Source organism: Vibrio scophthalmi (assembly GCF_040869025.1).
In the GTDB taxonomy this organism is placed as follows: domain Bacteria; phylum Pseudomonadota; class Gammaproteobacteria; order Enterobacterales; family Vibrionaceae; genus Vibrio; species Vibrio scophthalmi.
This window is the reverse complement of record NZ_CP134272.1, coordinates 1149727-1207397: the sequence shown is the minus strand read 5'-3', so window position 1 is coordinate 1207397 and position 57671 is coordinate 1149727. Positions and strand designations below refer to the sequence as shown.

The window sequence follows — 57671 nt, the reverse complement described above, 5'->3', positions numbered from 1 at the left end:
ATCAAGCCAACAATTTTGAGCAGAGTACCGACATTATTCACATCGCTATCGATACTTTTTCTGATCCCCGGATACTGAACTTTGACGGCCAGTTTATCACCGGCATCGCTGTAGGCTTGGTGAACTTGACCGATGGATGCACTGGCGATGGGTTTGAAGTTGAAGGAGATAAACTCTGCTTTCCAGTTTGTTCCGAGTGAATTTTCTAACACTTGGTTGAGCTGCTTGGCTGGCAGTGGGTCGGCGTCTGAACGCAGGCGAGCGAGAATGTTGGCTAACTCGGGTTCAAGAATATCACCTGCATCCATCGACAGCATTTGACCGAGTTTCATCGCTGCGCCGCGTAAATGCGCCAGTTGATCGGTGAGTCGGGCAATATTTTGGGGTGTTAATAGCAAGTCTTTTGCTTTGGGTTTGTTTCCTTGCGCGAGCTGTTTCGTGCCTTCTGTGATGACACTTCCGGCTACTCGAGTCGCGAGCGATGCGAACTTACTGAATCTTGAAAAGCGATGGGTAGGTAGACTTCTTTCTTTTGTCGACATAAAGGCTCTCTTTGGGTATCAAGGTTCATTACAAAGTTCCATGCTTGCTAGTGTATACCTAAACCCAGCAGTAGTTTTCCTAAAACATACAAAATGGTATTGGCTGCGTCCGTATCAATCTGAGGGTAGTCTAAAAAGGCTTTACTATAGATTGTTTGTAATGTTTTCTCGGTATCATGTTTGGCAAGCGCTAGTATCTCTTTCTAGCACAATGTGTACATCCCTTAGTTAAAACTTCGTCAGTGGAGCTATTGATTTACTTTATTTTTTTGTCGTCTCAATTTGTACGCAATCCCCGATTAGGTGGATCATTTTACTCAGTTATCCGACCCTATAATTATGGGCTTTCGTTATAGAGATAAGCGGGTGTCATGTCATGCCATGCCATATAGAGGGGGCATAGTGAATTTGGCCTGACATCTAGAAAATAGATAATTTAGTCTTCAACAATTGGCATCATAATGCCCATCATATGAAATAAATTGCAAAAAGCGCTTAACGGAGTGTTTTTGCGTATCTTTCGTTTGGAATGGTAATCAAATCGGTTTGTGAACTGCTTTTTTTAACCGCATTTTCGTGTCCTTACCTTGCGTACGACAACCCAAACAACACCATTGAGTTAATCATAGCAATGATGGGATTTATGATTATAATTCGCTCGTTAAGAATATGAGCTGTTTCTATTCTGTTAAATGGTTGTACCTGATTTATGTTTCAATATATTACGTCTATTCCTGCTGGCATCGCCTTGAGTATTGCAATTGTTGCCGAGGTGATAGCAACTTCATTCATACCGAAAACTGAACAATTTACCAAGCTTTCACCGAGTTTAATTGTTCTTTTCGGCTATGGCATTGCGTTCTTTCTGCTATCGGTTACGGTCAAAACAATGCCTGTCGGCATTGTATACGCAATCTGGAGTGGGGCTGGTATCGTACTTGTGGCAACCGTTAGCTACTTTCTTTATGGTCAAAAGCTTGATTTACCGGCGATAATTGGTCTTGCGTTTATTATTTCAGGGGTATTGATTGTTAATTTACTATCTAAATCAGTCGGTCACTAACCTATTGTAATATCGAGTAAACAGTCTGCATTGCATGCAGCTTAAGCGTCCGTTAAGTTGTCGTTCTAGATATTATCGATAATAAGCCCGTCTAGTCAGACGGGCTTTGATTATCTTTGATGTGTTTGAGTGAGGCGCTCATTAACTGGGTAGGCTGCATTCTTTATCAATTGGGATATTCAATATCAATTAGGGTATTCAATCCAACTCTTACCATCTAATGATACGTAGTATTTACCATTCACTTCTATCACGGTCGAACCAGAGTTCTGCGCGACAACTTTAGTCTCAGGCAAATTGGCGGTTAAGTTTTCAGGATCAAACTGTTTAACTTGATAGATATTTTTATCCAGAATATTGGCAATTAATTGTGATAGCGCCAAATAGCTGGAAGGTGCTTCAACATGTTTGGTTTCACCTTGGCGTTGGATATCTTTACCAAAAATCTTCAAACCGACAGGGGTATGAATGATCGTTGGGGCTGGGATCTCTCGCATACCGGATATTTGCATCCGATCTCCACGCATTCCAGCGCCATGTTCAGGGACCAGCGCAACAACGATGTTCCTTCCAGATGCTTCTAAGGTTTTAAAGAACGCGTACAAATCGTCTAGTAAATTCTTGAGGCGCTTTTTGTAACTCACCATCGACGTGGTTGAGTTGGCGTTGATGATTCGGTTTCCGTCGTGCAGTGAGATTGAGTTGTATAGCGTAAAAACTTTGTCGTCGTCGCTTTTTAGTCGCTCTTGCCACCAGCTTTCTAGAACTTGTTTATCGCGAAAGATGTTTGAGCCGTCAAATGACTTTTGGTAAGGCGTGAAGCCTTGTTGTGACATTAAGTCTGCTTGTATATCACCATCTTTTTTAATTAGCTCTAAAAAGCTATCAAATACGCCGTTGTGGTTCATGACCAAATTTTCACCAAAGCCTAATTGTTTGAGATCATCGAACAAGTAGCACTGTTTGTTTGGTGCAGGAGCGAATAATTGGCTATGTTCTGGCTGGCCACAACTTGCTCTTAATAAACGGATCACAGCAGGCCCACTGTAAGAGGTAGCTGAGCTAAAGTTGTCGAACATAATGTCGAACTCTTTAAACAGTGGATGATTTTCTAGTCCTGCAATTTCGATATCATCCCAAGCGACCGAACAAATACTCAGTAGCAGTAAATCAAAGGGGGCATCTTGTGCGGTTTGACGATTGAAATCGACCTTTCGTGACGCCTCTTGGGCAAAAAATTCTGCGGTTAGAGCATTAAGCGTGTTGTCGTTGATTTCAGTAACGGATACAGGTGCGTTGTCGGTAACTTGTGCTTCTGATTGTTCGGCTTCTTTGTTCTCGGTGATCGATTCAGGCTTGGATGTAGTGATACTTGGAAAGCTGATATAGCACATCGCAATGACAACCAGTACGGATACACGTAGGTACTTGCTGAGGATTGCGTAAGCCGCACAAATGACAAACAGCGCTATCACTGCATGAGGCGTGACAAAGCGCCCAAGCAGTTCGATTAGATAGCTTAATTCGAACTGCATTAATTGCCCAGCTTGCGCCCACAATCGCTCGAGAGGGGGTAAGTAAGAGTCAAAATGCAGCAACCATACTGCGATAAACGCGGCCAGAACATGACGGGTACGATTAAGCCCCTTGCTCTTAATGGGTAGCAAAATAGCGAATAATAATGCGAAGTTATACAGAGGGTGAAAATCGATCACCCCTTGTGAAAATAGGGCGATTTTGATGATGAAATAGATGTTCCACCAACCCAATCCGATTGACGGTATGGAGTTCGCAAGCGTTTTCGATGTCATGGGTTATTCTTCTTGTTTTGTGTCAAGTTCAAAATAGGCAGAGCGTTTAAATCGTTTCGTATAAAGGGTGCGAAGTGCGTGCAACATATCTCGTAGGAAAAACCCAACAAAGATACCAATAAATAAGCTAATACCGACTGTGAGCAAGAAATCGTTGATGTTCATAGTTATCCTTTTAGCGCGATCGTTTTTTTGATGGCAAAGAGAGTAGATACATCCGTTATCGCTGGGTTCTGTTCGGGAAAAATTTGCGTCTCAGTCGTCAGGTCCGTGACTTCTTTTGAGATCAAAGCTTCATCCTCTAGGATGTATTTTAGTTCAGAGTCAATGTCATACTGGGTTTCAAATGTACGCATTGAGTGAAACAAATCGCGAACGGGGAATTCGAAAATATTGTTTAATGCAATATCAATGTCGCTATGACGTATGGCGCTGAATAACACATACAGAGCTTTTTGCGTGGCGGTAACCACATCACCATCGCGCTTAACGTGGCAAAGTCGTAAACATTCCTCCGCTTGCATCCCCGGTAAAAAAGTGAGTTTTATTAAGGCAAAGTTGACCTTTGATTGCGCCGAAACTGAAATTACATCATTGCAGTAGCGGGTAAACTCTTTACCGCGTAGATAGCCTTTACTGCCAAATGATAAGTCGTATTTGGTTAAAGCATCTAAGCTCGAAGGAATAGGGCGCGTTAACAATTGCCCTTGAATGGCTTCTACTTGAGTCATAAAGCGCATTGGGGGGACTTGGACAGGACAAATAAGATTGACTCCTGATCGCAGTAGGTATTTTTCATCGGCATAGCGCAAACATTGCTGCGTTTCTCTAATGATGATCTTTAATTGTGAGCCAGCTTTTACCCTCATTTGGTAACAAGCGATAGCGAGTTGCTGTACTTCTTCTTGGCTTGAACAGCTAAAAATGATGGTTGATGCTCTAGGGCTATCTAATAAGCCAATTAAATGCTGATTACTCTCGGCAACATGCATATTCGCAGGGGCTTTTGACGTATCACCTAAAGCCGCTCTTACGATATAGACACGCTCGCTATCAGACTTATCCTCACTTAACGGTTGAATAGGGCTATGGTTGTGTTGGCTAGCTAACAGAGATGCCTCATTCTGACGAGTCAATACAAATTCTTGTGCAGCGATGACGCCATGGCGATTAGACCAAAAGTCAATCCAGTAGCTAAATCGCGATTCATCAAGAGCGGTCATGCTTGCTAGCCCTGCAAGTGTACGATTGTGAGTTAATAGTTTAGGTTTTAGAACTGAGGTGGCTAAATGACCAAAAATACACAGGTTTAATTTGGTTTTCGTTTTGCTAGCGAAAGCGGCTAAGTTGTTTAAAAATTTGTCTATTTCTTCATCGCTGTAGTGGGCAAGTGATGCATCGGGAAATAATAAAATGACATGTGTTTGTGGTGGGATATTAATTGTTTGAATATCTTCCGCTAAAGCGATGGGCTCGATTGTCTTTTTTTTTCTTTTGTTGTTAATAAAATAACTCAAATTGAAATATTCTTTTTGTAAGGCATTGAAAGTTTCTATTTGAGGTGTATCTAGCCCTGATAGAATCGACTGTTTATCGATGCAGCTGAGTAGAATGTTTGGTTGTTTTTTATTCAAAGCATTTAAAAGAAACTCAATTGTCATGTGCTTGTTAGTAAATAAATTGACATAAGTAGACTTACTTTCTAACTCACTGGTCTCTGCCGGTAATCCGATTGTTGATGACATGATAATTGCCTTTCTTTCAGTGGTTTAATGTGGTTTGTATGCGCCATAATCTAGACGCTTATGCTTGTTTGTTCTGAAATGCCAGTCGATTATGACAAAAAAATGACGTTAAGATATTAAACCAATTTGATCAAAAGTAAAATTACATATAGCATTGTTGTCCTTGATGTTTATAAGCAAAATTCGCATTCATATCGCAGGTATTAATTATCTTGGTGAATGATATTTTAGCTCATATGTCGTAAACGGATAATTACAACTTACTTTCAAACTCAGTTCTGAAAAACATCACTTAAGGAGATACAGCACGAATATGCAATGTTTTACATTGTGATATCGAATCGTGTTGTATCGCTTTGGATGCGCAGGTTAGGTGCATCAGTCGTTATTAGCGTCATTTATTTGGATTGATAGTGTTCGACGAGGAAGTCCGCACTCCAAACGAATGTGCCTGTAATGTGGAAAAGATGTTTTGTCACAGCCCGCAAAAGATATCAATTCGATCTACTCTTCATATGACTTGGTTCAACATCAATATGTTGAAACCGCTGAAAATGAATCGTACATACAAGTGAAAAATAAGTGGCTAGTGTTACAGAGTCAGCGTCATCATGTTGGCTCTATCGCGGCGGACAGGAGTTCGAAATCATTAGTTCATACAACGGAAACAGCATGAAACGCCTTCTTGTCGTCAGTTTAAGACGAGGATGTGGCTCGACAACAGTGACTGCGAATTTGGCTCAGTCATTAGTGAAGATCAATAAACCTGTGCTCGCTATTGATGTATCTGCGGAGAACTTGCTACGCCTTCATTTTGGTACACCCTACGATGAGAATGATGGTTGGGCGGTTCGTATGATGGGGGGATCGCTGTGGAATGAGGCCGGTTTTTCAAGCCCTCAAGGTGTGGATTTTTTACCATATGGCCAATCAAATGAAATCCTACATCAGAGTTTTACTCAAACGAATAACCAACCGATCAACGACTTGAATCAGGGGTTGCTTTCAGTTTGTGAGCCATCGCAGTGGCAGTTATTTCACGGTGAATTTTGGCAAATTTCCACGCCAGTATGGCAAGATTTTATTGCTTCAATGGACATGATATTTGTGGTGATTAAGGCTGATGCGATGAATTACGCAGTACTCCAGTCGCTCTTTGAGCACAACCATGTCCTACGTGAACTAATGGATAACGATAAAATCCGTTTTATTCTCAATCAATATCAACCGGAAACTGAAATTGGGCGAGATCTTGCGTTGGTTCTCAAGCAAGAACTAAAAACCTTATTGGTACCAGTATTGATGCATCAAGATACCGCGCTAATAGAATGCGCTGCTAATCTAACGACAATTCAACATTATTCACCTATTAGCCAAGCAGCGAAAGATTACCAAGCTCTCGCGTTTTGGTGTGTATCTGCTTTCTCTTCTAGCGCAGAACAGGGCTAAGTATGAAGGGGCTAAACTTAATTTTTCAGCGTTGGATAGTTGAACGATTTGAAACGCAAAAGAAAGTCTATGAACAGAAATGGGAATGCAGTTCGAACTGGATGGGGCAGCTAATTTTAAGTGCTTGGTTTTGCGTTAGTTTTGTTTTTCTCCAACCTGTGATTGCTGGCGTACCCTCTTGGAAACTGCCGCTAGTGTATTTCCCACAAGTTAATTTTGCCGCTCCGCGTCTATTTGATTCCATTAGATTTGTTGTGCAAAGTATTTGGTTGATTTTATTCAAGCAATGCATCACCCATTCGGGCTCTGATTTTGTCCGAAGACTTCTCTCGCGCGCAATCATTCAACTACGACACATCTTTTATCTACCTTTTGAATCGGTTGCAAAAATAGTGGGTTGGCTAGAAAAAAAGGCTAGTCAGGTTAACCAGCCGGAGTTGCGCCAAGCCGCCCGATCCAGCAAGTCCGCTCTAGTGCTCAATTACTTACTATTGATATGCGTTGTTTTCTTGGCATTGATCTGTTTTACCGTACCGTTTGGCTATCAAGCGCAGCTAGTGTTTGTGGTTTTGCTTTGGGCGCTGGCGATGATGGTGCGTCGTTTACCGGGGCGCTTTCCGACAATGTTGCTGATCATTATGTCGGTGACCGCTTCTTGTCGTTATCTTTGGTGGCGCTATTCTTCCACGTTGAACTGGGATGATCCCATTGCATTGGTGTTGGGGGGCATATTACTTATCGCTGAATCCTACTCATGGATTGTATTGATTCTTGGCTATTTCCAAAATATTTGGCCACTTAGTCGTAAGCCTTTAGAGATGCCGAAAGATACTTCGACGTGGCCGACCATCGATTTGATGATCCCGACTTACAATGAGGATTTAGATGTTGTTAAGGCGACAGTATATGCTTCCTTAGGCGTCGATTGGCCAAAAGATAAGCTCAATATCTATGTGTTGGACGATGGTAAGCGAGATAGTTTTCGCGAGTTTGCGCAAAGTGTGGGTGTGAATTACATTCGTCGACCTACCAATGAACATGCTAAAGCGGGCAACATCAATTATGCCTTAAAGCAAACGCATGGTGAGTATGTCGCCATTTTTGATTGCGACCATATCCCAACTCGAGCTTTTTTCCAGTTAACCATGGGCATGTTTCTTAAAGACCCCAAGCTCTGAGGGATCCCCTCATAATTTCCCCAAAGCACAACCATGTTTGAATAGATTTTGAGCAAGCAGGGTTGCAGCCGCGAGCAAGTCTTCCCTCGTTATTGTGTAGCCAGAATGCCGCAAAACTTCCATCCCTAAGCGCACTGTTGAGAGTACATTTCGATTTTTGACAGTGTTAGCTTGGAAGTGCTTATCCCAACCTTGTTTCTGACCATGAACTCCAGCAAGCCAAAATGTCAGTTGAAGCATTAGGGCGATTAGCAGCATGATATCAAAGCGCTCTGAGCTGCTAGTTCGGCTATGACGGAGGCCTAAACCGTAGGCTGGGCTTTTCAAGTCTCGGAAGGTTTCTTCAATTTGCATACGCTTCGAGTAGAGCCTAACAAGTTGCTTTGGTGTTCGGATTTCAACGGGCAAGTTAGTCGCTAAAACCCATGGTTCTTTTGTCGAAGCGGAGTAGATTTTAGGTGACGGATGATGACAATTAGTCCGTGTCGAACGCTGATTTTTTCGGCCTTTAGGACGTGATTTATACAGTGCAATTTGACATGAAATTGGGTTGCTCTTAGTCAACCTCTTATAGCCTAAAGTCTTTGAGCGACTTGAGGATATGCTATGTAAGTTGCTGATAGGTTGCCAGTTTTCCGCACCTAAATCTGCATATTGCACTTTCCCTCTGACTCGACTTAACCAGTACCAACCTAGCTTTTCAACGGATTTATACCATGGCACTTTAAAGCCAGCATCACTGACAATGAGCGGTGTAGTGTTACTCGGTAGAATGCTTGCAAGGTCGGCTAGAAATTGGTCATGAGCCTTCTTTGAACATTGCTCTGAAAGCGGAAAGGCTTTCTCATAAAGAGTAATAGAACGACCATGTAGTGCCACCGAAGCCCGCAATACCATAAGCCGTTTTTGCTCACGAATATCAGACCAGTCAACAAGAACAATGGGCATCGAATTACCTGAACAGATAAAGCTGGCATGCCAACGGTATACAGCGAGTCGCTCTTTGTGCAAGTGACGATTACCTAACAATCTGTCGATTCGTTTGATGTTATGTTTTGTTCTGGCTTTCGTTGGCAGGTTACGACCAAGTTCGGTAAGAGTGAGCGTTTTACATTCAAGTAATGCGTGGCAAGCCAGCGTTAAACTGTTGAGTCGTTTTAAGTGCAATTCAGGGCAGAATTGGTAAAGAGAGTCGTGTAAAATATCGAGTTCGCACATCTTGTTGTCTGGTTATTGATTTTTCTCAGAACCATTTGATCACATGACAAGATGTGCATCTACCTTAAATTTATGATTTTTATCAAAATCATTAGGGGATTCCTCAGCCCCAAGCTGGCTTTGGTGCAGACGCCTCACCATTTCTTTTCACCGGATCCGTTCGAAAGAAACTTGTCCAATTTTCGCAATGTACCGAGCGAAGGCAGCCTCTTTTATGGCTTAATTCAGGATGGTAACGACTTATGGGACGCAACATTTTTCTGTGGATCTTGCGCTATTTTGCGTCGCAAGCCTTTAGAAGAAGTGGGTGGAATTGCAGTCGAAACCGTTACTGAAGATGCACATACCTCTTTGCGTATGCATCGCCTAGGTTACCACTCCGCTTACTTGAAGCAGCCTATTTCAGCCGGCTTAGCGACAGAAACGTTGTCTGCTCATGTGGGGCAACGGATTCGCTGGGCACGCGGTATGGCGCAGATATTTCGAGTGGATAATCCGTTAACCGGTAAAGGTCTTAAATGGTCGCAACGGCTCTGCTATGCCAATGCGATGTTGCATTTTTTATCTGGTATACCGCGGATTGTTTTTTTGGTGGCTCCGTTGGCATTTTTACTGCTTCATTCGTACGTGATTTATGCACCAGCGCTCGCCATTATCTTGTATGTGCTGCCACATATGATTCACGCCAGCATGACCAACTCGAGAATGCAGGGAGACTACCGTTATTCCTTTTGGGGTGAGGTGTATGAAACCGTCCTCGCTTGGTATATCGCCCGACCAACCACCGTCGCGTTATTTGCTCCGCACAAGGGGGAGTTTAATGTAACGGCTAAGGGGGGCTTAATCGAAAAATCGCACTATGACTGGGTGATATCACGACCATATTTGATTTTGGTCGCTTTCAATATTCTCGGGTTTGCTGTTGGCTTTTATCGCTTAGGGTGGGGACCTCAAGATGAGATTGGCACGGTCATCGTGAACTTAGTTTGGACGATGTATAACTTGTTGATTTTGGGTGCGGCGGTCGCAGTCGCGGTTGAGGCAAAACAAGTGCGAAAAGATCACCGTGTTGAAGTGTCCATTCCAATGACAGTCAGGCTTAACTCCGGGCATCTAATTCAAGCCGTGATGAAAGATTTTTCACTAGGCGGTGTGCGGATCGAAATTGAAGGTATCGATGACGACGCGTGTCAGTACCTAAAAGGCCAAGTTTTACAAGTTGTACTGAATCGAGGGGGGCAAGATTTCGTCTTTCCTATGACAGTCGCCTATGCTCATAAAGGCATTTTTGGCTTGCAACTTAATGCGTTATCTCATCAACAACAAATCCAATACGTTCAATGTACTTTTGCTCGTGCAGATACATGGGCGAAATGGCAACAAGGCTATCAATCTGATAAGCCTCTATCTAGTATGCACGCCGTTCTTCATGTCGGTTTTAATGGATACAAACGCTTGCTAAAACATAGTCCTAAGTTGATTAGAGTCTGTGTGACCGCACTGATAATTTGTATTAAATTTATTTGGTCTTTTAGACCTCGCTATGTCCCAACCAGGACCTTAAGTCATGCTCAAAAATAAAAAACTAACAGCTTTGACGGCGGCCATAACTCTAATGAGTATGTCGGGTAGTCTCGCAGCACAAGAAGTAAGTCAGTCAGTCAATGTCTCTCAGGCATCCTCTCATGAGCTTGAGAATTCGTCGGTATTTAAGCGAGTGGTGCCTTTTAGCCAACTCGGCTATAACAGCTCGATCGCGATTCAAGGCAGTGAAACCAGTGCTTACATTGGATTTGGTTCTCGTTTGGATGAGGTCGTTTCGCAAGCAACGCTCTATTTTGATATTACACCGTCTCCAGCACTGCTTTCATTGGTCTCTCATATCAAAGTCTATTTGAATAATGAACTCATGGGTGTCACACCGATTGTTGATGGCCAGCAAGGCAAGAAACTGAGTTTATCTATGCCTTTGGATACTCGATTTTTTAGTAACTACAATCAGATCCGCTTTGAGTTGATTGGCAATACGCAAAAAGATTGTGCCAATCCTAATGATGCAAGTATTTGGGCTGAAATTAGTCAGACTAGCCGGATTGAAATGTTGGTGCAAAAGACACGACTGGAGAGCGATTTAAGCTTATTGCCGGCACCGTTTTTTGATGTTCGTGACTTTAGCCAATTGAATTTGCCTCTCGTGATGGGAGATCAATACGATCTGGAAGAGATAAAAGCAGCTGGTGTCGCGAGCTCATACTTTGGTTCACTTGCGGGCTGGCGTGGCGCGCAGTTCCCTTTGAGTTTTGACTCTCTACCTGAGCGCAATGCGATCGTCTTTGTGACTAATGACAATAAGCCTGACTTTTTGCGAGATTTTCCAGATACTGATGGCCCACGCTTACAAGTGATCACTCATCCAACCGATCCGTTCGTTAAATTACTTTTGGTCATTGGCCGTGATAGTGCGGATTTAAATACCGCAGTCCGAGGTTTAGCGCTCGGTAATCAGATTTTGACAGGACCGATCGCCAAGATTAATTCTGTTGAGCAAATTAAGCCGCGAACTGCATACGATGCGCCTAATTGGGTGACAACAGAGAGGCCGGTTGCTCTTTCGGAATTAGTTGAACAAAAAGCAATGCTTCAGGTTGAAGGCCGAACACCACCACCAATTAGTGTCAGTTTGCGTTTACCGCCAGATCTGTTTACATGGCAAAGTCGTGGTATTCCGATGGATCTCAACTATCGTTATTCCCCCCCAACAGAAGATCATTCGGGTTCTCGTTTAACGTTAAGTATCAATGACCAGTTTATCGAAGCATTTAATCTTACTACAGATGGTCAAGGTGGGGATTCAAACCGAATTCGCGTTCCACTCCTTGATGATACGCTATTAGGCGGCGAAGATCGGGTCCGAATTCCGGCGTTTAAAGTGGGAAGTAAAAACCTAATTGAGTTCGAATTTGGTTTTGCTTCTGTCACGGATGGGCAGTGCCAAGTCACTCAACCAAGCAAACAATATGCGGTGGTCGATGGTGATTCAACCATCGATTTTAGTGGTTTCCCTCATTATATCGAAATGCCGAATATGCGCGCATTTGCGACCTCGGGGTTCCCATATACGCGGATGGCTGATTTATCTGAAACGGCTGTCGTGATCCCAGAAAATGCGCCAGTCGAGGTGCTACAAACCTTTTTGAACGTCATGGGCTCACTTGGCGGGGATTCAGGCTACCCGGGTTTTCAAGTATTACTAACTGATCAATGGAATGCAGAAACACTCACAGATAAAGACATCCTTAGTATTGGTTTAGATAGCTCGCTATTACAGGCTGCAAGTGATCCTGACCAAGTCGACCTGGTGATAAAGGCTGGCGAGCGCCAAATTCGCTTGCCGAGTAAAAACGAACAACAGCTCGGTTTGAATTGGATGAACCCAACAACGAGCGGTCAACAACCGGCTGACTTTGTTTCAGTTGAAGCAAATGGTCCTTTTGCGGCGCTTTATGGTCAGGAAAGCCCGTTTACAAGTAATCGCAGTCTTATTGCCATTATGGCCGCTCAACCGAGTGATTTTTCGGTCGTCGATCGAGCACTGGTTGATTCAGGCAAGCTTGACTATATGTTCGGCTCAGTGGTGACGTTGCGAAATGATGAAGTGGCAAGCTACAACGTTGGCGACCATTATTACGTTGGTCAGTTACCGGTTTGGAAGTTGGTTTGGTACCACTTTTCTAATCATCCAATCGTTGTTGCATGTTTTGCCGCGCTACTGGTTGTGATTGTGACTATCGTGCTTTGGCGTGTATTGCGAAAGGTTGCGACTAAGCGATTGGAGAAAAATGAGGAGCAAGAATGAAACAGCTGATGGTTTTCATAAGCCTTTTTCTCTCTTCATCAGTGCTGGCAAATAACTGTGATTGGCCACAATGGCAAACCTTTAAGTCAGTTTATATAGAGCAAGGTCGTGTGGTTGATGGCAGTGATTCGCGTTCAATTACGACTTCGGAAGGGCAATCTTACGCGCTGTTTTTTGCGCTGGTGGCCAATGATAAACAGGCTTTCTCTCATGTTCTTTCTTGGACTCAACAGCACCTAGCTGGGGGTGACTTAACCGCTCAATTGCCGGCTTGGTTATGGGGGAAGCGATCCAATGGTCAATGGGGAGTGTTAGATAATAATCCCGCCTCTGATTCGGATTTATGGATTGCCTATTCGCTGATTGAAGCAGGGCGTCTTTGGGATAATTACTATTATCAATCCTTAGGTTATCTACTGGCTAGTCGCATTTTACGTGAAGAAACAGTCACTCAAACGAATGGGGAGGTTCTACTATTACCTGCTCCTCATGGTTTTGAAACACAAGCGGGTTATAGAGTGAACCCGAGCTATGTGCCGCTGCAATTAGTTGATCGCATGCATGCGCTATTTCCTCAGCAATCATGGGATAGCTTGTATCAAAGTAGCGTAAATATGATTGTTAACACTATGCCTGCGGGTTTCAGTCCTGACTGGGCCTTAGAGAGCAATGGTGAGTACAAAGTGGACCCCGAAACGGGGCCAATTGGCAGCTATAACGCAATCCGTACTTATCTGTGGGCGGGAATGCTTGATGATGGCGCGCCGCATAAAAGTGAGTTGGTCAGCGCGATGCAGCCTTTTATTAAAGCAACGCGTGTACTTGGCGGCCCACCTCGAGAAGTGGATACACAAAGTGGCAAGTATAGCAATGTGGGGAGTGCTGGCTTTTCTGCAGCAGCTCTGCCGCTGATTGACGCCACAAATAATCTTGATTTGCTCAAGCAGCAAGCGACACGAGCGAGTAGTGCCTTGGTTCGCGATAGCAATGATCATTATTACGATAATGTGTTGGCTTTGTTTGGTCTAGGTTGGTATGAAGGCCGTTATCGTTTTGGTTTGAATGGTGAATTGTCCCCAGCTTGGGGTGAATCATGCGAGTAAAAGGACGAGTTTCATGGTTGGTTTCATTATGCTGTATAGCAGGGGGAGTGAGTACCGCTCACGCCGCTGGCTTTAGCACCAAGCCTTTGAGTAAAGAGCAACTTACGGGCGTTTATCAACCTATAGAGCTTGTACAGTTTTCAACGTCGGCAACTAGAGTTAATTCAGTGGATTGGTTGGTTCAGCAGTTGAAGCTGGCGGATGCTATTGGCCGAGATGACATTGTTGAAAGTACGCTAGAAAGGCTATTTGCGATAGAAGATGCAAATCCTACAGGCTTATTTTATCAGGCCAATATGTATTTGAAACGTCAAAAATTGGCTGAGGCGAAGCAGACGTATCAACGATTAAAAAACGTGGCGCCCGACTCAGTACAAGCGCGCGATCTTGCTCAGATCATCGCTATTCGCACAGATAAACGCTCAGAGTATCAGCGTGCGAAGTTATTGGCGAAATCAGGGCGCTACCAGCAGGCAATTGAGGCTTACAAGGCACTGTTTCCTGATGGCATGCCTTCAGCTACTTTACAGCTAGAATTCTTACAGCTACAAGGTAATCTGTCCCCAAATTGGCAAGAGGTTAAGCAAGGATTAGAGCGGTTAAACGCGGATTATCCCGGCGTACCCCAATTTCAGTTAGCGTTGGCGAATCATATTCGTAAACAAGACCCTGCTGATCGGTGGATTCTTGACACCTATAATAAGCTCGCTTTGGTACCATCGGTAGGAAAAAGTGCCGCAACCTCTTGGTTGAGGGCTTTAGAACAGCTACCAATTTCAGCCCAAGTTGTACAACAGTACGCCATTTTAGCCAGTTATTATCCAGCAGATTTGGAGATTCAGCGTGCTAATCAAGGTGCGATCAGTCGTTGGAACACAGAACAACAGTTACGCAAAGACCCGACTTATTTGGCAAAGTTGAAAGGTCTACGATTGCTTGATGAGGGCAAGACTGAACAAGCGGCCGTTCAATTACGTTACGCCTTAACTACTCGCCCTAATGATCCGGAAATATTGGGTGGAATGGGTAAGGTTTATTTACGCCAAGGTAAGCAGCAAAAAGCGCTAGCGTATTTTGAGCGTGCACAACAGTTAGATCATGATCCAGACAGCGCCAGCAAATGGGCAACGCTGGTAGAAACCTCCCGTTATTGGAGTTATCTAGATCAAGGTGACGCTTTGATGGCGCAAGGGAAATGGGCTCAAGCAGAGAAGTTCTATCGCCAAGCGATTCAATTGGATCGTTCTCAACCGTATGCTTTCACCGATTTAGGCGCATCGCTAGCAAGCCAAGCAAAGTATGACGCCGCGGATAAAGCTTACCGCCAAGCGCTAAAATTAGATTCAACCAATGGCTCGGCATTGCGCGGACGTTTGGATATTTATGTTACCCAGCAAGATTGGTCAGGGGCTCAATCAGTCGCTAATCGCTATTCGCCTAAGCAGAGATTGCAGGTGGCGGAGAAAATTAAGGTGATTGAATCTGAAATCATCTTAGCGAACCTGCGTCAGGCGATTGAGAACAGTGACAGCTTAGCAATGGAAAAGGAGACGGAACGACTGATTGCGTTGAATCCGACCTCACCCTGGCTAAGACGCGATATTGCAGATGTGGTCGTACGCCTAGGTGATAAGCGTCGTGCTGATGATTTGATGCAAGGTTGGAGTCGTTCAAGTCAAGATCCTGAAATGAAGTTCGCTTACGCGCTTTATCTTGCGCAAGAAGAGGAGCTTAGTGCGGCAATCATGCAACTAGAAAGTGTGGCTCCCAGCAAGCGTACGGAGGCGATGCAGCGCAACTTAACACGCTTGAAGTTGGATGATGAGCTGAGAGACGTGCAGCAACGTTATGTACTTCAACCGGAACCTGTTATTGAACTGCTCGAGAGCTTGTCTGGCAAATATGCCGATCAGGTACAGCCTTTGTCACGTATTGTCGCCGCTTGGGTTGCTATTGACCACATTGAGCAGGCAAACATTATTTATCGCAGTATATCCCCTTTGCAAAATTGGACATTTGATGAACAGCTGGCTTATGGGGAGATAATGTTGAGCATGCAGCGTTTCGTCGACTTTGACCGCTGGTACAGCCAGCAATTATCGACTCAGGAGTATGCATCGCGCAACGTTTCTCAAGTGCTGCAATTTGAAGAGTTAAACGCGCGACGAGACTTAGCTGAAGGGGATGCCTTACTGGCAAAGCAGCAACCAAAGAAAGCGCTTGCGTTTTTCCGTCGAGTTCCATCAAACCGTGAGCCATTTTCAACTCAAGCACAAATAGGCATGTTGCAAGCGAGTGCCTTAGTTGGTGATCAAGTCACTTACGATGAGTCATATCAGAGTTTACTCAAAAAGAAATCGAGTTTGACCGCTCAGCAATTAATCACCGTTGCAGAGGTATTCAACCAGCAAGGTGATCGAGAAGCGGCTAATGAACTCAATCTCGCATTAGATAATGCGTTAGATGTGGACGCTCTTGCGTATCGAAATAGCATGGCGTTAGCGATGGAAAACCAAGAGTGGGGACTCGCCGATCGCCGAGCATATCAAGCGTTAAATAGCGATCGACTTGAAAACAGTGATCAGCTAAGCGAGCCAGAACAAGTCCCTCTAGGTTTGAGAGAACTCTATGATGGTGCAAACGATTATTGGCTTACTCGTAATGTGAAAACGGATATTGATGCGTTGCGGGATCGCAGTGATGGGCATGTGATGATTGGTTGGGATTACAGTGCTCGTGACGGCAATAATACGACCAACCAAATTCCGATTGAGGCGCGCATTCCTGTGGAAAGCAGGGATGGGCATCTCTTGTTGCGAGCGGATTATGTCTCAGTAGATTCGGGTAAGTTAGAGTATTTTGAAAAAGACTCTAAAGATAATCCAAGTGACAATGTCTTAGAGGGCAGTGCGTCAGGTGTTGCTTTAGGTATTGGTTGGCAAGCGCAAGATTGGCAGATCGATGTCGGTACCACCCCTGCTGGTTTTGACCATTCTACTTGGGTTGGCGGCGTTCGTATTGATGGTGATTTAGCGGAGTTTGGCTGGTCTATCGATGCTTCTCGCCGGCCTGAAACCAGTAGTACACTTTCTTACGCTGGGTTGAGCGTTCCGAGTCAAACAAATGAACTCGCTGGTGAAGGCACTAAGTGGGGTGGGGTTGTCAGCACTGGGGTGAAGCTTAACTCAAGCTGGGATGTGGGGGACCCATATGGTTTTTGGGGCAGCTTGCAATATCACTCTTTAACTGGTGAAAACGTCGAGGATAATAGGCGTTTAGGCCTCTTAGGTGGGGGCTATTACAAACTGATCGCGACAGAAAATCAGCGTTTGAGTATTGGTTCCAACCTGATGTATTTGAGTTATGAAAAGAACCTTGGGGAATACACGCTTTATCACGGCGGCTACTATAGCCCGCAAAGCTATATTTCGTTGTCGCTACCGATTAATTACTATGGGCGTTATGACAATACGTGGTCATATCTATTAAGTGGATCCGTGTCTAACTCTTGGACTGAGCAAGATGCGCCATACTTAGTGAAAAATGGTCAATCTGAGCGAGGAGGCGGGTTTGGGGCTTCATTACAAGCGGCGGTAGAAAAACGGGTAAGTAAACGTTGGTATCTCGGTGCGTTGGTCGATTTACAACGTTCAGAGTTTTATACCCCTAACCATTTTATGCTTTACGCAAAGTTCACCTTTAATGATCGTTGGCAGCCGATAGAGTATCCGCCTCAAGCGCCGATTCTATATAGTGACTTTTAGCGTGTTCACAACAACATAAAAATGCTTGATTTTAGGCCAAAAAAGTCCCGCACGTTATGTGAGGGACTTGGTTATTGAATGCAATCAAGCACCACCTATCCGTGGCTCTCTGCCCCTTTGGTTTGATGATGTAGTGATAATGGGGGCATGCAAAGCATATAGAACCATTAATCATGTTAGGCGTGTTTTTAACTGAAATCGAATTAGAAAACAAAGCCAGCTTAGAAATCCGCTATAAATTGTACAAACACATTATCGACGAATTGTTAATGATTCGCCTTTTCGGGCTGCGAAAAACGATTGCGCATTCATCATCAATCGCAAAATACTGATGGTAGCCAGTTTTTATGGGCATTGCTTCATTGTTAAGAATGACTTGACTATGTTCAAGTAGCGTAAAGTCGTAGTTATAGTCATAACTATCGCCATATTGATCAACTGAATTTGGCTCAAAGCTCGTGCTACGAATCGTGAGGTTATGATGAAATTGCTCAGTTCGGGTAAGTTTGGTTTGTGCATCAGAAATCACATTACCAACCCAGTAGCTTTTTTGCTGCCCGGTAATCAAAAAAATAGCAGCATTCAACATCAACGCAGCAACAATGAACATTCTAAATTTGTCGGCAGTCCATCGTTTGACTGTTTTTTTCATATTTACATTCCCCGTCGTCAAGGATAATTGTCGTAGCACCATTCTTTGGATCAATTTTTAATAATGGATACGGTTCTGCAAAGCGCGAATCTATGAATTGTTGCTTTGATGCGTATGCATTATAAAAATTGAAAATGTTATAAGAGGTCAGAGCTAGCATGACAATAACAACGAGCACTCTAACTTTAGACTTACAATCAGCATGAGGTGGTTTAGCCAACTCAAGGTTCTGTTGTACTGCAGTTTTTTCTTCTGCTTCGCTTGCGTTTGGTTTATGGGCTTGAGCCTCAATAATGTATCCAACATTGGGGATGTTTCTTAGAATGGTCTTTTCGGTATCCCCAAGAGTTTTCCTTGTACGATTGATTAACTGAGGTAAGCTTTCCGGAGAAATAAACTCATTGCTCCAAACCTGTTTTACGATCTCAGTACGTGTCAGAGGTTGTGGGTATGCATCAGCAAGGCAAGACAGTAGTGCTTTTTGCTTATTTGTGAGCCTAACCGTTTCTTTTAGTTCGGTTTCGCCATTCAAAGAGAGCGGTTGCAAATCGTGAGTCGTCCTGTCCCAAATATAATTCCCTAATACTAAAGAGTTATCATTGTACATAACCATCTTGTTTTATATGTAATGTTGCTTGGGGGCGCGATTATACGCTGATGCTTAATTCTTGCAAGCGAGGTGATATTGAGAGGAGTGAAAACTAAGATTGGTCAACGGAATAAGGTGTTTTATTAATGGAATGTATTTTCTTATCTGCGAATGAGATGTAAAAAATAATGGTTGAGAATTTGTGGTAAAATATTCGCATTTGTGTTTATTTATTTAATGTGAGGTGGGATAGTTGTTATGGCTTATTTACCTCGCTGGTTCGTGGGCTAAATAACTCTTACCCTTATCAGTATAATAAAGGTTAAGAGTTACATTGCCGCTTTGGATTAATATAAACAACGCAATGAAACGTTTTTTAGGGTTAGGTTTGATTGCCCACTAAAGAACAGCATGCAGAGTTCATCAAGGTAAAAAACTCGGTTATACCTTACAGGTAAGGTGCTTTCCTCTCCAATAGCGATGTACTGAGGAATCCCCTAATGATTTTGATAAAAATCATAAATTTAAGGTAGATGCACATCTTGTCATGTGATCAAATGGTTCTGAGAAAAATCAATAACCAGACAACAAGATGTGCGAACTCGATATTTTACACGACTCTCTTTACCAATTCTGCCCTGAATTGCACTTAAAACGACTCAACAGTTTAACGCTGGCTTGCCACGCATTACTTGAATGTAAAACGCTCACTCTTACCGAACTTGGTCGTAACCTGCCAACGAAAGCCAGAACAAAACATAACATCAAACGAATCGACAGATTGTTAGGTAATCGTCACTTGCACAAAGAGCGACTCGCTGTATACCGTTGGCATGCCAGCTTTATCTGTTCAGGTAATTCGATGCCCATTGTTCTTGTTGACTGGTCTGATATTCGTGAGCAAAAACGGCTTATGGTATTGCGGGCTTCGGTGGCACTACATGGTCGTTCTATTACTCTTTATGAGAAAGCCTTTCCGCTTTCAGAGCAATGTTCAAAGAAGGCTCATGACCAATTTCTAGCCGACCTTGCAAGCATTCTACCGAGTAACACTACACCGCTCATTGTCAGTGATGCTGGCTTTAAAGTGCCATGGTATAAATCCGTTGAAAAGCTAGGTTGGTACTGGTTAAGTCGAGTCAGAGGGAAAGTGCAATATGCAGATTTAGGTGCGGAAAACTGGCAACCTATCAGCAACTTACATAGCATATCCTCAAGTCGCTCAAAGACTTTAGGCTATAAGAGGTTGACTAAGAGCAACCCAATTTCATGTCAAATTGCACTGTATAAATCACGTCCTAAAGGCCGAAAAAATCAGCGTTCGACACGGACTAATTGTCATCATCCGTCACCTAAAATCTACTCCGCTTCGACAAAAGAACCATGGGTTTTAGCGACTAACTTGCCCGTTGAAATCCGAACACCAAAGCAACTTGTTAGGCTCTACTCGAAGCGTATGCAAATTGAAGAAACCTTCCGAGACTTGAAAAGCCCAGCCTACGGTTTAGGCCTCCGTCATAGCCGAACTAGCAGCTCAGAGCGCTTTGATATCATGCTGCTAATCGCCCTAATGCTTCAACTGACATTTTGGCTTGCTGGAGTTCATGGTCAGAAACAAGGTTGGGATAAGCACTTCCAAGCTAACACTGTCAAAAATCGAAATGTACTCTCAACAGTGCGCTTAGGGATGGAAGTTTTGCGGCATTCTGGCTACACAATAACGAGGGAAGACTTGCTCGCGGCTGCAACCCTGCTTGCTCAAAATCTATTCAAACATGGTTGTGCTTTGGGGAAATTATGAGGGGATCCCTCAGAGCGATGTATTCAGCGCCTTTCGATTTGTCATATTGATATTGGTAGAAAGATGAATTACCTAATGCCTCCTCATCAGTTAGTTTTGCAAACACCACCTGAGCTGTCATGATGTCTTTACTCAGATTGCTGTAAGTGCTCCAGCGATAATCAAGCGCTTCTATTGTGCCAAATAGACTAATTTGTGACTGATTTTGAATAACGAATGCTGTGACATTTACAATAAATAGACAGCACAAAATAAGCTGCTTATGAACACTTAAGCAGAAGTTTCGATTTTTCATAAGTACATTCATGTCCATCAATTTTAACTAAAATCTTATCCCCATCCAAAGGCGTTGTATGGGGATATGGCTTCGCTTGTAATACCCGTTTAAAATCAGAGTGGTAATAAATAGCTTCTGCTGCATGCCATACGTTTATAACAGAAAGAGCGAACGCAACTAAGAAAATGGTACGCCATAATATATTTTTAGAACCACTTTTCTGTTCATCTAAACCATTAATATTTTGGTCATATCTTGGTATTAGGGTTACTTCACATTGCGTATCCGGCACCGGTTCAAGTTCCAGAGTGAAAGAGAGTGAATACCCAACACCTGGCTCATTTACCAAAATACACTTTTCAATATCCTCTAATGTTTGCCGCGTTCGGTTGATAAGCTGAGGTAAGCTCTCTGTCGAGGTTGGCTTTGATTCCCATACATAATCAACGATTTTTTCTCGTTCGAGAACATTAGGATAAGCATCAAATAAACATTTTAGGAGTCGAAACTGTTTATAGGTCAATGTCACATCTTGCAGCGGTTGTTCGGATTCCTCTCGATGGATACGTTCGAGTCTTCGCGAATTTACGTGCCATGTAAAATTGCCTAAGGTGAGAGTGTCGGGCCTGTCATTCATAGTAGAGGTAGCAACTAAAGTAATAAATTGGATTCAAAGTTGGTGAAACATAAGCAAAATGAACGGTGTGGTTCGTAATTTCATTCGGTATAAAACCTTAGGCAACATGAACAGTATTGTTGATATTGATTAGGGTTGTTTACGCATGAATAAGTAAATTTGGGGTTCCCACCACACTGTTAAGTGTGTCGAAATTTTAGAGCTTATAACCCAATGATGGGTAGTTATATGTGCATAACATTGGGTCATGCTCTTTTGAGAGGAAAACTGACTTACTTGCCCTTATCTTTTTGATTTATAGTTGTTTAATTAAAATATAATTGCAATGTAATTGATTGTAAGTAGGTTGTTTGGGGCTACAAACAGCCGAGTTTTCGGGTGGTTAGCCACCAGTCTTTAGAGTGAATTATGATGCGAATGGTGAAATAATTTGTGTTTGCTAATGACTATTTTGCTTTGAACACTGCCTGCCAAATATCTAAAAGCTCTTCAGTGAATAAGTAAAACGTCATCTGTAATGCTTGGTAATCGGCACGTTGACAGACAGACAATGCAACTTCTGCTGCTTCTTGGGGTGGGTAGCTATAGACACCACATGATATCGCCGGTAAGGCGACGGTTTTACAGTTATTGGCCAAGGCGAGATCTAATGCTTGTTTGTAGGCTGAGGTTAATACCGCTTTGGGATCCGAAAATTTGCTATAAATCGGGCCGACGGCGTGGATAACAAAACGCGCTTTTAGGCTACCCGCGATCGTGATTCGAGCATCCCCATAAGGACATCGACTCCCTTTGCTCTGCGGTAAAGCGAAGCAAGCTCGTAGTAATTCAGGACCGGCCGATTGATGAATTGCGCCATCAACGCCGCCGCCACCAAGCATTTTTGTGTTGGCAGCATTCACAATAGCATCGACGTTGGCGGTGGTGATGTCACCATGGATAAGAGTAATAGAGTTCATAACGTGTTGGTTTAGTTTAATTGTTTCAGTTAGTTTAATGGAAGTAGGGGATAGATACATCACTTGATGAACAGATAAGCCAAACGGAATGGGAGCAAAGCCTAATCTGATTCTATGGCATTCATAAAGTCGGATTCATAAAAAAGAGTAGCCGGCTAAGCTACTCTAAATTACAACTCTGAACAGAGAAAACGATCAGGCTCATTTATGCACTCTGTGAGGTTTTAAACTCTGCTACGGCATGATCCATTTCACACGCTTGTTCAGCGACCTTATCAACTTCAACCAAACAGTGTTTGGCAGATTGAGTGTTGCCATCCGAGATCGTATTGAGCTCGCTAATCGAATCACTCACTTGCACCATGACCGCGCCTTGTTCTTCAATTGCCGAAGCGATACGTTCTGAATTGGCTTGAATATTATTCATATCCGACAGAATCTGTTGCAAACTCTGATCTAATTGCTCTGAGCCATTCAAGGTGTGTTGGCCTTGTTGGTTGCACTGGTCGATATCACTAATTACGGTACTCATCTGTGCTTGGATTGCGTTGACTACGTTAGTGATTTCAGTGGTCGACTGATGTGTGCGGCTTGCCAGCGCACGTACTTCGTCAGCCACCACGGCAAAGCCTCGGCCTTGCTCACCCGCTCGGGCCGCTTCAATCGCCGCGTTTAATGCCAGTAGGTTGGTTTGCTCGGCAATTTCTTGAATGATGTTTACCGCATCGCCAATTTTAGCGACATGATGGTTTAGTGAGCCGATTGAAGTTTGGCTATTGGCCAGACGCTCAGAGAGTTGGGTGATGTTAGAAACGGTATCGACCACAACCTCACGCCCTTTATCCGCATTTTCCGATGCTTGATGAACGCCTTCAACCGCAACTGAAGTACTTTCTGAAATTTCGCTAATTGTCGAGACCATCTCTTGAACTGAAATTGCCATGCTTGAGGTGTGATCCGCCTGTACTTGGAACTGTTGTATGACCGATTCCAGTTCATTGTGCATATTACTGGTGCTGGTATAGAGCTGGTGGGATTTGGTCTGTGAGCCAGAGATAAGTGTTTCTAGTTTTTCCAATAACTCATCGAAGTAACGGCTTAATATGACCAATTCGTCGTTGCCTTGCAGTTTTGCACGTAAGGAAACGTCATTGGTATCAACGATGTTACGAATCACGACAAGCAGTGAATTGATTTTGGATATGATGGTTCGTGCTATCTGGGCAATAAACACCAAAATAATCGTTGCGATAATGAGGCTAACAGAGTGTTTGAGTAAAGTTTGGCGCTCAATTGCTTGATTGGTTTCTTCCGTCAATGCTGATGAGAAATTATCAAACTGCTGTTCAATAGCGTGTGAGGCTGCTCGTGTTTGTCCTAATAGGCCTTGGTTATATTTAAGACCAATAACTTGTTTTTGTTTCGCTAGCGCAGTCGCGGATGCCAAGATATCGCTCGCTTGAGCGGGAAGAAGCTCAGGCTTGATGATGCCTTGTTGTACTTGATCGTCAAACGCAATCAAATTAACTAACTCTGCCACTGAAAGCTTGGATTTATAATCATATAAAGCGTGGTTATATTGACCTCGCAACCCTTGCTCTTCATTTAGACCTAAAGTTTCATATGCTTCAGTGAGCTGTGCAAAGGTGCTTTGGTAGGTTCGTATCCCATCTTTCAGTTCACGACTGCTGACAAGCCCGCGATCGGATAAAATGATGGAAAGCTGTGATTCTAAATCGAGAAATGTTTCAAGATTACCGTTAAACTTGTTGAGATACTTTAGGTCACTGCGTAGTAAAAAATCTTTTTCATTGCGTCGAAGGTTAAGCAGCTGGATCTCAAGATCTTTCGTCAGTTGATTCGCTTGAGTCAGTTGTCGGGTAGTGTCTGCAAAATGGACCGTTGTTAACAGTAATGTTGCAATTCCCAAAATAGCGATGGCGCCTAATAAATAGAGCTTAGTTTTAATTTTCATAAAGACTTCCGAAGATTACTGCGTTTATTTTCGTTGGGCTTATTATGCTGTTATCACTAATTTTAAACGCGAGTATATAAAAATAGTGATATTCCTAATTATCTGGTTAGAAGAAGAAAGTAAACATTATGTTGGAAAAGTACGAGCAATACCAAGGATTTATATTTGATATGGATGGCACGTTGCTTGATAGCATGCCAGAGCATCTAAATGCATGGGAAATAACTGCAAAGAAGTTTGGTTTTCCATTTTCACGAGATTGGCTAAATGGTTTAGGTGGAATGCCAAGCTACAAGATTGTCGCTGAAATCAATCGTGAATTTGATTTGCAATTGGATGCTCAAGAAATTGCTCGATTCAAGATGGCGACATTTGATGAAATAGCAACAGATATCGAGATAATTGATTGTACAAACAAAGTATTACAAGCTTATGCAGGTAAAAAACCGATCGCGATAGGGACGGGGAGCCAGCGTATATTAGCAGAGCGTCTACTTTGCCTTTCTGGGCTGTTTGATAAAGTGGATGTATTAGTATCGGCCAATGAGGTTGAAGCGCATAAACCTAATCCTGACACTTTTCTCAAGGCGGCAAAGCTATTGAACCTCAAACCAAGTGCTTGTGTGGTATTTGAAGACACTGAATTAGGTAAAAAAGCGGCCCATGCGGCTAAGATGGATTGCTATATGGTTGAGGGGAACAAATTAGTCTTTTATCCATATATTACGAACGATTAAAACCAAGCTGTGAAAACCAAGCATTGATAGGCATGTAAAATAAGGCCGCTAGTTTAGCGGCCTTATTTAATTGAATTATTTATCTAATTGAATTGTTTATCTATCCCAGTATGCTTCTTCTAAGCTGTCTTCGCGCTCTGGAAGTGCGCGAGAAAGACGAGGAGAGTGTTGGGTCAACACTTCATAGCTTACTCGGTTTGCATATTTACAAATTTGCGATAGTGAAGAGTACGTCAGGTAGCTATGATCATGCTTCGCTGAATTAGGCACGGTCACTTCATGGAAACTGTTCGCCGCCATGTCATGCAGAAGTGCAGATAAGGCTGCATCGCCAGCACCGTTGGTGTTTTTAATCTCCATTGGGCCGCCAAGGTAAGGGCCAATATGAGAATACACTTTAACCGCTTCATCACAATCTTGCTTACGCATGGCACGGCTAAATTCAAAGCGATTGTATTCCGCAATTGTGCTGTGCTGAATTGGGTGTTCTGTTTCGCGAGCCACGCTTTCATCGCTATAACCAGCCATGTAAAGACCGTTAGGGCCGGCGGTACAAAGAACAAGATCGACCCACTCTAATGCGCGATTTGCTGCTTGAAGAGGATCGCTAAAGCCAGTCAGTGCTTGACCTTCTTCTTCATTCATCGCTACAACCGTGATGTTTTCTTTTAAGTACTCTTGCCACCATTCTGCGTTGCCTTCGATCACCCACTTAGTCCCTAGGGTTAGTACCACTGGCACATTTTTAGACTTGGCTATTTCTATCGCTCGAGCGACTGCTTTTGGCATCGGGTCTTCAGGTTTACCACGCATCAAATATGAAGAGACAACCAGTGCCGATGCTTTGTCGAAAACATCATCAGGTATACTTTCTGGCTGCAGTTTGTTCATGTGGCCTTCGTTGATGGCAAAAGTGCGCTCACCGTCTTCCGTGATCAAGGTATAACAACGACCGATAGGACCTTCAACCGTTTGCAAGTGGTTAAGGTTCATTCGCGCTGAAGTTCGGCATAAATAACGATAAGCGAAAGAGCCTACTTCGATGTTACGTGACATTACGCCAAGTAAAACCGACTTGCTGTCTGCTAACACGGAGTAGTTGTGTAGCGTATTACCAATTGTATCACCAGGGTATTGGTGAGAAATCAGTTCGCGCTCAACAAGTTCGCGGTATAACGCATCAGCTTGGCTTTCTTCAAGAACGAGAGAGTGACCTTTACTCAAATTGTATTTGGACAAAAACTCGTCATCGACGCGAGCTTCAATATCGACGATAGTTTGTCCCACGCCAACAATAATTGGGCGGTAGAGTTTTGATGGTTGCTTCGCCTGATTGATCAAAGGATCACGAGCATGTGTCGGAAAGTAGTGCTGAGATTTACGCTGGCCAGGAAACTTCATCATTTAAAGGGAGTAGGAAATTTTCTGCATCATATCACATTAATGAAGATATTCTTTCATTTAGGTGACATTAAAGTGCCAACCGAGAGCGATTGGCACTTTTTTAATCTATTTCTCAGGAGTATAGGAGCCGTAAGCTTTTGTTCCCCACAAAGGCACGGTTGAGAGGCTGTGTTTGAAGCTGCCCTCAGTCTCTTTCGTCGTGTAAGACAAGTAAAGCAGTGTCTGATTGTCAGCATCATAGATGCGTCTAACTTTCATTGTTTTGAAAAAGATGCTTTTAGACTGTTTGAAGACCACTTCGCCAGAGGCGCTTTTATCGATAGACGCGATCATTTCGGGGGTAATGTCACCGGTCTGACGACATGATATCGAGCTATCGCTTGGATCTGCGAGTGAAAAGTTCGCTTCTATAGAGGCGATATGACAAGTGACGCCCGGTATTTTGTCGTCATCTAAATGGGAGATCTTAATATCCTTCATCGTAAAGATACCCAGACTAACATCACCGACTTCGCCACTGTCACAGCCTGCCAGAGCCGCACTAGCCAGCAAAACGACGGAAATTTTTTTCAACATTATTCAATTCCATTGTTCGATTTTTATAAAGTTTAACATATTCATTGTCTGGTCAGTGATGAAGATTCACAACATTTCTTGCGTTGGAGTGGTTTATTGCTTGTATTCGAGCAGGGTGCTGATTAAGCTCAGCATAGAAACATTAGGTACGGCTAATAAATTATGACAATAGAACATTTTGCTATCGCAGAGATTAAAAACAATTGGCTTTACGCACAAGTTGACGTTGAGTTCCCTACCAAAGAAAGTCTAGTTGGTCGTGATCTTTACCAAGCGGGTGTGGAGAACAAGCAATACCGAATACTGGCAGCAGAAATGCTGGATTCAGCAGCGGATTCATTTACTGCGGAAGACATTTATCTGGTCGATTTCCACCGTCTCACGGTTATGTTCGCACTGCTTTATTCTAAGCAGTGGTCATCAGATGAAGATCAGCAAATGATGATTGAGTTTTTGACTCAAATTATTTATTCCGAACCTTGTGAATTGTATATCGGTTTCCAGAACGGCGAACCGGTAACGACGGCCATTTTAACGCGTAGCAACGAGCAAGTCTTAGTGTCTGATATCACCACGACCGATGCGAACAGTGACAGTAAAATGAGCTTTGTGAAGTCACTCCTTGCCAAGTCTGCAATTAGCGTGACTAATGGTGATGTAGTTCTTGAAATCTGATGCTTATCTAAGCCTTTGCTGACGGCTGTGTTATTCTTGACTTATGAGTGAGCAAGATATTTAGAATCCAGTGGCCTATATATTACGATATGTATTATTAGTTGTAGCTTGCGTGACGTCGTCGTCTTCGTTGGCAAATCAATGGCAATACAAGAACGTCTTGGTACTGCATTCTTACTCGCCGTCTTATCAGTGGACTGCGGATTTTCAATCTGGCATCGAGCAGGCGATTGCAAAATCCAACACTAAGCTGAAACTCTCCCTAGAATACCTTGATACTAAGCGGGTCTATAACGAGACCTACTACAGTGAGTTTATTCGTTACTTCAACACTAAGTATCAACACCATCAATTCGATGCCGTGTTAGTTACTGACGATAATGCACTTGAACTTATTAACCAGTGGCCTGACAACCCCTTCATAGACTTGCCAATCATCGCCGCTGGGATTAACAATCAAAGTGCGACGTTGTCGACCGTGACCAGCGATTATCGCATCATTTTTGAACGTGATGAAATCGAAAAAACCGTTGAATTGATCAATCGTGTTCGACCGAGTTTACAGCGCTTGTACTACATCTCTGATCGCAGCACAACATCGCAATATGTGCGTGAAAAAGCACTTGAAGTGCTGGCGCGTAATGCCAATGTCGAGGTGATAGAGATTCGCGATATACCACTGGCTCGTGTCGGTGACGTGCTACAGAGTATCAGCCCAGATGATGCAGTGATTTTGACTCACTACAATACCGACATTGATCAAGGTATTTATCATCGTTATCAGTATGTCGCACAAGAAATAGCAATTAATAGCCCAGCCCCCGTATTCGTCTTTTGGGAGTTTTACATTACTAATGGCATTTTTGGCGGCTACGTAAATCGCTCTGAGCAAGTCGGACGTGAAATGCTACTCGCGCTTGATGAATTCATCCCGCTGAATTTTTCTGAGCAAGTTGCAGTGGGTAACGCCAGCAGACCGGTTGTAGATTTTAATGCACTTGAACGATTTGGCATTGATGAGCGTAGCTTGCCTCAAAACACGCTAGTACTTAATCAACCAGTGAGCTTTCTCAAATCTAACTGGCAAGTGCTCAGCATTGCAGCCTCGATCATCTTTTGCATGGCGCTGGTGATCATCACTCAAGCTGTCACCATTCGTCAAAAGCGTGAATTAAACAAACAGAACAAGAAAATAGTCCAGTTACAGAAAAAAACGTTGAAAACACAAAAAGATATGATCGTCGTACTTGGCGAAGCGATCGAAACCCGATCGGGCGAAACCGGCAACCACGTTAAGCGCGTAGCACAGCTATCTTCCCTATTAGCGCGTTTACATGGCTTAAGTTATCGCGAAGTGGAGCTGATTGAGATCATTAGCCCGATGCATGACGTCGGTAAAATTGCCATTCCAGAGTCAATTCTTGAAAAGCCGGGAAGGCTTGATAGTGCCGAATGGGAAATAATGCAGACGCATACCTCGTATGGTTATAAATTATTGAATGCGAGCAATGGTGAAGTATTCCATCTCGCCGCTACGGTAGCACATGAGCACCATGAGCGTTGGGATGGGCTTGGTTATCCTAATGGCTTGTCAGGTGAAGATATTCATATCTTTTCTCGTATCACTGCGATTGCAGATGTATTCGATGCCTTACTCAGTGAGCGTTGCTACAAACAAGCTTGGTCTTTAGAAGAGGTCGTCGCGCATTTTACTCGCGAGAATGGAGCGCAATTTGATCCTACCTTATCCACCATTTTACTCAATAATTTGGATCAATTTGTTGCTATTCGTAATGCCTATCCTGATAAAAGCGAATAGCGTTATACAGCATCAACGGTACAGAGGGTGACCTAGCCTAAGTTTTTTATCATCGTTTGGTTAAAATCGGTCATTTTGTTAAGTCAAACCTGTCACAATTTCATAATCGACATACTATTTTAGAGACTAAAAATAACGTAGAAGAGGGGATTCGTTATGGATCAAACCTTGTGTGTCATCTTTGATTGTGAAGGGACGCTTGTCGATAGTGAAATCTTGTGTTGCCGTGCTTTGTCATTGGTGTTTGGGGAATTTGGTGCGGACTTGTCAGTTGAGCAAGCGATGTCGTATTTTGTTGGCGGCAAGCTGGCCGATATCCTAAACGACACTCAACGTCGACTGGGGATTAATGTGTCGTTGGATGTATTGGAGCCTTTGTATCGCAAGACATTAAAGCAGCTTTTTGAGCAAGAACTTAAACCAATGGAAGGGGTTGTCGAAACCTTAACGGCTCTCGACAGTAAAGGTATAAGTTACTGTGTCGCCTCGAACGGACCGAAAGATAAAACCATTCATGCACTGGAATTGACGGGGTTAGATGGTTACTTCAAAGGTAGAGTGTTTTCGGCATTTGATACCAATAGCTGGAAACCCGAACCCGATTTGATTCTTTACAGCGCAATGAGCATGGGATTTCGAGTTAATGAGTGTCTGTACGTTGATGATACGCCCAAAGGGCTTGAAGCGGGTGTTAAAGCCGGTATGAGGACGATACAGCTCGAAGGGATCAATCGACGTTCCTACCCTGGAACGCTCGCAACCATTCATCGACTTGATGAGATAAGCGCGTATATATAAAAAAGCCCCGTAAGGGGCTTTTTTATATTGTTTGAATTTAGTTGGTTGAAAGATTAATTCATCAGTGAGCTGTGGCTGAAGTAAATGGGTACGGCACTTTTTACATGTAAAGTTTCACTGCTAATCACTTGATGGACGTTTTCAAAAAAAGATCCACATTCGGCGCAAAGTAAAGAGCCAGAGCCAGACATTAGGTATTCATCGCTGCCACATAGTGGGCAACATTGGTGATCAAGAGTTGAGGCTTTATTTTCTTTCATTTCTTCTCCGGTGCGAAGCGAACAAAATAGGCATTAATCGCCATATTGGCGTTATTTATTATTTAATATTTATTTTTCAGTAGCGTACGGGCTAAACTCCCCGCGTGCAATTTAATTCTAGCCTGCCAGCTCTAAACTAACGTCATTCACGTGTCATTCGTTATGTTTTTGCGAGTCACATCTAGATAAAGTGCTTGATTATTTTTTTGGAATCATATTTCACGTCAAGAATTAACTTGTGTAGATTTTATCAGCCTCTTAGCGCTGCTATTTTCTACTAGAAAGTGAGTATGTAGAGCTTACGGAGAAATCTTATGCCAGATACCTTTTGTATTGTATTAACCACCACAAACAGTATAAGTAATAAACAAGCCTTAATTCATGCTGTATTACAGGAGCAATTGGCCGCTTGTATTCAAAGTATGCCCATAGAGAGTCATTACGTTTGGCAAGATGAAGTTTGTATTGATGAGGAATGGTTACTGGTGATGAAAACAACGCAACGTTGTTATCAAGCGCTCGAAGCTTTGATTGTTGAGGAGCATGATTACGATACTCCTCAAGTGGTTAAATTACCGTTTACGGAAGGATTTAACCCTTACTTAGCATGGTTAGACGAAAACACGCGCCGTTGAAAAACAAGTAGTGTGAGTGCGCTGATGGCACCCAGTGTATCCATCAGCATATCTTTTTGTGCATCCCAAATATCGCCCTGTGAGCCTAGAAATGCGATACCTTCTTCTCCGCCCGCTAACTCCGCATACCACCATTCGATGATTTCATAGCCAGCGGCCAGTGACATAACGGAAAAGAGGCCGAACAGGCAGGCAAAAACGGGTTTGATGACATTGCGACGGATAAGGTATTCCGCGATGGGATAGGCGTAGAAGCCAATCGAATAGTGAGCGACTCGATCAAACTGGTTTCGTTCATCTGAGCCAATGAGTTGATTAAACCAATCAAACGGTACCTCAGCAAAGGTATATTTAGAGCCGATGGTATGCAAACAAATCCAAACAAACATTAAGATATAGGCGGTGTTAGAGAAAACGTAGTGGCGTGATACCCACCAAATTATACCTAAAACCGCGAGCACAGGAATGATCTCAGCAATCCAGACGGCGCGCGAAACAGGCTCGATGCCCGCAAAAATAAACACTGCAATGTAGAGTACGGTTAGTGCCTTTAATGTGATGAGGCTGTGATGTTGAGACATTACTTTGTCCTTAAATTTTCTGAAGCTAAAACTTGGTACTGATTAATGCTAATCAGCCTTAGTTAAGCATAATCAACAATAAAACAGTGTTCAATTAATTTTTAAACCGAGCATTTAGACTGAGGGTATGCTCGCTTTGGTAAGATTGACACATTCGTAAAAAGGTTAAGTTGAGGCGTTGCTTCAAACTGTTGTAAAAAATGGCGCAGTGGCAGTTGAATCATAGCTTGGTGCAAGGGTAAGCTACTATAATCAATACTAAATATGCCATTTTTATTAGGACGCTATGAATCAACAATATGGCTTAGCCACACTGTGTGAAATCGAAAATCCGCTGTTGTGGCCGATATTGGAAGTATTGCGTAAGAAGCCGACAGGTTGGAAAGTGCATATATTAGCCGCGCATTTGAGCGAAAAAGAGTTGATGCCAGTCCTGGACTCTCGTCCTGATAAAGATTTATTTAAGCGCAATTTTTTAATCATGAATGCGCTGTACCAATTACAAGAGACTCTCTATCCCGACCGTTGGGTGCAAGTAGAGGCGATGGATATTGCGTTACTGCCGAATTGTCATCATGGCCAGCAATACCATATTGATCCACAAGATCCTCTGCGAGATTACTATACGCAATGGAGTAATTACGAAGCTGAGGAAGGTGAAATTAAACGTCTGCTCAATGAATTTTGGACGCGTTATCGTGAATACGTCGGACAGCAAACACAACGAACGGGTACATTAGATCGAGTTAAAGCATTGCGGCTGTTTGAGCTCAATGAAGGCGCGAGTGATAGTGAAATTCGTAAGAAGTGGCGTAAGCTCGCCTTAAAATGGCATCCAGATCGACAAAATGGTAATACTGACCAATTTCGCTTGGTATGTGAAGCATGGCATGTATTGAGAGTGTGACGATTGATTTATATGCACGAATCTAATAAACAAAGCGCCCTTATTTGGGCGCTTTGTCGTAAGAAGTCGATAAAAATCGCGCTGCTTTATTTGGCTGCTTTAAATTGCGCTTTACGCAGTCGGTTTAGCGCTGCCATCACATCCAAAACACGTGGTTTGGCAAGATCGCCCTGTTTTGGCATTGTTTGATGCCAATCACCTGAGATCATTTGCGCAATTTCTTTGGCTGGATTGGTTGTCCAACCCGGTAGTTGAGCAAGTTGGAACCAAAGCCAACCGATCGCATTCACTTCAGAGCTAGATTGAAGTTGCTCAAGGGCTGAGATGTCCGCGAACTCTTTACCAAAACGCAGAGATTCCGTGCCTTTACCTGACACTCGGAACTTACCATCCAGCAAAATCGCTTGCAGAGCCGCACCATTAAGAGCGCGAGGACGGAATGTTTCAAGTGGGCTTTCACTTTCGTTACAACGCTGGGTAGGGTGCTGTGCAATAACTTGTTGCGCTTTTTCTGTTACGTCAACAGGTTGGTAGTCGTGCATTTGAATTACCGTGTCTGCGACATCCAAATAGTCACCAGAGCCACCCATAACGACGATGGTAGAGATATCTAATTCAGAGCGCAATTGGCCAATACGGTCAACTAAAGGAGTGATTGGCTCTGCGCCCTTGCTAACCAGTGCTTGCATGCGTTCATCACGGATCATGAAGTTAGTTGCTGACGTATCTTCATCAATCAATAAACCACGCGCACCAGATTCAATCGATTCTTGTAACCATGCTGCTTGAGAGGTTGAACCAGAGGCATCTTGGGTTGAGAAGTCTGCGGTATCTTTACCCATTGGCAAATGATTGATGTAGTTTGATAGGTTTAAGTTGTGAACACTGCGCCCATCTTCAGCGCGGATTTTCATCGCATCAAGGTTGGTAACAATGCGCTCACGGCCATCACCAGGAATATGGTTATAGATCGAACGCTCAATAGCAGTCAGTAGAGTCGATTTACCGTGGAAGCCACCACCAACGATTAATGTAATGCCTTTCGGAATACCAAGACCAGTGACAGGCCCTTGGTTAGGTGTCTCTAACGTAACTTGCAGTGACTCGGGGGCAACAAATTCAACCGCATCTTTCATCGGTAGATCGCAGTTACCGGCAAGACGAGGTAGAACAGAACCATTGCCAATGAAAGCAATCAGGTTATTTTTTTCTAACTGCTCGCGTAAGGCTTCTTGATCTTCTATTACTTGGCAATGACGCTCTAACGCGGCGATATCAATCTCACGAGCGATGGTTGCGCGGCGGACAAATTTAGGCAAATGGAAGGTAAGAATGTTGATTGACTTTTTACCGAGTACTGAACGGCCTTCCGCGGGTAGGTTAACGCGGAAACGCAGCTCTATACCTTCTTCAGTGAAGACCACGGCAGTCGAATCGAGTACAGTTTGGCCATGCAGCGCGATGCTAACGTGAGATTCTTGTTTCGCAAATTCTGAGAAAGTACGAGCAATAAAATCGCGAGCGGCGATTTGATAGGCCGGAGACTTCTCTTTTAGCCAATCTAAGCCAGTTAACGACCATGGACGGAAGGCGCGGAAACGTGAAGCAGAAGCAAATGGGTCAGCTTGAACGTGATCAACAAATAGCGTGAAATCGGTTAGGTCGTACTGACCTTTGATTTGGTGATACGCGCGATAGTTCTGTTTTTCGATTTTTTTTAGGGTCGCGATTAGCTGATCCATAAAGAACTCACATTAGGAATGTCGGTAAAGGCGTGGATTATAGGAACCGCTTGGCACAGAGTAAAGCTCAAGCGGTGATTCTTAACATTTTATCGCCATTCGTCTGTCTCGTAGGGCATTTTTCTATGAGATAACGAGTCTAGCTCGCTTGAAAATAGTTTTGGCTTAATAAATTGATTTCAAATTCGTCGCATGGCATTGGCTTCCCATAGTAGAAACCTTGGCCGAATTCACAGCCTTCCTCGATGATAAACTTTTCATGTAACCGATTCTCTATTCCCTCAACGGTGACGGAGAGGTTGAGTTTTTTCGCCACTGCAATGATGGAGCGAACGATTTCTTTGTCTTCTTGGCAATTATCTAATTGTTGAATAAAACTCTTATCGACTTTGATGGCATCAAAGGGAAATTTTTTGAGGTAATTGAACGAAGAGTAGCCAGTGCCAAAATCATCCAAAGAGAGTGTGACGCCCAGCTTATGTAGCGCCAATAAAGAATTCTTCGCCATTACTTCGTCTGCAATTAAGCTGCTTTCCGTGACTTCCAATTCCAAATATTCCGGCGGGAGTTGATAGGCGATCAATAACTCTTCAATTTGTTCTGCGAAGTGGGGGTTCTTGAGTTGTACCGCAGAAATGTTGACCGCAATTTTAAAATCTTTCACATGGGTTGCCCACTCTGACGCTTTTTGGATCGCTGAGCGTAGTACGAATGTGCCCACTTCGAAAATAAGACCATTTTGCTCCGCCATATGGATCAGCGTTTCATTGGAGATATCGCCAAGAATTGGATGGCGCCAACGTAACAAGGCTTCGGCTCCAGTCCATTTATGATTAAGTGGTGATACCTTTGGTTGGAAATAAAGCAATAGGTCTTCACTTCGTACCGCTTGCAATAGGTAACTTTCTAATTGATTGATGTCAGTTTGCAATGCGGAAATATCATGCGAGTGGAAACTGTATTTATGGCCAGAGTCTTTACAGGAATGCATCGCTCCGGATGCGTATTTCAATAACAGGTGTCCAGAAGCGGCGTCATCGGTAGTACTGATACCGATATAGCTGTGTAGATGATGGTTCTCGCCATCAACTTCAAATTCTGAGTGGCTGACGGTTAATAACTGTTGGCATAAATCGTTGATGTGCTCACTAAGACGATTAGATTGAACCAACAGCACCAACTCGGTTGAGGTTGGGCGCGCCGTTTTGACATGAAATTGGTTGAGGTCACCAAGTCGCTCGCGAAACTTAACCAGAATATTTTCCCACACGCCATACCCATGTTTGGTTTGCAGTAACTTGCCGTTAGTAAAACCAATGTGGATTGCAGCTGCTTGGAATTCAGGTTGTTCAGAGTGCGCTTTGAGCATTTGATCTGCTTCAAACTCAAGCGAATTACGATTGAGAAACCCAGTACCTAAATCGTGTTTTTGATGATACAAGATTTTTTGTTCAGCAGCGCGGCGCTTATCAATCTCCATGTTTAATGAGAAATTGAGGTCAACTAAGTCTTGCGTGCGCGTACTGACGCGAGATTTCAATTCGACATTGAGCAGTTTGAGTTTTTCGTTTTGATAAAGAGTCACCAATTGTGCTTGAATCGCGTCACGGAAATTTTGTAGCAGATCCTTATAGGTCGTTGTGAGAGATTTCGTTTGCGAATCTAACACGCAGATAGTGCCAAATGGCTTGCCATTCGGCCAGTTAATCGGGAAACCGCAATAGGCGACCATGCCCAGTTTGATATCGGGATTGCAATCCCAGTTCGGATCCGCAAGCGCATTGGGTACCTCGAGTGCTTGCTGTTGCTCAATGACATACTCACAGTAGAGGCCTTGGCCGAGCTTTTCGCTATCACCAATAGCATAAGGATGCTGGGCGTTATTATTGCTCGAGACTACTTCGATGACATCGGGATGAATTCTCATGATTAAGGCAGCTGGTACTGAAACGATCTCAGCAAGCAAGTTGACAATGTTTTGCCAACTCTGAGTCATCTCATCGGGTATGACTAATTTGTTAGTATTGATTTTTGACATATAAAAACAGTCCTTTTTGGCTAAAGCCAAAAGTGCGCACTCCATGCTCATCTTTTAATAATAGACGGAAATTTCCTTTTGTAATCTGTGGGCTACTTTAACAAAAAAGCCCCCAAATTATGTTGGGGGCTATACGGTAATGATAGTCATCTCAAAAATGAGACGCGCATTAAGCGATCAAGGTTAGCAATTGGTTATAGCAAACTGTCGGCCAGGCAATTGTACTTTGAGATAATGTTCTGAATATCGACTTTTTTGTTGTAATCAATGCCAGCCAGACCAAAACCATTAAGCTGCATGAACTCTTGCTTTAGGCCTGCGTAATCACCCAATTTTTGGAAGTTATTCGCGTTCATCGATTCTACCAACTGATGAACTTGTGCTTGGGTTTCTGGGTTGAGCTCGAGATCGTCGATACGAATTAGGCGTTCGCCGTCAACGGGTACTTTGTCACAACCATACAGTTTGGTGGTAAACAGTCGTTGCATCTGTTCGATACATCCTTCGTGAGTACCATTTTGTTTCATCACTTTATAGAGGGCAATCAAGTAAGGAGTGAGACCAGGAATGAAAACACTCGCTTTGGTCACGAGCGCTTTACAAACACTGGCATAGGCACCACCACTGAAATTAGCAAGCTTGAGGTTCAGCGCGTGACTGGTTTGATGTAAGTCTACTTTCGCGCGGCCTAGCGTGCCATCAAGGTAGATAGGATGGGTTAGATCCGAACCAATATAAGAGAACGCGACCGTTTTGCAGCCTTCAGCGATGGATTCAGAGTTAATCAGAGTATCGACCCAAGCTTCCCAATCTTCGCCGCCCATCACTTTAAGTGTGCCATCTATTTCTTGCTCGGTTGCCGGCTCTAATGTCGATTCTAGCCATTGATCGTGCTCAAGCGAGACTGAGGCACCAGCAACGGCTTGACCGATAGGTTTGATCGCTGAACGCCACATCTCACCCGTTTGGTAATTGGGACGTAGGCCACTGGCGACACTGTAGATAATTAAGTCGACTTCACCCTCAAAATACGTTTCGATAGCTTCGATCACGCTCTCTTTGGTTTGTGTAGAGAAGGCATCGCCATCGATATTAATTGCGATACGACCTTCGTTCTGAGCGTGTTCACGAAAATAGAGATTATTATAGAAGCCAGCGCTACCGACGCCTTTGTCTGATGGGCCTCGCTCAAAAGAAACACCAATTGTATCCGCTTGAGCTCCCCCGAACGTCAATGCGATACGTGCAGCAAGGCCAAAACCAGAAGATGCCCCAATGATCAGAACACGTTTAGGCCCGTTAGTGATCGGCCTAGCGTGTTTCACGTAATCAATTTGATTTAAGATGGCTTTTTCACAGCCGAGAGGATGCGCACTACGAGCGATGACGCCGGATATTTCTGGTTTAATTATCATTTAGTTCTCCAAAAGCAACAGCTTAAGCATTCAATTTAGCCTAAAGTGACACGGAGTTTTTTGCGCTAAGGCAATTAGAGATGGTTTATTAACTGTGCAGAAACAAATTCTGCGATCCAAGGTTGTGCTTCTGCTTTTGGGTGCAAGCCGTCGCTCATCATCCATTGCGGGTTGTCGCGTAAAATCGGTTCAAGAAAAAACGGAATAAGCGAGATATCTTGTCGCTGCGCGACATTTGGATACAAATCTGAGAAGGCTTGTGTATAGCGTTTTCCATAATTGGGTAGGATATGGATTTGCATCAAGATAGGCGTGGCTTGTGATGCCTTAATGGCATCGATGATGGTGGTGAGGTTGGCGGCAATCAGATTGGGTGGAAAGCCTCGCAGCCCATCATTTGCACCGAGCTCAATCAGCACATAGTGCGGCTTATATTGAGTGAGTAATTGTGGCAAGCGTGCTAACCCGTTCCCTGTAGTATCACCTGAGATGCTGCTGTTAACGATGGTCAGTGATTTGCCTTTATTGTCCATTACATTTGGTAATAAACTAGGCCAAGCTTTTTCAATTGGCATCTGATAGCCTGCACTAAGGCTATCGCCTAATATCAGCAGCGTCGTTGCACTAGCAGGAATGGTCGTGAGTAACGCGAGAACTAAGGAAAGAAGTCGTAGCATGCAAACATCCGTGATAAAAGCTATATCTTTAGGAAAGACAGTTTCCACCAATCAAGAACATTTGACAATCCTTGATGATATTAACCTTGAGATCCAAGCGGGTGAAAGTGTCGCGATTGTCGGCACTTCTGGTGCGGGTAAATCGACGCTCATGACATTGTTGGCTGGGCTAGATACGCCGACCAACGGTGAGGTTGAATTGCTTGGCCAACCATTATCAAGCTTAGATGATGAGGCTCGAGCCGCAATTCGTAGCCAATCGATCGGTTTTGTGTTCCAGAGTTTTTTGTTAATCCCGAGCTTATCTGCGCTTGATAATGTCACTTTACCTTGTTTGCTCAAAGGGGAAGAGCAAGATAAAGCACGGGCCATTTCCTTACTGGAATCGGTTGGGTTGGCGCAGCGCATCCATCATTCCCCCGCACAATTGTCTGGCGGAGAGCAACAACGTGTCGCGCTTGCTCGTGCTTTTATGACGGAACCGCAGATCCTATTTGCCGATGAGCCGACAGGAAACCTTGATCAACACACAGCAGAAAAAGTGGTGGAGTTGCTGTTTGAGCTTAATCTGCGTCATGGCACGACATTGGTGTTGGTGACTCATGATATGCAGCTCGCCGCGCGATGTGACCGCATTTTTACGATTCAGGCGGGTAAATTGGAGATTAAGTAATGACAAAGCTTACTCAAGGTCATCTTAATCTTCAGCTCTTTAAGTGGAGCAGTAAAGAGATCCGCCAAGGGCAGCTATGGCCAGTATCGATTGCACTAACCCTGATTATTGCCGCAATCTTTGCGCTGACCGCGTTGGCCGAGCGTATGGAACAAGTGGTGGTAAAGCAAGGCAAAGAAGCGCTCACCGCGGATACTATTTATAGTTCGTCCAATCCTATTCCGGATAAATTGAAAGCACAGGCCATTACCTTACAGTTAGACTCCTCAGCATTGACTCGCTTTGCCACGATGGCTTTTAGTGCTCAAGAAATGAAGTTAGTTACGGTTAAAGCGGTTGATTCGCACTATCCGCTGCAAGGCGAGCTCAAGTTGGCAAACGGTGAAAAGAGTGAAAACCGTGTCTTGCGTAATCAATTGTGGCTGGATGAGCGTCTATTTAATCAGCTAAAAGTTCAGCAAGGCGATAGCATCACGCTCGGGGACGCGGATTTTGTTATTACAGGGCGCGTAGTCGAAGAGCCGGGATTGAGCTTTAATCCATTTCAACAAATGCCATCCGCGTATATTCATCAAGATGACCTCGAGAAGACCGGGGCTGTACAGCTTGGTAGCCGAGTGCGTTACAACTATTATTTCAACGGCAGCGATGAGCAGATATCCACGTTGCAGGGCAGTATCGAATTAACGCCAAGCGATTCTTGGCGAGATCAGAACAGTGCCAGCCGAACCAATGAAGTGTTTCAACGCACTGAACAGTATCTTTCTCTGACGGTGGCGATCGTGGTGATCATGGCGGCGACCACATTAGTGTTAACGTGTCAGCATTATGTATCGACTCGTTTAAAAACCATCGCGATGCTAAAAAGTTTGGGCGCGAGTAAACGCTGGATTATTCATTGGTTGACCATCCAAGTGTTGATATTGCTCGCTGTCGCCTCGTTCTTAGGCTGCCTATTGGGTATTGGTCTTGAATATCTGCTGCGTATTCCTTTGGCTGATTTGTTGCCGAGTCCGTTGCCTTCTTATGGGATTGCGCCTGCACTTATTGCGGTGGCAACGAGTGTGCTCATCGCTATTCCGGCCTTAGGCATTCCATTGATAAAGCTGATTAATGTCAATGCGGTCAATGTGATGCAATCGACGCAACAGCGAGTGGGGCGCGCACGCTATGCTTTATTGCTGGTGCCCGTGCTACCAATGTTAGTGGTATATCGTGACAACTTACTGGTGTGGTTAGTGCTGGGTGGAATGATGATATTGTTTGTCATTTTGGCGCTGGTCAGCATCTTTATCACCCGCGCGATGGCGAAATTACCACTAAATGCCGAGTTCAAACTGGCGTTGAGTCGGATCAATCGCTCCCTGATGAGCAGTGGCATTCAATTTGGCGCACTGTCGTTATCGCTTATGTTGCTGGCGGTAATGTGGTTGGTTAGAACAGACCTGCTGTCTGATTGGCAGAGAACGTTACCCGATAATGCGCCGAATGCGTTTGCTTTGAATATCGCCCCTTATGAAAAAGAGAGTTATCTTGCGACATTAGATGCTGAGGCGATTGAACGTTCAGAGGCTTATCCGATTATTCGTGGGCGAGTCGCTACCATTAACCAGCGCGCTGCGATGGAATATGCACGAGGTGGTGAGGGGAGCGATTCCTTACGTCGTGAAATTAACTTTACCTTTGCTGAGGCGATCCCAGCTCACAATGAATTGCTTGAAGGAGATTGGCAGCCAAGCGGTGGTGTGTCGGTTGAATCTGAGGTTGCAACCGATTTAGGGCTTAAATTGGGTGATGAGCTAGGCTTTATTATCAATAGCCAAACCGTGGTGGCAAGAGTGGACTCCATCCGTCAGGTTGAGTGGCGAGATATGAAGCCTAACTTCTACTTTATTTTTACTCCGGACGTGTTGAAGCAAATACCGGCCACCTATTTAGTCAGTTTTCGTGTTGAGCAGCAACATGATCAGTTACTTAATACACTTTCACGCCAGCATCCAACGGTAAGCTTAATGGATATTCGTGTGATGGGTGCCAAGATTCAGCAATTGGTCGGTCAGATCGTGTGGGCAATTACTTTGTTGGCATCGCTCAGTGTTATCGCGGGCGCTTTATTGATTTTTACCTTATTGCGTTTAAGCCTTGGCCAGCGACAAAATGAAATTCAACTTTATCGTACTCTCGGGGCCAGTAAAAAACGAGTGATTAGGACGATATGGGCTGAATATGGCGTCATGGCGCTGGTCGCAGGCATTATCGCTATCTTGGGGGCGGAGCTCATTGTCGCGGCGATCATGAGAATCGGTTTTGATCTTGAAAATCAACTGCATTATTCACTATGGATCTGGCTGCCAATGTTGGCGTTTTGTACCCTGGCCGTGGTTGTTAACAGTCTAATAAAACGGCTATTAATCCCTATAAATAAAGACTTTAGCTAACATTGAGTAGGTCAAACTAACTAGTTACCCACAGAACTTGTGGATAAAGTTAGGGATAACTCTTTGGGCGTGGAAAGCTGCCCATCGTGCTAAGCCAATAAAACCCGCCTTTGGCGGATTTTAATTATTCACACAGAGGGAATTTCGCGAATTTGCAAAAAATGCGTCAAGCTTTTTTTCGATTTTTTTCCCTGAAAATACGTGAAAATTACCTTGCTAAAAATGTGATTTTCATAACGGCATAAAGCCAGTAAAATACCATCAGAAAGAATGAATTACTGATCTAAATGACATTAAATATTGATCAAGATAAACCGACTAAAGTTGCGGTTATCGGTGGTGGTATTGCGGGAGCAACCACTGCATTACACCTTGCAGAACAGGGCATTGAGGTTGATCTCATTGAAAAAAGCTCAAGCTTAATCAGTGGCCCGCCAATCTGTCACTTGCACGCTGGTGGAAATTTGTACAGGGAGATCTCGCTTGAGCAGTGTGTTCAGCTACTCAGACAGTCGATCGAGTCTGTTCGCCTTTACCCCCATACCCTAAACAAACGCCCGACTTTGATTGTGGTACCCCATAGCGATGGGGGTGACCCAAATGAGTTGTTGCCGCGTTTAGAGCAAATTCGTGCTGTATATCGAGATTTAGTTGAGCAGGATGAGGCAAACCGTGTACTGGGCGAGCCAGAGCAATACTTCAAATTGTATTCTCGTGAAGAATTAGACCAACTCAAACTGCGCGAGCAACGTGCAGAGCCACAAGATCACGATGAATGGCTAATTCCATTCGCTCAACAAGCGGACTTAGACGCCATTCATTATCCCGTGGTATCGGTGAACGAATATGGTTGGAGCGTTTTTCGTATTGCCGCGTCTGCAATGCTGGCGCTAGAGCAACTGCCTAATTGTCAGATGAAACTGAACACTCAATTGGTCGACATGACCCCATCGGGCATGCAGTGGTTGTTGACCATGGATGACGGTCAGATGCGCTATCAGCATCATTATGATTACGTTATTAACGCTTGTGGTTTTGAGACGGGTATTGTTGATGATTTAGCAAATACTCCTCGCCAACGAATGGTCGAATTTAAAGCTGCGTATGTCACGAAGTGGGCGAGCAATCAACAAATGTGGCCCGAAGTGATTTTCCATGGTCCTCGTGGCACGCCAAATGGAATGGCTCAGCTGACGCCTTACCCAAGTTCAATTTTTCAGTTACACGGTATGACAAAAGAGGTCACACTGTTTGAAGATGGCTTAGTGGGGTCTTGTCATCAATCTTCTCAACCGCAACTGCCTGCGCCGCTGGTGAATAAGATCAGTCAAGGTTGGCGTGAATCGGTACGGGTTGAGCGCAGTAATAAAGCGATTGAGCATATGAGTCGTTTTGTACCGAGCTACGCTGATGCAATCGAGTTTGGATTACCTTTATTTGGAGCGCAACAGATCCCCGGAAATGATGAAACTCTACGTGCTGCCGATGTTTCATTTGCTGGTGAGCATTATGCCCGTATTGAGGTGGTAAAAGGTTCATCGGCACTTGAAGCGGCGTGTAAAATTGTTGAACAATGGCAGTTGGTTGGCAAGTCCAAGGAAGTAATCAATGGTGAGCCGAGGAAAATGAGCATTGAAGATCAGCATCCAATCAGCTGTGCGCTAACTGAGTCTCAGGTGGTAGAAAAGGCGCAGTTGCTGGCGCTAGAGCGTGGTTATCCTACCGAGCTGGCTCAAGTATATGGGCATTAGTATTTGAGTTACTCAGAGTAAAAAATCATAACCAAACGGCCTGCATTAGCAGGCCGTTATCACAACCGAAGTAATTAATAACCGAAGTAATTGGCCCATTGAACCCAGTCCGATTGCAACTCTTGCAGCTGTCCTTTGACAAAACGCACTTTTTGCCCCGGCTTTGCTTGAGCAAGCCGTGGTAAATCAATGCGCGAAATACAACCTATCTTGGGATAACCACCTACGGTTTGGCGATCATTTAGTAAAATAATCGGTTCGCCATCGGGCGGTATTTGAATTGCACCGAGCGCGATCCCCTCACTCAACATTTTCTGCTGAGGTGGGGTAATACAAGCTCCGGTTAAGCGGTAACCCATCCGGTTAATATGGGCGCTGACTTCAAACTCTTGTTGATAAAATTGCTCAATGGCTTGTTTTGAAAAAATGTTACGTTGATAGCCTTCAATGACACGTAATGTGATGGGCAGGTCATAGTCAGGAATGAAACGAAAACTGAGCTGGCGCTTTTGAAAAGAACTGTGCGTATTCGGCGCTGAAAAACGCAGTTGATCACCTTCTTGCAGAGCCTTGCCATTGGCGATTCCACCAAGCTGGTCACGTTCAACACTGGCACAACTGCCTAATTGTGAGGTGAGTAAAAATCCTCCTTTGACTGCCAAGTAGCTACGCAAACCATTTTTGGGCAGGGCGAAGTTTAAACATTGCCCCTTAAAGGCGAAAAAGGAACTCCAATTCTCCAATGGTGTATCGTCTAAGCTTGCTTTTAGGTCGGCACCACAAATAGCAAATTCACCATCCTGTTCAATGGCAAATTCAGCTTGGCCGAGCGTGATCTCGATGCAGGGCAAATTGACTGGATTACCAAGTAAGAAGTTCGCCCAGCTGTAAGCGTATTCGTCAAGAGGACCACCTTGGCTAAGCCCCAATTGTGCATAACCAAATCGGCCGAGATCTTGTATAACGCTTAACGCGCCAGGCTTGCGTACTCTTAATCCTTGATTATTCATACCAACCCTCCGAAATAACGCCACCAAGCTCGAAAAAGTGCGCTTTATTGATGGCAACAAACTTGACTTGATCACCAATTGAGAAAGGGGTCATTGGTGACTGGTTTGGATCATATAGAGCAATAGGGCAGTTGCCGATTATGTTCCAACCTGCGGGGGATTCGCATGGGTAGACGGCGGTTTTATTGTCAGCTATCGCGACGCTGCCTTTTGGTACTTGTAGCCTTGGTGTGGCATGTCTCGAATACTGAATTTCGGTAACAACGTCACCTAAAAAGGCAAAGCCTGGGGCGAATCCCGTTGCCTGAACGGTATAAATTGTTGAGGTGTGTAAAGCGATGGTTTGTGCAATATCGTTGCCGTTCTGTTCGAATCGCACGAGATCAGGCCCAACATCAGGATGATAGTAAACAGGTAATTCAATTAAACGCCGTTCAACCTGATTTGCAGGTTCTGATTGCACCTTCTCGATAATGTCGCTTAATTGTTTCTGCAAGGTTATAAGCTGGATTCGATGCGGAAGGTAATCAACCAAGATGGTTGTGTAAGAAGGCGTGACGTTCATAATACAGTGGCTTAACTGCTGGTAGAATGCTTGAGTCACGCGACCAATGGTAGCAGAAAGCTTTGCACTATCTGGCTGGTTAAAATTGATCAACAGGGCGCATTCAGAGACGGGGCTAAAGGTGAGTTTATCGGTCATCTTCTACTCCCATTGCGTTACTAAGTTGCGTGAGAATGTTCACTGCATTGGGGTTGTCGCCGTGGACACAAAGAGTATCCGCCTCGATAATGAGCATCTCGCCATCTAACGTGCGGATCTTACCAAATTCAGTCAATTGTGTTACCTGATCGATCACGGCTTGGCAATCATGCAACACTGCGCCCTGTTGGTGACGAGGCGCGAGTGAACCATCGCTGAGGTAGGCTCGGTCAGCAAACGCTTCAAATAATAGCGGCACTTCATAACGATCAGCGATATCGAAAAAGGGTTGGCTATTTGGTACAGCCAGCATCATCAATGGCACATTAAAACAGGCAACGGCATCAATGACGGCTTCAAAAATTTCATAATCTTTGAGCATGTCGTTATACAGAGCACCATGAGGCTTGATGTAGCGAACCTCAGTATTAAAGCTCTCACACATCGCTTTAAGCGCGCCAACTTGGTAGATGATGCTGTAGGTCAGTTCGTCGGCTTGCATGGCGAGTGATCGACGACCAAAGCCAACAATATCGGGATAACTGGGATGAGCACCAATTTTCACATTGTGTTGCACCGCCAATTGTACGGTTTGTGCCATCGTTTTGGGATCTGATGCGTGAAAGCCACAGGCAATATTCGCCATATCAATCAAAGGCATGATCTGTTCATCATTGCCCATCGTCCATTGCCCATAACTTTCACCCATATCACAATTAAGCATGATACGTTGTTCGATCATTGATGCTCCCTCTCAATATTCTTTGCTTTAACTACAACTATTTCAATAACCCTCTAGACCGATGCTTTATGAGTGTTATTGGGAGCCGCTAAAGCGGTACGAATTGTTAAGCAACCTTACCTCAGAATATCAATTGGGGTCTGTGACACCGATAGGGTGATAGGAAATTTGCGGTTGGGTACGCAGAAGAGTCAAACACGACTTATACTCAATATGAATCATGTTTTATTTCTAACTAGGCATAGATTGAGGCATATATATGAATGTGTTAGTGACTGGTGGCATGGGGTATATAGGTAGCCACACGGTTATCCAGCTAATTAAATCAGGCATTAAACCGATTATTCTTGATAATCTTTGTAATAGCAAAGCCTCAGTTCTTCACAGGATAGAGGCAGTATCCCACGTAAAACCAGAATTTCTTTTACAAGATGTTAGAGATAAAGATAGTTTAGTTTCTGTGCTAAAGGAGTACCAAATTGACACTGTGATTCATTTTGCAGGTCTAAAAGCGGTCGGAGAGTCTGTCGATTTTCCGTTGGAATATTATGATGATAATGTCCATGGAACACTGGTTTTGGTTGATGCAATGCGTGAAGCGGGTGTTTCTAGCTTGATCTTTAGCTCTTCCGCTACCGTGTATGGCGATCCAGCCTCTGTGCCTATTACCGAAGATTTCCCAACCAGTGCGACCAACCCTTATGGCCGTAGTAAGCTGATTGTGGAAGAGTGTCTGACCGACTTCCAACTTGCGAACCCAGATTGGAGTATCACGCTACTGCGCTACTTTAACCCGGTAGGTTCCCATCCTTCTGGTGAACTAGGTGAAGACCCACAAGGCATTCCAAACAACTTAATGCCGTTTATTGCTCAAGTAGCGGTTGGACGTCGTGAACACTTGTCGATATTTGGTAATGACTATCCAACCGTCGATGGTACGGGTGTGCGTGATTACATTCACGTTATGGATCTTGCGGATGGTCATATTGCCGCATTGAATGGCGTGGGCTCGAAAGCGGGACTACACACCTATAATTTGGGTGCTGGTAAAGGCTATAGTGTGTTGGAAATGGTTGAAGCATTTAAACAAGCTAGCGGTAATTCAATTGCGTATCAATTTGCGCCACGTCGTGCTGGCGATATTGCTGAGTGCTGGGCCGATTCAAGTAAAGCGGCAAGAGATTTAGGCTGGAAAGCAACACGAACGGTTGATGAAATGACGCAAGACACATGGCGCTGGCAGTCAAATAACCCGCAAGGCTACCCTGACGAATAAACGTCGCGCAAATCGCGTTTGGATACTGGATTGAGTCGTTATTCTTTCAGTATTCTGAACTCCACTCTGGTAGCGATATAAAAAAACCGAGCGATTAAGCTCGGTTTTTGTTTAATTCGCTATTTTTGTTTAGCTAGAAAGCAAGCGGCAATTAAGCCAGTAACTCTTGCGCAGTATTCACTACGTTCTCAACGGTGAAACCAAACATTTCAAACAGTTGCTCAGCTGGTGCTGACTCACCGAACGTTGTCATGCCGATAATACGACCATCAAACCCGACGTACTTGTACCAGAAGTCAGCAATACCAGCTTCAATCGCGATACGCGCGGTCACATCTGAAGGCAATACTGACTCACGGTAAGCCGCATCTTGCTTATCAAAAGCGTCAGTTGCTGGCATTGATACGATGCGTACCGCTTTACCTTGCGCCGTTAGCTCTTCTGCCGCTTTCACCGCTAGCTCAACTTCAGAGCCAGTTGCGATAAGGATTAGCTCAGGCTTACCTGCGCAATCTTTTAGGATGTAGCCACCGCGAGCGATGTTCGCCACTTGCTCTGCATCACGTGGTTGTTGTGCTAGGTTTTGACGCGAGAAGATAAGCGCTGATGGGCCATCTTTACGTTCAATTGCCAGTTTCCATGCTACCGCTGATTCAACTTGGTCACATGGACGCCATGTGCTCATGTTTGGTGTTAGGCGTAGTGACGCGATTTGCTCAACCGGTTGGTGAGTTGGGCCATCTTCGCCCAGACCGATAGAGTCGTGGGTGTAAACTTGGATGTTCTGCACTTTCATTAGAGCAGCCATACGCATTGCGTTACGCGCGTATTCCATGAACATTAGGAATGTTGCACCGTAAGGAACAAAACCACCGTGCAGTGCGATACCGTTCATGATCGCAGTCATACCAAATTCACGTACACCGTAGTGAATGTAGTTACCAGAGAAGTCATCTGCTGTTAGCGATTTAGAACCAGACCACATAGTCAGGTTTGAAGGTGCTAGGTCAGCAGAGCCGCCCATAAACTCAGGTAGCATTGCGCCAAACGCTTCTAGCGCGTTTTGCGATGCTTTACGTGATGCGATGTTAGCAGGGTTTGCTTGTAGATCAGCGATGATTTGGTTGGCTTTCGCTTCCCATTCTGCTGGCAAGTCACCGTTTACACGACGCTTAAATTCAGCCGCTTCTGCTGGGTAAGCCGCTGCGTAAGCTGCGAATTTATTATCCCATTCCGCTTCTTTGTCTGCGCCAGCCGCTTTTGCATCCCACTCAGAGTAGACGTCTGCTGGAATTTCAAATGCTGGGTGTTCCCAACCAAGGAATTCACGCGCTGCTGCGATTTCTTCCGCGCCTAGTGGTGCACCGTGGCAGTCATGAGAGCCTGATTTATTTGGCGAACCAAAACCGATGATGGTTTTAGTACAAATAAGAGTAGGGCGTGGATCTGCTTTTGCCGCTTCAATCGCTGCATTAATGGCGTCAGCATCGTGACCGTCAACCGCAGGGATAACATGCCAGCCGTACGCTTCAAAACGCTTAGGCGTATCGTCAGAGAACCAACCTTCTACGTGGCCATCGATAGAGATGCCGTTGTCATCCCAAAACGCGATTAGCTTACCAAGACCTAATGTGCCCGCAAGAGAACAAGCTTCATGCGAGATACCTTCCATCAAACAACCATCACCCATGAAAACATAAGTGTGGTGGTCAACGATGTCGTGGCCTTCTTTATTGAACTGTGCTGCCAATGACTTTTCAGCCATCGCCATACCAACCGCGTTAGTAATGCCTTGGCCTAGAGGACCGGTTGTTGTTTCGATACCCGGCGCGTAACCATATTCTGGGTGACCAGGCGTTTTTGAATGCAATTGACGGAAGTTCTTCAGATCGTCAATTGATAACTCGTAACCACTTAGATGCAGCAAAGAGTAAATCAGCATAGAACCGTGGCCGTTTGATAGAATAAAACGGTCGCGGTCAGCCCATTCTGGGTTCGCTGGGTTGTGGTTTAGGTGAGAGCGCCAAAGTACTTCAGCGATATCTGCCATTCCCATTGGTGCGCCAGGGTGGCCCGAGTTAGCTTGTTGAACTGCGTCCATGCTAAGTGCGCGGATTGCATTGGCTAAAATTTTACGATCCATAATTATTTCCGAATATTGTTTCTGTCTTATGAGACACGGGTAAATAGATGTAGAAGAGGGAACGTTTTCGTTCCCTCTTTTAAATAGTTTTGGATTACAGTTTCGCTGCGATCATCTCTTCAAGCTTGCCTTGGTCAACAGCGAAGTTGCGGATGCCTTCTGCAAGTTTTTCTACTGCCATTGCATCCTGGTTATGATCCCATAGGAATTCAGCGTGGGTCATTGCTGCTGGGCGAGCTTGAGTGCCTTTAGAGTCGATAAGCTTCTCTACTACTTCACCTTCTGCGGCTTCTAGATCTGCGAGAAGTTGAGGAGCGATAGTTAGACGGTCGCAACCAGCCAGTTCAAGGATCTCTCCGATGTTACGGAAGCTTGCGCCCATCACAACAGTCTTGTAACCGTGATCTTTGTAGTAGTTGTAGATATCTGAAACAGAGATAACACCTGGATCTTCTGAAGCTTCAAAATCACGACCTTCTTTTGCCTTGTACCAGTCCATAATACGGCCAACGAAAGGAGAAATCAGGAATACGCCAGCTTCAGCACAAGCACGAGCTTGAGCGAATGAGAATAGCAGCGTTAGGTTACAGTTGATGCCTTCTTTTTCTAGGATTTCAGCAGCACGGATGCCTTCCCAAGTTGAAGCGAGCTTAATAAGAATGCGATCGTTCGTGATGCCGGCATCGTTATACATTTTAACTAGCTGGCGCGCTTTCGATACACTGCCTTCCATATCGTAAGAAAGACGAGCATCAACTTCGGTTGAAATTCGGCCAGGGATAGTGGTTAGGATTTCTTTACCGATGTTAACCGCAAGCATGTCGCAAGTGTCTTGTACTTGTTGTGCTTTATCGTTGCTTTGCGCTTTTGCGTATTCAATCGCTTGGTCAATCAGTGGTGCGTACTCTTCAATTTGAGCCGCTTTAAGAATTAGAGAAGGGTTAGTCGTTGCGTCTTCTGGTTGGTATTTCTTGATTGCTTCAATTTCACCAGTGTCTGCTACAACGGTAGTTAGTTTACGAAGTTGCTCTAATTTGTTGCTCATAATTGATCATCCTATTTTCTGTCTACGTCGATACGAGAAATGACATAGACATTTGCAAGCGAGTTAACGAATAGTTCATGGCTAAATTTAGACCGTTTCCACTCATTAACAGAAAACTTTTGTTCGTTAGTTAAATTGCGCTGAGCATTTGTTCTAACGATGAGTAAATGATGGGTTCATATTTATCTTATTGGCCGCCAAAGTCAATCGAGTAGTAATGAATTAGGTGAGCTTAATCACCATTAATTTCGACTGTCATCGCATCCTGTTGCAGCTAAACGTTTGCTTGCTATGGCAAGGTTTTCTGGTGTGACTCACCTAATTAGATTTTGCCGTGAACATTTGTGTTGGTGGTGATCATTTGTTTAGGGTAAAGTGGGTGGTGACAAATGCTAGTGCATTGAGCATATGTGCACCCTTGAAAGGTGCTTTTGCCAAAAATTTAATTGCCAGACGGATGACATAGTGACCACGACACCCGATAAACCAATAAACAGTACCGATGTATTAACTGAGATTTCAGTGGCCTATTACCAAGATGGCGCGACGCAAGAAGAGATATCGAAAAAATTCGCGATATCACGCGCTAAAGTAGGTCGCCTACTTAAGCAGGCGCGCGATGAAGGCATTGTTGAAATTACAGTCAAGTATCACCCCGTTTTCAGTGCCAAAATTGAGCAGCGTCTGATTGAGCGCTTTGGTGTGAAACGTGCTCTGGTCGCCTTGGATCAACCGAGTGAAGAGGCACAGCGTCTGCAAGTTGCAGGCTTGGTGTCGAAGTACATGGCGGGCACATTGCAAAATGGCACTGTCGTGACTGTGGGGCAAGGGCGCAATGTTTCTGCAGTGGCGCATCATATTGGTGTCATCCCACAAAAAGAGGTCAAATTTGTCTGTGGCATCGGTGGTATTCACCCAAGAGGCGGCATGTTTAACGCTGACCACATTTGCCGACAGTTTGCTAAGAGTTATGGTGGCAGCTCAGAAACCCTCTATGCTCCAGCTTATGCTGAAAACCGCGAACAGAAATTAGCTTTTATGCAAAATGCGACAGTTAAGCAAACCCTTGATTTAGCGCGTAAAGCAGATGTGGCTTTAATAGGCATTGGTGATATGAGTGAGAACAGCTACATGGTTGATCTCGGGTGGTTTAGTGCCGATGAAGTGGTGCAGGCACGCTTGCACCAAGGTGTTGTTGGTGATTTTGCCGGTTATGACTTTTTCGATATCCATGGTGCATCCGCCAAAACTGTGATGAGCGACCGGGTGATAGGGCTCGGCATTGACGAGTTTAAAGCCATTTCAGAAGTGATTGCTATCGCAGCAGAAAACAGTAAACCGCTCTCTTTACTTGGTGCGCTGCGTACTGGCGCGATTGATGTGATTGCGACAAGTGTTAGTAATGCCCTGACGGTATTGAACCTCGATGAACAAATTAGCCAAGGTTAGGAATCTGCAATTGTGGGTCGGTTGGAGTATTTAGTTCTTTAGTTTAAAACTATTCGATCAAAAAATTGCTGCAACGTGTGTAACTGGGATGCGTAAGTTTGCTCATAACTCGCATCCTGATTTACTTTTTAAATCAAATTTATACTTTGTGGGTTAAAAATTAGCCACCTTACCCACGGAGAATAATAATGAAACGTTCCTTGATCGTGGCAGCTATCGCGAGTTCACTTGCGTTTGCAGCTAATGCTAGTGACAAAGTTGTTGCGGGTTATTTTGCCGATTGGCAATACGATAATCCACAAAATCCTTATGCAGTTAAAGATATTCCGGCGGAAAATCTGACTCATATCATCTACGCCTTTTTAAGCATGTGTGGCCCTCATACCGGCGCTTCTGCTGAAATCCAAGAATTAGTCGCAACCCAATGTGAAGGAAAAGACCCTTACACCGCAATTGTGGTTGATTATAAATCCGGGTTGGAAATGGATTTTGGCCCAGTAAAAGTTGACGTCCCTTATAAAGGTCATTTCGCGCAGCTAGCACAATTAAAAGCTGACCACCCGAAAATCAAAATTCTTCCTTCTTTTGGCGGTTGGACAATGTCGGAACCTTTCCATGCAATGGCTAAGGATCCAAAAGCGATGGATCAGTTCTCGAAAACTGCAGCAGAATTGATAGCAAAATATGAGTTCTTTGACGGTATTGATTTAGATTGGGAATATCCAGGTGGTGGTGGCTTAACGACCTCTCCTTGGAATCCAGATACGAAGTTAAGTGATGAAGAGATGCTTAGCGAACGTGCGGCCTTTACCTATTTGGTTAAAGTAATGCGCAGCGATCTCGATAAACTTGAAGCTAAAACAGGGCGCGAGTACGAATTGTCTACAGCAGTCGGTGTTGGGGCGAAGGCGGCTCAAATCGATTGGAATTCAGCTAGCCAATACCTTACCAATATGTTTGCGATGACTTATGACTACTTAGGTGGTTGGGGCGTGCAAACGGGCCATACCACGAACCTACACGCAACAGCTCGTAGCTGGTGGGGTATGGGGTCAGATGTTTTTATTAATCAGATGATTGAGCAAGGTATTCCTCCGGAAAAATTGGTAATTGGTGCTGCATTTTACGGTCGTGGCTGGGAAGGTACTAAAGATTATGATGGTGAATTACCAACGGGTGAATTGCAGTCTGCCGGCGGTGCGCCATTTGGTACGGGTGAAAATGGCTACTTTATGTTTTGGGATCTCATAAAAAACTATGGTGAGAAGCAAGGCTACGTGTATAAATACGACGAGGAAGCTCAAGCTCCATATTTATGGAACCCGGACAAAAAAGTCTTTATCTCATTTGAAGACGAACGTTCAATCAAAGCTAAAGCGGCATGGGCTAAGAGCGCGAACCTCGGTGGGATCTTTACATGGGAGTTATCGGGGGATCCAACAGGGGAGCTCGTTGACGCTATGAATGAAGGCCTTAAATAGATGATGAAAAAAATCCCCGCATGCGGGGATTTTCTTTTTAATGTTTTGTTTGTAAGCAAGACTTATTCAATCGGAAAGCGATAATTGCTGCCCCATTCAGTCCATGACCCGTCGTACACTCGAAGCTGTTTAGTTTCATAGCCAGTGAGTGTGGCTGCCAGTAAAACAATGCATGCAGTGACACCCGATCCGCAACTAAATAGGTACTCTTCCTTTCCCGCCACAAGCGTGTTTTCCATCAGTGGGATTAGCTGCTCAGCGGTTTTGAGTTTGTGGCCATCGATCAGCTCGGCAAAGGGCAGGCAAACAGAATTTGGAATGTGACCACTGCGAACACCTGCACGTGGTTCAGGCGTTTGACCAAGAAAACGCGCCTTGCCACGAGCATCAACCGTTAAGCTACTGTTATTACCAATTTGTTGCTCAACGTATTGCGCAGAGACAAGGTAGTTAGGATCCAATTTGCCATTGAAATTGCCGACAGGTGTATCGCGGTAGCAAGTTGTCGTTGGGTAACCACAACGCTTCCACTCCGTAAGACCGCCATCAAGAACAAATACGTTGTGATGTCCCATGGCTTTTAGCATCCACCACGCGCGTGGAGAAGCGAAGGTACCGCTGTTGTCGTAGACAACGATAGTCGATTCGTTGTTTAGGCCGATTTGTCGCGCAAGCTGATTAAAGCGTGCTTCGCTTGGCATCATGTGAGGAAGTGCCACGTCAGGATCACAAAAACATTTATCGTAGTCGAAACGAATTGACTGCGGGATCAGGTTCTCTTTGTCTTTTTCAGTTTCAGATGGAATTTGAAAATCGATACTGGCATCTAAGATAATCAAGTTTTGATCGCTGCTATGCTGATAGAGCCATTTCGCAGATACAAGGGGAGTGGATACACGTAACGTCACGTTGCCTCCTAGTGGCAAGAGATAAAGTGGTAACTGACATGACCAAGTCGGTCTGTTGCAATCTCAATTTGAGCGAGCTCTTGCAGGTTGCATTGTACGCTTATTGGTACAGATATAACGTGAGTATTACCTTCACCCAAATCAAGTGTTAAGAATCGCCTTTGGCCATCGAGAGATTGAGTCAGTGTCGATTCGATTATTGGGACGGTGGTTACTTGGCTATTGCTGTCAGAATTGAACCACAATAGCGCAAGTAACAGTACTAATGCTGCGAGTAGGGCGGCAAGAAAATATTTAGGGTTATCCATAACCGACATCTCCTTATTATCTTACAACAGCCTTATTTAGGACCGCACACTGAGCATGTAGGTATTTTCATCAAATTCATATCGCGCCAAGACATCGTCATAGCATCAAGAATTAACACTTTGCCTTGTTTAGGCGAGCCATAGTTAGCAATTACCTTAATCGCTTCCATAGCCTGCATTGCACCAATAATGCCCACTACTGGTGCCATTACGCCGGCTTCAACGCAACTTAGAGCGCCACCACCAAACAAACTACTTAAACACTGATAACAAGGAGCTTGTTCATCTTGATAAGTAAAGACGCTGATCTGGCCTTCCATTCGGATTGCTGCGCCAGAAATCAACGGTGTTTTATGTTGATAACACAAGCGATTAAGCTGATTACGTGTGTCGACGTTATCGGATGCATCCAACACTAAGCTATGGCTTTGGATAAGTATCGATAGCTCATCATCACTCAAGCGTTTATCTATGGTCGCTATCTCGATGTGCGGATTCAGCAACACCAAAGATTGCGCTGCTGATGCCACTTTCTTTTTGCCGATATCGGCATCATAGTGCAGAACCTGTCGTTGTAGATTTGACAGTTCGACCACGTCATCATCAATCAGAGTTAACTTACCCACACCTGCCGTAGCCAGGTATTGGCTTGATGCACAACCTAAACCACCGGCACCGAGAATCAAAATGGACGCTTGCTTGAGTGCTTCTTGACCGTCAAAATCAAATTGATTTAGTACGATTTGGCGATTGTAACGCAGCATCTCTTGATCAGATAAGATCTCCACGGTGACCTCTAGTATAACGTTGAGTTAAACAGTTGAATTTGTACTGTCTCGCCCGCTTCAACGCGGCCGCGCTCGCGCTCAAGCACCACAAAGCAGTTGGCCAAGCTCATAGAGCGGAATGCGCCAGAGCTTTGGTTACCAGTGGTTTCCACCACAAACTGCCCATTCTCAAGTGAATAAATACCACGTTGATAATCGGTACGCCCCGGGGCTTTCTTGAAACCTGTTTTTGTGATGGCCGGAATGGACTGCGGCGCTTGCCATTCACTATGACCAGCCAGTTTTGCCAGCATTGGCTGAACCAATACATACATGGTTAACACGGCAGAAACAGGATTACCAGGCAAGCCACAGAACCACGCAGAAGAAAGAGCACCAAACGCAAAGGGTTTACCCGGTTTGATAGCCAGTTTCCAAAAACCAATTTCTCCAAGTTCTTCAAGAATATCTTTGGTGTAGTCAGCTTCGCCAACGCTCACGCCACCAGACGTCACGACAACATCGGCCAGTGATTGCGCTTTTTCAAAGGTCTCTTTCAATGTTTGTGGACAGTCAGGAATGATACCGAGATCAATCGCTTCACAACCAAAATTCTCAATTAATGGTTTTATTCCGTAGCGGTTACTGTCGTAAATTTGGCCAGCTTCAAGCGGCTCACCGAGCGGCTTTAACTCATCGCCGGTCGAGAAGAACGCAACTTTCGGCTTGCGAATAACGCTGATGTGGTTAATACCCAGTGAAGCAATCATTGGAATATCACGCGGGGATAAACGAGCGCCTTTGGCCAAAACCACATCACCTTGCTTAATATCATCACCAGTTGGGCGGATATTGTTTTGTGGTTTGACATTTTCTTCAGCAAAAACGATACCAGCGTCGGTCACTTGCGTGTTTTCTTGCATGATCACCGCATCACAGCCGGTAGGGATCTGCGCTCCGGTCATAATACGAATACAAGTTCTTTGCGGCCATTCACCAACAAAAGGTTGACCAGCAAAAGATTTCCCTACCATCGGTAGCGTGTTTGAGTGCGCTAAATCAGCAATGCGTACCGCATAACCATCCATCGCTGAATTGTCGAATGGGGGAACAAAAATAGGCGAAAGAATGTCTTGTGCAAGAACAAAACCCAGTGCGTCTGCAAGCGGTAATTCTAAAGTATTTTGCAGTGGTTCAATGCGTGATAGCATTTTTTCCATCGCGTCTTCAATTGGCATCAAGCCAGGAGCGTCACAGCAACCCATGGTGTCATTCCTAATCTCGTTATAGTTTTGGCTAACTCTACCACAAATTCGCCGTGACACTAAGCGTACCGTGGCGTTGAATCGTTCGCAGAATAGTCCCCCTAGTTAAAATATGGGTGTAATTATTAAAAAATCCGAGTATCCTTGTCAGCCATCCGCAAGGAGTAATATGAGGAAGTGGAATGTCAGGTCTTAGCGAGTCTGCATTGTTAGTAAAAGATGCACTTGAAAGCCGTGGATTAGAGACACCAATGGTGCCTAGCCAATTTAGTCGTGAAGAAAAAAAGGAAAAGATTCAACATCATATGAGAGAAATTCTTTCTCTGCTTGATCTTGACCTTACGGACGACAGTTTAGAAGAAACGCCGCACCGCATTGCAAAAATGTATGTGGATGAGATTTTTTCTGGTCTTGACTACCAAAACTTTCCAAAAATTACCGTGATTGAAAATAAGATGAATGTCAGCGAAATGGTTCGTGTTAAAGACATCACCTTAACCAGCACTTGTGAACATCACCTAGTGACGATCGATGGTAAGGCCGCAGTGGCTTATATTCCACGCGGAAAAATCATTGGTTTGTCAAAAATAAACCGTATCGTGCGTTTCTTTGCTCAGCGCCCACAAGTGCAAGAGCGTTTGACTCAACAGATTCTGGTTGCGCTGCAAACCTTGCTTGAGTCTGATGATGTGGCGGTAACCATTGATGCAACGCACTACTGCGTGAAATCGCGCGGTGTTATGGACGCGACTAGCCAAACGACCACTACGGCACTTGGCGGGATATTCAAATCTATCCCAGCGACGCGCGCCGAGTTTTTGCACGGATT

At 44.3% G+C, this 57671-nt stretch carries 45 protein-coding genes and 4 pseudogenes (2 of these 49 only partly in view); 21 read left to right on the top strand and 28 right to left on the bottom strand.

Annotated features, from left to right (window positions below):
* Positions 1-542 (bottom strand): annotated as a pseudogene (locus RJD38_RS20360) (ABC1 kinase family protein) (its annotated part extends 664 nt beyond the left edge of the window); the annotation flags it as partial.
* Positions 543-595: 53 nt separating this feature from the next.
* Positions 596-739 (bottom strand): annotated as a pseudogene (locus tag RJD38_RS20355) (DUF393 domain-containing protein); the annotation flags it as partial.
* A 512-nt stretch (positions 740-1251) separates the two neighbouring features.
* Between RJD38_RS20355 and RJD38_RS20350 the strand changes: the two are divergent.
* Positions 1252-1605 carry a DMT family transporter gene (locus RJD38_RS20350; RefSeq protein ID WP_065546343.1) on the top strand — a complete coding sequence of 118 codons (354 nt, stop codon included), beginning with the start codon at positions 1252-1254 and terminating at the stop codon, positions 1603-1605.
* A gap of 185 nt (positions 1606-1790) precedes the next feature.
* On the opposite strand, the gene bcsG is transcribed toward RJD38_RS20350, so the two are convergent.
* Genes bcsG through bcsE form a run of 3 tightly spaced genes read right to left on the bottom strand, consistent with a single transcriptional unit; the run spans position 1791 to position 5161 of the window.
* Positions 1791-3416 (bottom strand): cellulose biosynthesis protein BcsG, encoded by a 1626-nt coding sequence (gene bcsG, locus RJD38_RS20345; RefSeq protein ID WP_065546342.1) that lies wholly within the window; start codon positions 3414-3416, stop codon positions 1791-1793.
* A gap of 3 nt (positions 3417-3419) precedes the next feature.
* Positions 3420-3581 (bottom strand): hypothetical protein, encoded by a 162-nt coding sequence (locus RJD38_RS20340; protein ID WP_197497809.1) that lies wholly within the window; start codon positions 3579-3581, stop codon positions 3420-3422.
* 2 nt (positions 3582-3583) lie between these two features.
* A complete protein-coding gene (gene bcsE, locus RJD38_RS20335) occupies positions 3584-5161 on the bottom strand; it encodes a cellulose biosynthesis protein BcsE (RefSeq protein WP_065546341.1) in 1578 nt (525 codons plus the stop codon).
* 672 nt (positions 5162-5833) lie between these two features.
* Between bcsE and bcsQ the strand changes: the two genes are divergently transcribed.
* Both bcsQ and RJD38_RS20325 read left to right on the top strand, forming a co-directional pair.
* Positions 5834-6610 carry a cellulose biosynthesis protein BcsQ gene (bcsQ, locus tag RJD38_RS20330; protein ID WP_083163675.1) on the top strand — a complete coding sequence of 259 codons (777 nt, stop codon included), beginning with the start codon at positions 5834-5836 and terminating at the stop codon, positions 6608-6610.
* Positions 6611-6612: 2 nt separating this feature from the next.
* Positions 6613-7785 (top strand): annotated as a pseudogene (locus tag RJD38_RS20325) (glycosyltransferase); the annotation flags it as partial.
* A 12-nt stretch (positions 7786-7797) separates the two neighbouring features.
* On the opposite strand, the gene RJD38_RS20320 reads toward RJD38_RS20325, so the two are convergent.
* A complete protein-coding gene (locus RJD38_RS20320) occupies positions 7798-9006 on the bottom strand; it encodes an IS4 family transposase (protein WP_032073033.1) in 1209 nt (402 codons plus the stop codon).
* Positions 9007-9111: 105 nt separating this feature from the next.
* Between RJD38_RS20320 and RJD38_RS20315 the strand changes: the two are divergent.
* From RJD38_RS20315 to RJD38_RS20300, 4 genes and pseudogenes are all read left to right on the top strand, one after another.
* Positions 9112-10587: pseudogene (locus RJD38_RS20315) on the top strand (glycosyltransferase family 2 protein); the annotation flags it as partial.
* Positions 10574-12862 (top strand): cellulose biosynthesis cyclic di-GMP-binding regulatory protein BcsB, encoded by a 2289-nt coding sequence (bcsB, locus tag RJD38_RS20310; protein WP_065546339.1) that lies wholly within the window; start codon positions 10574-10576, stop codon positions 12860-12862. The pseudogene RJD38_RS20315 and the gene bcsB, both read left to right, overlap by 14 nt.
* A complete protein-coding gene (bcsZ, locus tag RJD38_RS20305; protein ID WP_065546338.1) occupies positions 12859-13965 on the top strand; it encodes a cellulose synthase complex periplasmic endoglucanase BcsZ in 1107 nt (368 codons plus the stop codon). Before bcsB ends, bcsZ begins: the two co-directional genes overlap by 4 nt.
* Entirely contained in the window at positions 13956-17729 is a 3774-nt protein-coding gene (locus RJD38_RS20300) for a cellulose synthase subunit BcsC-related outer membrane protein (RefSeq protein ID WP_367971479.1), read from the top strand. The genes bcsZ and RJD38_RS20300 overlap by 10 nt, the downstream gene beginning before the upstream one ends.
* A 232-nt stretch (positions 17730-17961) precedes the next feature.
* Here RJD38_RS20300 and RJD38_RS20295 read toward each other — a convergent pair whose 3' ends face one another.
* Together RJD38_RS20295 and RJD38_RS20290 are read right to left on the bottom strand one after the other, a co-directional pair.
* A complete protein-coding gene (locus tag RJD38_RS20295; RefSeq protein WP_156785362.1) occupies positions 17962-18381 on the bottom strand; it encodes a hypothetical protein in 420 nt (139 codons plus the stop codon).
* A complete protein-coding gene (locus RJD38_RS20290; RefSeq protein WP_065546335.1) occupies positions 18341-18988 on the bottom strand; it encodes a winged helix-turn-helix domain-containing protein in 648 nt (215 codons plus the stop codon). The genes RJD38_RS20295 and RJD38_RS20290 overlap by 41 nt, the downstream gene beginning before the upstream one ends.
* Before the next feature lie 574 nt (positions 18989-19562).
* On the opposite strand from RJD38_RS20290, the gene RJD38_RS20285 reads away from it, so the two are divergent.
* Positions 19563-20771 carry an IS4 family transposase gene (locus RJD38_RS20285; RefSeq protein ID WP_032073033.1) on the top strand — a complete coding sequence of 403 codons (1209 nt, stop codon included), beginning with the start codon at positions 19563-19565 and terminating at the stop codon, positions 20769-20771.
* Between the two features lie 260 nt (positions 20772-21031).
* Here the strand turns inward: RJD38_RS20285 and RJD38_RS20280 are convergent, their stop codons facing one another.
* The 3 genes from RJD38_RS20280 to RJD38_RS20270 form a co-directional block, all read right to left on the bottom strand.
* Positions 21032-21571: a winged helix-turn-helix domain-containing protein gene (locus RJD38_RS20280; protein WP_406853266.1), complete on the bottom strand. Its 540-nt coding sequence runs from the start codon at positions 21569-21571 to the stop codon at positions 21032-21034.
* A gap of 560 nt (positions 21572-22131) precedes the next feature.
* Positions 22132-22644 (bottom strand): macro domain-containing protein, encoded by a 513-nt coding sequence (locus tag RJD38_RS20275; protein WP_065546333.1) that lies wholly within the window; start codon positions 22642-22644, stop codon positions 22132-22134.
* Between the two features lie 205 nt (positions 22645-22849).
* On the bottom strand, positions 22850-24619 hold the full coding sequence (locus RJD38_RS20270) for a methyl-accepting chemotaxis protein (protein WP_065546332.1): 1770 nt from the start codon (positions 24617-24619) through the stop codon (positions 22850-22852).
* A gap of 128 nt (positions 24620-24747) precedes the next feature.
* Here RJD38_RS20270 and RJD38_RS20265 point away from each other — a divergent pair, with 128 nt between their 5' ends.
* Positions 24748-25356, top strand: a complete 609-nt coding sequence (locus RJD38_RS20265) for a beta-phosphoglucomutase family hydrolase (RefSeq protein WP_065546331.1) — start codon at positions 24748-24750, stop codon at positions 25354-25356.
* Positions 25357-25452: 96 nt separating this feature from the next.
* On the opposite strand, the gene RJD38_RS20260 is transcribed toward RJD38_RS20265, so the two are convergent.
* Positions 25453-26757 carry an inosine/guanosine kinase gene (locus tag RJD38_RS20260; RefSeq protein ID WP_065546816.1) on the bottom strand — a complete coding sequence of 435 codons (1305 nt, stop codon included), beginning with the start codon at positions 26755-26757 and terminating at the stop codon, positions 25453-25455.
* Between the two features lie 108 nt (positions 26758-26865).
* Complete coding sequence (locus RJD38_RS20255; protein ID WP_005598501.1) at positions 26866-27336, bottom strand: CreA family protein; 471 nt, start codon at positions 27334-27336, stop codon at positions 26866-26868.
* Positions 27337-27498: 162 nt separating this feature from the next.
* On the opposite strand from RJD38_RS20255, the gene RJD38_RS20250 reads away from it, so the two are divergent.
* From RJD38_RS20250 to RJD38_RS20240, 3 genes are all read left to right on the top strand, one after another.
* The gene (locus RJD38_RS20250; RefSeq protein WP_005598504.1) at positions 27499-28011 is read left to right on the top strand and encodes a hypothetical protein; all 513 of its coding nucleotides are present in this window, start codon (positions 27499-27501) and stop codon (positions 28009-28011) included.
* Positions 28012-28123: 112 nt separating this feature from the next.
* Positions 28124-29830, top strand: coding sequence for an HD domain-containing phosphohydrolase (locus tag RJD38_RS20245; RefSeq protein ID WP_065546330.1), 1707 nt, complete (start codon positions 28124-28126; stop codon positions 29828-29830).
* 156 nt (positions 29831-29986) lie between these two features.
* The gene (locus RJD38_RS20240) at positions 29987-30628 is read left to right on the top strand and encodes an HAD-IA family hydrolase (RefSeq protein ID WP_005598507.1); all 642 of its coding nucleotides are present in this window, start codon (positions 29987-29989) and stop codon (positions 30626-30628) included.
* 53 nt (positions 30629-30681) lie between these two features.
* Here RJD38_RS20240 and RJD38_RS20235 read toward each other — a convergent pair whose 3' ends face one another.
* A complete protein-coding gene (locus RJD38_RS20235) occupies positions 30682-30888 on the bottom strand; it encodes a hypothetical protein (protein WP_005598188.1) in 207 nt (68 codons plus the stop codon).
* 314 nt (positions 30889-31202) lie between these two features.
* On the opposite strand from RJD38_RS20235, the gene cutA reads away from it, so the two are divergent.
* Positions 31203-31523 carry a divalent-cation tolerance protein CutA gene (cutA, locus tag RJD38_RS20230; protein WP_065546329.1) on the top strand — a complete coding sequence of 107 codons (321 nt, stop codon included), beginning with the start codon at positions 31203-31205 and terminating at the stop codon, positions 31521-31523.
* On the opposite strand, the gene RJD38_RS20225 is transcribed toward cutA, so the two are convergent.
* Positions 31487-32104: a DUF2238 domain-containing protein gene (locus RJD38_RS20225; protein WP_065546328.1), complete on the bottom strand. Its 618-nt coding sequence runs from the start codon at positions 32102-32104 to the stop codon at positions 31487-31489. The genes cutA and RJD38_RS20225 overlap by 37 nt on opposite strands.
* Positions 32105-32390: 286 nt before the next feature.
* On the opposite strand from RJD38_RS20225, the gene RJD38_RS20220 reads away from it, so the two are divergent.
* Positions 32391-33011 carry a DNA-J related domain-containing protein gene (locus RJD38_RS20220; RefSeq protein ID WP_005598180.1) on the top strand — a complete coding sequence of 207 codons (621 nt, stop codon included), beginning with the start codon at positions 32391-32393 and terminating at the stop codon, positions 33009-33011.
* Between the two features lie 86 nt (positions 33012-33097).
* On the opposite strand, the gene RJD38_RS20215 is transcribed toward RJD38_RS20220, so the two are convergent.
* The 4 genes from RJD38_RS20215 to RJD38_RS20200 form a co-directional block, all read right to left on the bottom strand.
* Positions 33098-34753, bottom strand: a complete 1656-nt coding sequence (locus RJD38_RS20215) for an ABC-ATPase domain-containing protein (protein WP_005598179.1) — start codon at positions 34751-34753, stop codon at positions 33098-33100.
* A gap of 139 nt (positions 34754-34892) precedes the next feature.
* Positions 34893-36791, bottom strand: coding sequence for an EAL domain-containing protein (locus tag RJD38_RS20210; protein ID WP_065546815.1), 1899 nt, complete (start codon positions 36789-36791; stop codon positions 34893-34895).
* 194 nt (positions 36792-36985) lie between these two features.
* Positions 36986-38206, bottom strand: coding sequence for an enoyl-ACP reductase FabV (gene fabV / locus RJD38_RS20205; RefSeq protein WP_065546327.1), 1221 nt, complete (start codon positions 38204-38206; stop codon positions 36986-36988).
* Positions 38207-38280: 74 nt separating this feature from the next.
* Positions 38281-38883 carry an arylesterase gene (locus RJD38_RS20200; RefSeq protein WP_065546326.1) on the bottom strand — a complete coding sequence of 201 codons (603 nt, stop codon included), beginning with the start codon at positions 38881-38883 and terminating at the stop codon, positions 38281-38283.
* Here RJD38_RS20200 and RJD38_RS20195 point away from each other — a divergent pair.
* The 3 genes from RJD38_RS20195 (at position 38882) to RJD38_RS20185 (ending at position 43745) form a co-directional block, all read left to right on the top strand.
* On the top strand, positions 38882-39556 hold the full coding sequence (locus tag RJD38_RS20195; protein WP_005598170.1) for an ABC transporter ATP-binding protein: 675 nt from the start codon (positions 38882-38884) through the stop codon (positions 39554-39556). The genes RJD38_RS20200 and RJD38_RS20195 overlap by 2 nt on opposite strands.
* Positions 39556-41994: an ABC transporter permease gene (locus RJD38_RS20190; protein WP_065546325.1), complete on the top strand. Its 2439-nt coding sequence runs from the start codon at positions 39556-39558 to the stop codon at positions 41992-41994. The genes RJD38_RS20195 and RJD38_RS20190 overlap by 1 nt, the downstream gene beginning before the upstream one ends.
* Before the next feature lie 287 nt (positions 41995-42281).
* The gene (locus tag RJD38_RS20185) at positions 42282-43745 is read left to right on the top strand and encodes an FAD-dependent oxidoreductase (RefSeq protein WP_065546324.1); all 1464 of its coding nucleotides are present in this window, start codon (positions 42282-42284) and stop codon (positions 43743-43745) included.
* A 74-nt stretch (positions 43746-43819) separates the two neighbouring features.
* On the opposite strand, the gene RJD38_RS20180 is transcribed toward RJD38_RS20185, so the two are convergent.
* From RJD38_RS20180 to RJD38_RS20170, 3 genes are read right to left on the bottom strand one after another with little or no spacing between them, the layout of a single operon-like run.
* Entirely contained in the window at positions 43820-44755 is a 936-nt protein-coding gene (locus tag RJD38_RS20180) for a biotin-dependent carboxyltransferase family protein (RefSeq protein WP_065546323.1), read from the bottom strand.
* Entirely contained in the window at positions 44748-45458 is a 711-nt protein-coding gene (locus tag RJD38_RS20175) for a 5-oxoprolinase subunit B family protein (RefSeq protein ID WP_065546322.1), read from the bottom strand. Before RJD38_RS20175 ends, RJD38_RS20180 begins: the two co-directional genes overlap by 8 nt.
* On the bottom strand, positions 45448-46200 hold the full coding sequence (locus RJD38_RS20170) for a 5-oxoprolinase subunit PxpA (protein ID WP_065546321.1): 753 nt from the start codon (positions 46198-46200) through the stop codon (positions 45448-45450). The genes RJD38_RS20175 and RJD38_RS20170 overlap by 11 nt, the downstream gene beginning before the upstream one ends.
* Before the next feature lie 259 nt (positions 46201-46459).
* On the opposite strand from RJD38_RS20170, the gene galE reads away from it, so the two are divergent.
* Positions 46460-47476: a UDP-glucose 4-epimerase GalE gene (gene galE, locus RJD38_RS20165; protein ID WP_065546320.1), complete on the top strand. Its 1017-nt coding sequence runs from the start codon at positions 46460-46462 to the stop codon at positions 47474-47476.
* 151 nt (positions 47477-47627) lie between these two features.
* On the opposite strand, the gene tkt is transcribed toward galE, so the two are convergent.
* Together tkt and tal are read right to left on the bottom strand one after the other, a co-directional pair.
* Positions 47628-49619, bottom strand: coding sequence for a transketolase (gene tkt, locus RJD38_RS20160; protein WP_065546319.1), 1992 nt, complete (start codon positions 49617-49619; stop codon positions 47628-47630).
* Between the two features lie 94 nt (positions 49620-49713).
* The gene (gene tal / locus RJD38_RS20155) at positions 49714-50664 is read right to left on the bottom strand and encodes a transaldolase (RefSeq protein WP_005599507.1); all 951 of its coding nucleotides are present in this window, start codon (positions 50662-50664) and stop codon (positions 49714-49716) included.
* Between the two features lie 465 nt (positions 50665-51129).
* On the opposite strand from tal, the gene RJD38_RS20150 reads away from it, so the two are divergent.
* Both RJD38_RS20150 and RJD38_RS20145 read left to right on the top strand, forming a co-directional pair.
* Positions 51130-52113, top strand: coding sequence for a sugar-binding transcriptional regulator (locus RJD38_RS20150; RefSeq protein WP_005599505.1), 984 nt, complete (start codon positions 51130-51132; stop codon positions 52111-52113).
* A gap of 188 nt (positions 52114-52301) precedes the next feature.
* Positions 52302-53594 (top strand): glycoside hydrolase family 18 protein, encoded by a 1293-nt coding sequence (locus RJD38_RS20145; RefSeq protein WP_065546318.1) that lies wholly within the window; start codon positions 52302-52304, stop codon positions 53592-53594.
* Between the two features lie 62 nt (positions 53595-53656).
* On the opposite strand, the gene RJD38_RS20140 is transcribed toward RJD38_RS20145, so the two are convergent.
* Genes RJD38_RS20140 through moeA form a run of 4 tightly spaced genes read right to left on the bottom strand, consistent with a single transcriptional unit; the run spans position 53657 to position 56842 of the window.
* Positions 53657-54502: a sulfurtransferase gene (locus RJD38_RS20140; protein WP_065546317.1), complete on the bottom strand. Its 846-nt coding sequence runs from the start codon at positions 54500-54502 to the stop codon at positions 53657-53659.
* A gap of 8 nt (positions 54503-54510) precedes the next feature.
* Positions 54511-54810 carry a hypothetical protein gene (locus RJD38_RS20135; RefSeq protein ID WP_065546316.1) on the bottom strand — a complete coding sequence of 100 codons (300 nt, stop codon included), beginning with the start codon at positions 54808-54810 and terminating at the stop codon, positions 54511-54513.
* Between the two features lie 32 nt (positions 54811-54842).
* Entirely contained in the window at positions 54843-55598 is a 756-nt protein-coding gene (moeB, locus tag RJD38_RS20130) for a molybdopterin-synthase adenylyltransferase MoeB (protein WP_065546315.1), read from the bottom strand.
* Positions 55599-55606: 8 nt separating this feature from the next.
* On the bottom strand, positions 55607-56842 hold the full coding sequence (gene moeA / locus RJD38_RS20125; protein ID WP_065546314.1) for a molybdopterin molybdotransferase MoeA: 1236 nt from the start codon (positions 56840-56842) through the stop codon (positions 55607-55609).
* Between the two features lie 182 nt (positions 56843-57024).
* Here moeA and folE point away from each other — a divergent pair, with 182 nt between their 5' ends.
* A protein-coding gene (gene folE / locus RJD38_RS20120; RefSeq protein WP_005599495.1) for a GTP cyclohydrolase I FolE crosses the window boundary here: on the top strand, positions 57025-57671 show its 5' portion. It continues 7 nt past the right edge of the window; the window shows 647 of its 654 coding nt (coding positions 1-647); it begins with the start codon at positions 57025-57027; its stop codon lies beyond the right edge, outside the window.

Excerpts from the sequence above, each read along its gene's own strand:
- RJD38_RS20295 (WP_156785362.1), bottom strand. The coding sequence starts at position 18,381 with ATGAAAAAAACAGTCAAACGATGGACTGCCGACAAATTTAGAATGTTC.
- RJD38_RS20180 (WP_065546323.1), bottom strand. The coding sequence starts at position 44,755 with ATGAATAATCAAGGATTAAGAGTACGCAAGCCTGGCGCGTTAAGCGTT.
- RJD38_RS20185 (WP_065546324.1), top strand. The coding sequence starts at position 42,282 with ATGACATTAAATATTGATCAAGATAAACCGACTAAAGTTGCGGTTATC.
- RJD38_RS20190 (WP_065546325.1), top strand. The coding sequence starts at position 39,556 with ATGACAAAGCTTACTCAAGGTCATCTTAATCTTCAGCTCTTTAAGTGG.
- RJD38_RS20255 (WP_005598501.1), bottom strand. The coding sequence starts at position 27,336 with ATGTTGAAAAAAATTTCCGTCGTTTTGCTGGCTAGTGCGGCTCTGGCA.
- RJD38_RS20250 (WP_005598504.1), top strand. The coding sequence starts at position 27,499 with ATGACAATAGAACATTTTGCTATCGCAGAGATTAAAAACAATTGGCTT.
- RJD38_RS20285 (WP_032073033.1), top strand. The coding sequence starts at position 19,563 with ATGTGCGAACTCGATATTTTACACGACTCTCTTTACCAATTCTGCCCT.
- RJD38_RS20200 (WP_065546326.1), bottom strand. The coding sequence starts at position 38,883 with ATGCTACGACTTCTTTCCTTAGTTCTCGCGTTACTCACGACCATTCCT.
- RJD38_RS20300 (WP_367971479.1), top strand. The coding sequence starts at position 13,956 with ATGCGAGTAAAAGGACGAGTTTCATGGTTGGTTTCATTATGCTGTATA.
- RJD38_RS20235 (WP_005598188.1), bottom strand. The coding sequence starts at position 30,888 with ATGAAAGAAAATAAAGCCTCAACTCTTGATCACCAATGTTGCCCACTA.
- RJD38_RS20175 (WP_065546322.1), bottom strand. The coding sequence starts at position 45,458 with ATGACCGATAAACTCACCTTTAGCCCCGTCTCTGAATGCGCCCTGTTG.
- RJD38_RS20290 (WP_065546335.1), bottom strand. The coding sequence starts at position 18,988 with ATGTACAATGATAACTCTTTAGTATTAGGGAATTATATTTGGGACAGG.
- RJD38_RS20260 (WP_065546816.1), bottom strand. The coding sequence starts at position 26,757 with ATGAAGTTTCCTGGCCAGCGTAAATCTCAGCACTACTTTCCGACACAT.
- RJD38_RS20265 (WP_065546331.1), top strand. The coding sequence starts at position 24,748 with ATGTTGGAAAAGTACGAGCAATACCAAGGATTTATATTTGATATGGAT.
- RJD38_RS20135 (WP_065546316.1), bottom strand. The coding sequence starts at position 54,810 with ATGGATAACCCTAAATATTTTCTTGCCGCCCTACTCGCAGCATTAGTA.
- cutA (WP_065546329.1), top strand. The coding sequence starts at position 31,203 with ATGCCAGATACCTTTTGTATTGTATTAACCACCACAAACAGTATAAGT.
- RJD38_RS20240 (WP_005598507.1), top strand. The coding sequence starts at position 29,987 with ATGGATCAAACCTTGTGTGTCATCTTTGATTGTGAAGGGACGCTTGTC.
- bcsB (WP_065546339.1), top strand. The coding sequence starts at position 10,574 with ATGCTCAAAAATAAAAAACTAACAGCTTTGACGGCGGCCATAACTCTA.
- moeA (WP_065546314.1), bottom strand. The coding sequence starts at position 56,842 with ATGGGTTGCTGTGACGCTCCTGGCTTGATGCCAATTGAAGACGCGATG.
- bcsZ (WP_065546338.1), top strand. The coding sequence starts at position 12,859 with ATGAAACAGCTGATGGTTTTCATAAGCCTTTTTCTCTCTTCATCAGTG.
- RJD38_RS20210 (WP_065546815.1), bottom strand. The coding sequence starts at position 36,791 with ATGTCAAAAATCAATACTAACAAATTAGTCATACCCGATGAGATGACT.
- bcsQ (WP_083163675.1), top strand. The coding sequence starts at position 5,834 with ATGAAACGCCTTCTTGTCGTCAGTTTAAGACGAGGATGTGGCTCGACA.
- RJD38_RS20220 (WP_005598180.1), top strand. The coding sequence starts at position 32,391 with ATGAATCAACAATATGGCTTAGCCACACTGTGTGAAATCGAAAATCCG.
- RJD38_RS20275 (WP_065546333.1), bottom strand. The coding sequence starts at position 22,644 with ATGAACTCTATTACTCTTATCCATGGTGACATCACCACCGCCAACGTC.
- RJD38_RS20225 (WP_065546328.1), bottom strand. The coding sequence starts at position 32,104 with ATGTCTCAACATCACAGCCTCATCACATTAAAGGCACTAACCGTACTC.
- bcsG (WP_065546342.1), bottom strand. The coding sequence starts at position 3,416 with ATGACATCGAAAACGCTTGCGAACTCCATACCGTCAATCGGATTGGGT.
- RJD38_RS20195 (WP_005598170.1), top strand. The coding sequence starts at position 38,882 with ATGCAAACATCCGTGATAAAAGCTATATCTTTAGGAAAGACAGTTTCC.
- bcsE (WP_065546341.1), bottom strand. The coding sequence starts at position 5,161 with ATGTCATCAACAATCGGATTACCGGCAGAGACCAGTGAGTTAGAAAGT.
- RJD38_RS20320 (WP_032073033.1), bottom strand. The coding sequence starts at position 9,006 with ATGTGCGAACTCGATATTTTACACGACTCTCTTTACCAATTCTGCCCT.
- RJD38_RS20215 (WP_005598179.1), bottom strand. The coding sequence starts at position 34,753 with ATGGATCAGCTAATCGCGACCCTAAAAAAAATCGAAAAACAGAACTAT.
- RJD38_RS20270 (WP_065546332.1), bottom strand. The coding sequence starts at position 24,619 with ATGAAAATTAAAACTAAGCTCTATTTATTAGGCGCCATCGCTATTTTG.
- RJD38_RS20145 (WP_065546318.1), top strand. The coding sequence starts at position 52,302 with ATGAAACGTTCCTTGATCGTGGCAGCTATCGCGAGTTCACTTGCGTTT.
- tal (WP_005599507.1), bottom strand. The coding sequence starts at position 50,664 with ATGAGCAACAAATTAGAGCAACTTCGTAAACTAACTACCGTTGTAGCA.
- RJD38_RS20340 (WP_197497809.1), bottom strand. The coding sequence starts at position 3,581 with ATGAACATCAACGATTTCTTGCTCACAGTCGGTATTAGCTTATTTATT.
- fabV (WP_065546327.1), bottom strand. The coding sequence starts at position 38,206 with ATGATAATTAAACCAGAAATATCCGGCGTCATCGCTCGTAGTGCGCAT.
- RJD38_RS20350 (WP_065546343.1), top strand. The coding sequence starts at position 1,252 with ATGTTTCAATATATTACGTCTATTCCTGCTGGCATCGCCTTGAGTATT.
- tkt (WP_065546319.1), bottom strand. The coding sequence starts at position 49,619 with ATGGATCGTAAAATTTTAGCCAATGCAATCCGCGCACTTAGCATGGAC.
- galE (WP_065546320.1), top strand. The coding sequence starts at position 46,460 with ATGAATGTGTTAGTGACTGGTGGCATGGGGTATATAGGTAGCCACACG.
- RJD38_RS20170 (WP_065546321.1), bottom strand. The coding sequence starts at position 46,200 with ATGATCGAACAACGTATCATGCTTAATTGTGATATGGGTGAAAGTTAT.